The 56,693-nt window shown below is 66.5% G+C and carries 54 protein-coding genes, 2 pseudogenes and 1 riboswitch (2 of these 57 cut by a window edge); of the genes and pseudogenes, 26 read left to right on the forward strand and 30 right to left on the reverse strand.

What is annotated here, in order from left to right; all coding sequences use genetic code 11:
- On the forward strand, nt 1-147 hold the 3' portion of the coding sequence (locus A5753_RS16725) for a molybdopterin-binding protein (RefSeq protein ID WP_067130514.1). The gene continues 66 nt to the left of window position 1, outside the view; 147 of the gene's 213 nt are visible here — the last part of the coding sequence; the start codon falls outside the window, past its left edge; it ends in the stop codon at nt 145-147.
- Between the two features lie 18 nt (nt 148-165).
- Here the strand turns inward: A5753_RS16725 and A5753_RS16730 are convergent, their stop codons facing one another.
- Together A5753_RS16730 and A5753_RS16735 are read right to left on the reverse strand one after the other, a co-directional pair.
- Nucleotides 166-1,062, reverse strand: coding sequence for an alpha/beta fold hydrolase (locus A5753_RS16730; RefSeq protein WP_067130351.1), 897 nt, complete (start codon nt 1,060-1,062; stop codon nt 166-168).
- Between the two features lie 29 nt (nt 1,063-1,091).
- A complete protein-coding gene (locus A5753_RS16735; protein WP_067130355.1) occupies nt 1,092-2,321 on the reverse strand; it encodes a sulfotransferase in 1,230 nt (409 codons plus the stop codon).
- Between the two features lie 28 nt (nt 2,322-2,349).
- Here A5753_RS16735 and A5753_RS16740 point away from each other — a divergent pair, with 28 nt between their 5' ends.
- Together A5753_RS16740 and A5753_RS16745 are read left to right on the forward strand one after the other, a co-directional pair.
- Nucleotides 2,350-2,925: a TetR/AcrR family transcriptional regulator gene (locus A5753_RS16740; protein WP_067130357.1), complete on the forward strand. Its 576-nt coding sequence runs from the start codon at nt 2,350-2,352 to the stop codon at nt 2,923-2,925.
- Nucleotides 2,922-4,037, forward strand: coding sequence for a DUF1214 domain-containing protein (locus A5753_RS16745; protein ID WP_067130360.1), 1,116 nt, complete (start codon nt 2,922-2,924; stop codon nt 4,035-4,037). The genes A5753_RS16740 and A5753_RS16745 overlap by 4 nt, the downstream gene beginning before the upstream one ends.
- A gap of 72 nt (nt 4,038-4,109) precedes the next feature.
- Here the strand turns inward: A5753_RS16745 and A5753_RS16750 are convergent, their stop codons facing one another.
- Genes A5753_RS16750 through A5753_RS16765 form a run of 4 tightly spaced genes read right to left on the reverse strand, consistent with a single transcriptional unit; the run spans nt 4,110 to nt 7,984 of the window.
- Nucleotides 4,110-5,168, reverse strand: coding sequence for an LLM class flavin-dependent oxidoreductase (locus tag A5753_RS16750; protein ID WP_067130363.1), 1,059 nt, complete (start codon nt 5,166-5,168; stop codon nt 4,110-4,112).
- Entirely contained in the window at nt 5,168-5,692 is a 525-nt protein-coding gene (locus A5753_RS16755) for an SRPBCC family protein (RefSeq protein ID WP_197694723.1), read from the reverse strand. The genes A5753_RS16750 and A5753_RS16755 overlap by 1 nt, the downstream gene beginning before the upstream one ends.
- A gap of 40 nt (nt 5,693-5,732) precedes the next feature.
- Complete coding sequence (locus tag A5753_RS16760) at nt 5,733-6,839, reverse strand: acyl-CoA desaturase (protein WP_067130366.1); 1,107 nt, start codon at nt 6,837-6,839, stop codon at nt 5,733-5,735.
- 41 nt (nt 6,840-6,880) lie between these two features.
- Entirely contained in the window at nt 6,881-7,984 is a 1,104-nt protein-coding gene (locus tag A5753_RS16765) for a flavin reductase family protein (protein WP_067130369.1), read from the reverse strand.
- Nucleotides 7,985-8,054: 70 nt separating this feature from the next.
- On the opposite strand from A5753_RS16765, the gene A5753_RS16770 reads away from it, so the two are divergent.
- Entirely contained in the window at nt 8,055-8,729 is a 675-nt protein-coding gene (locus A5753_RS16770; RefSeq protein ID WP_067130372.1) for a TetR family transcriptional regulator, read from the forward strand.
- Nucleotides 8,730-8,764: 35 nt separating this feature from the next.
- On the opposite strand, the gene A5753_RS16775 is transcribed toward A5753_RS16770, so the two are convergent.
- Together A5753_RS16775 and A5753_RS16780 are read right to left on the reverse strand one after the other, a co-directional pair.
- Nucleotides 8,765-9,112 carry a hypothetical protein gene (locus tag A5753_RS16775; protein WP_067130375.1) on the reverse strand — a complete coding sequence of 116 codons (348 nt, stop codon included), beginning with the start codon at nt 9,110-9,112 and terminating at the stop codon, nt 8,765-8,767.
- A 62-nt stretch (nt 9,113-9,174) separates the two neighbouring features.
- Complete coding sequence (locus A5753_RS16780) at nt 9,175-9,780, reverse strand: GNAT family N-acetyltransferase (protein WP_067130522.1); 606 nt, start codon at nt 9,778-9,780, stop codon at nt 9,175-9,177.
- Between the two features lie 51 nt (nt 9,781-9,831).
- Here A5753_RS16780 and A5753_RS16785 point away from each other — a divergent pair, with 51 nt between their 5' ends.
- Both A5753_RS16785 and A5753_RS16790 read left to right on the forward strand, forming a co-directional pair.
- On the forward strand, nt 9,832-10,929 hold the full coding sequence (locus A5753_RS16785; protein ID WP_067130379.1) for a F420-dependent hydroxymycolic acid dehydrogenase: 1,098 nt from the start codon (nt 9,832-9,834) through the stop codon (nt 10,927-10,929).
- Between the two features lie 85 nt (nt 10,930-11,014).
- Nucleotides 11,015-11,593 (forward strand): hemerythrin domain-containing protein, encoded by a 579-nt coding sequence (locus tag A5753_RS16790; RefSeq protein WP_067130382.1) that lies wholly within the window; start codon nt 11,015-11,017, stop codon nt 11,591-11,593.
- A gap of 52 nt (nt 11,594-11,645) precedes the next feature.
- Here the strand turns inward: A5753_RS16790 and A5753_RS16795 are convergent, their stop codons facing one another.
- On the reverse strand, nt 11,646-12,545 hold the full coding sequence (locus A5753_RS16795; protein ID WP_067130385.1) for a manganese catalase family protein: 900 nt from the start codon (nt 12,543-12,545) through the stop codon (nt 11,646-11,648).
- Between the two features lie 160 nt (nt 12,546-12,705).
- Here A5753_RS16795 and A5753_RS16800 point away from each other — a divergent pair, with 160 nt between their 5' ends.
- Both A5753_RS16800 and A5753_RS16805 read left to right on the forward strand, forming a co-directional pair.
- Nucleotides 12,706-13,404, forward strand: a complete 699-nt coding sequence (locus tag A5753_RS16800; protein WP_067130388.1) for a GAF and ANTAR domain-containing protein — start codon at nt 12,706-12,708, stop codon at nt 13,402-13,404.
- 100 nt (nt 13,405-13,504) lie between these two features.
- Nucleotides 13,505-14,800, forward strand: a complete 1,296-nt coding sequence (locus A5753_RS16805) for an acyl-CoA dehydrogenase family protein (RefSeq protein WP_067130525.1) — start codon at nt 13,505-13,507, stop codon at nt 14,798-14,800.
- Between the two features lie 10 nt (nt 14,801-14,810).
- On the opposite strand, the gene A5753_RS16810 is transcribed toward A5753_RS16805, so the two are convergent.
- Nucleotides 14,811-15,266 (reverse strand): MaoC family dehydratase, encoded by a 456-nt coding sequence (locus A5753_RS16810; protein WP_067130391.1) that lies wholly within the window; start codon nt 15,264-15,266, stop codon nt 14,811-14,813.
- 162 nt (nt 15,267-15,428) lie between these two features.
- Between A5753_RS16810 and A5753_RS24600 the strand changes: the two genes are divergently transcribed.
- Nucleotides 15,429-15,602, forward strand: a complete 174-nt coding sequence (locus A5753_RS24600) for a hypothetical protein (RefSeq protein WP_165821753.1) — start codon at nt 15,429-15,431, stop codon at nt 15,600-15,602.
- Nucleotides 15,603-15,638: 36 nt separating this feature from the next.
- Here A5753_RS24600 and A5753_RS16815 read toward each other — a convergent pair whose 3' ends face one another.
- The 3 genes from A5753_RS16815 to A5753_RS16825 form a co-directional block, all read right to left on the reverse strand.
- Nucleotides 15,639-16,040, reverse strand: a complete 402-nt coding sequence (locus A5753_RS16815) for a DUF302 domain-containing protein (protein ID WP_067130394.1) — start codon at nt 16,038-16,040, stop codon at nt 15,639-15,641.
- A gap of 53 nt (nt 16,041-16,093) precedes the next feature.
- Entirely contained in the window at nt 16,094-16,312 is a 219-nt protein-coding gene (locus A5753_RS16820) for a hypothetical protein (protein ID WP_369829329.1), read from the reverse strand.
- Between the two features lie 147 nt (nt 16,313-16,459).
- Entirely contained in the window at nt 16,460-16,768 is a 309-nt protein-coding gene (locus A5753_RS16825) for a metal-sensitive transcriptional regulator (RefSeq protein WP_067130397.1), read from the reverse strand.
- 93 nt (nt 16,769-16,861) lie between these two features.
- Between A5753_RS16825 and A5753_RS23985 the strand changes: the two are divergent.
- The 7 genes and pseudogenes from A5753_RS23985 (at nt 16,862) to A5753_RS16855 (ending at nt 21,527) form a co-directional block, all read left to right on the forward strand.
- A pseudogene (locus A5753_RS23985) lies at nt 16,862-17,293 on the forward strand (MmpS family transport accessory protein).
- Nucleotides 17,290-17,589: pseudogene (locus A5753_RS16830) on the forward strand (MMPL family transporter); the annotation flags it as partial. The pseudogenes A5753_RS23985 and A5753_RS16830, both read left to right, overlap by 4 nt.
- Nucleotides 17,590-17,618: 29 nt before the next feature.
- Nucleotides 17,619-18,116: a metallophosphoesterase gene (locus tag A5753_RS16835; protein ID WP_067130402.1), complete on the forward strand. Its 498-nt coding sequence runs from the start codon at nt 17,619-17,621 to the stop codon at nt 18,114-18,116.
- Between the two features lie 67 nt (nt 18,117-18,183).
- Complete coding sequence (locus A5753_RS16840; RefSeq protein WP_067130405.1) at nt 18,184-18,636, forward strand: MarR family winged helix-turn-helix transcriptional regulator; 453 nt, start codon at nt 18,184-18,186, stop codon at nt 18,634-18,636.
- On the forward strand, nt 18,633-19,460 hold the full coding sequence (locus A5753_RS16845) for an ATP-binding cassette domain-containing protein (protein WP_067130409.1): 828 nt from the start codon (nt 18,633-18,635) through the stop codon (nt 19,458-19,460). Before A5753_RS16840 ends, A5753_RS16845 begins: the two co-directional genes overlap by 4 nt.
- A complete protein-coding gene (locus A5753_RS16850; RefSeq protein ID WP_067130413.1) occupies nt 19,450-20,268 on the forward strand; it encodes an ABC transporter permease in 819 nt (272 codons plus the stop codon). Before A5753_RS16845 ends, A5753_RS16850 begins: the two co-directional genes overlap by 11 nt.
- Before the next feature lie 233 nt (nt 20,269-20,501).
- Entirely contained in the window at nt 20,502-21,527 is a 1,026-nt protein-coding gene (locus A5753_RS16855; protein WP_067130418.1) for an esterase family protein, read from the forward strand.
- Between the two features lie 56 nt (nt 21,528-21,583).
- Here the strand turns inward: A5753_RS16855 and A5753_RS16860 are convergent, their stop codons facing one another.
- The 4 genes from A5753_RS16860 to A5753_RS16875 form a co-directional block, all read right to left on the reverse strand.
- Nucleotides 21,584-22,270: a YoaK family protein gene (locus A5753_RS16860; protein WP_067130528.1), complete on the reverse strand. Its 687-nt coding sequence runs from the start codon at nt 22,268-22,270 to the stop codon at nt 21,584-21,586.
- Between the two features lie 68 nt (nt 22,271-22,338).
- The gene (locus A5753_RS16865) at nt 22,339-23,688 is read right to left on the reverse strand and encodes a maltokinase (RefSeq protein WP_067130422.1); all 1,350 of its coding nucleotides are present in this window, start codon (nt 23,686-23,688) and stop codon (nt 22,339-22,341) included.
- A gap of 103 nt (nt 23,689-23,791) precedes the next feature.
- Nucleotides 23,792-25,564 carry a maltose alpha-D-glucosyltransferase gene (gene treS, locus A5753_RS16870; RefSeq protein WP_067130531.1) on the reverse strand — a complete coding sequence of 591 codons (1,773 nt, stop codon included), beginning with the start codon at nt 25,562-25,564 and terminating at the stop codon, nt 23,792-23,794.
- Between the two features lie 121 nt (nt 25,565-25,685).
- Nucleotides 25,686-26,768 carry a S1C family serine protease gene (locus A5753_RS16875; RefSeq protein WP_067130425.1) on the reverse strand — a complete coding sequence of 361 codons (1,083 nt, stop codon included), beginning with the start codon at nt 26,766-26,768 and terminating at the stop codon, nt 25,686-25,688.
- A gap of 162 nt (nt 26,769-26,930) precedes the next feature.
- Here A5753_RS16875 and A5753_RS16880 point away from each other — a divergent pair, with 162 nt between their 5' ends.
- A complete protein-coding gene (locus A5753_RS16880) occupies nt 26,931-27,347 on the forward strand; it encodes a TIGR03668 family PPOX class F420-dependent oxidoreductase (protein ID WP_067130428.1) in 417 nt (138 codons plus the stop codon).
- A gap of 143 nt (nt 27,348-27,490) precedes the next feature.
- The gene (locus A5753_RS16885; protein ID WP_067130431.1) at nt 27,491-29,650 is read left to right on the forward strand and encodes an elongation factor G-like protein EF-G2; all 2,160 of its coding nucleotides are present in this window, start codon (nt 27,491-27,493) and stop codon (nt 29,648-29,650) included.
- 6 nt (nt 29,651-29,656) lie between these two features.
- On the opposite strand, the gene A5753_RS16890 is transcribed toward A5753_RS16885, so the two are convergent.
- A complete protein-coding gene (locus A5753_RS16890) occupies nt 29,657-31,243 on the reverse strand; it encodes a FadD7 family fatty acid--CoA ligase (RefSeq protein ID WP_067130435.1) in 1,587 nt (528 codons plus the stop codon).
- Between the two features lie 240 nt (nt 31,244-31,483).
- On the opposite strand from A5753_RS16890, the gene oxc reads away from it, so the two are divergent.
- Nucleotides 31,484-33,232, forward strand: a complete 1,749-nt coding sequence (gene oxc, locus A5753_RS16895) for an oxalyl-CoA decarboxylase (protein WP_067130437.1) — start codon at nt 31,484-31,486, stop codon at nt 33,230-33,232.
- Here the strand turns inward: oxc and A5753_RS16900 are convergent.
- Nucleotides 33,216-34,148 (reverse strand): LysR family transcriptional regulator, encoded by a 933-nt coding sequence (locus tag A5753_RS16900; protein WP_067130534.1) that lies wholly within the window; start codon nt 34,146-34,148, stop codon nt 33,216-33,218. The genes oxc and A5753_RS16900 overlap by 17 nt on opposite strands.
- A gap of 393 nt (nt 34,149-34,541) precedes the next feature.
- On the opposite strand from A5753_RS16900, the gene A5753_RS16905 reads away from it, so the two are divergent.
- Entirely contained in the window at nt 34,542-35,297 is a 756-nt protein-coding gene (locus tag A5753_RS16905; RefSeq protein ID WP_067130440.1) for a L,D-transpeptidase family protein, read from the forward strand.
- Between the two features lie 162 nt (nt 35,298-35,459).
- On the opposite strand, the gene A5753_RS16910 is transcribed toward A5753_RS16905, so the two are convergent.
- Complete coding sequence (locus tag A5753_RS16910) at nt 35,460-36,065, reverse strand: hypothetical protein (RefSeq protein ID WP_067130443.1); 606 nt, start codon at nt 36,063-36,065, stop codon at nt 35,460-35,462.
- 185 nt (nt 36,066-36,250) lie between these two features.
- On the opposite strand from A5753_RS16910, the gene A5753_RS16915 reads away from it, so the two are divergent.
- A complete protein-coding gene (locus A5753_RS16915) occupies nt 36,251-37,195 on the forward strand; it encodes an NADP-dependent oxidoreductase (protein WP_067130446.1) in 945 nt (314 codons plus the stop codon).
- On the opposite strand, the gene A5753_RS16920 is transcribed toward A5753_RS16915, so the two are convergent.
- Both A5753_RS16920 and A5753_RS24400 read right to left on the reverse strand, forming a co-directional pair.
- Nucleotides 37,187-38,986, reverse strand: a complete 1,800-nt coding sequence (locus tag A5753_RS16920) for an NRAMP family divalent metal transporter (RefSeq protein ID WP_067130450.1) — start codon at nt 38,984-38,986, stop codon at nt 37,187-37,189. The genes A5753_RS16915 and A5753_RS16920 overlap by 9 nt on opposite strands.
- A gap of 115 nt (nt 38,987-39,101) precedes the next feature.
- Nucleotides 39,102-39,317, reverse strand: coding sequence for a hypothetical protein (locus A5753_RS24400; protein ID WP_156656139.1), 216 nt, complete (start codon nt 39,315-39,317; stop codon nt 39,102-39,104).
- 237 nt (nt 39,318-39,554) lie between these two features.
- Nucleotides 39,555-39,727: riboswitch (M-box (ykoK) riboswitch) on the reverse strand.
- A 113-nt stretch (nt 39,728-39,840) separates the two neighbouring features.
- On the opposite strand from A5753_RS24400, the gene A5753_RS16925 reads away from it, so the two are divergent.
- Entirely contained in the window at nt 39,841-40,500 is a 660-nt protein-coding gene (locus A5753_RS16925; protein WP_067130454.1) for an O-methyltransferase, read from the forward strand.
- Nucleotides 40,501-40,503: 3 nt separating this feature from the next.
- Here the strand turns inward: A5753_RS16925 and A5753_RS16930 are convergent, their stop codons facing one another.
- The 8 genes from A5753_RS16930 to A5753_RS16965 form a co-directional block, all read right to left on the reverse strand.
- Nucleotides 40,504-42,498, reverse strand: coding sequence for an acyltransferase family protein (locus tag A5753_RS16930; protein ID WP_067130457.1), 1,995 nt, complete (start codon nt 42,496-42,498; stop codon nt 40,504-40,506).
- 239 nt (nt 42,499-42,737) lie between these two features.
- Nucleotides 42,738-44,165 (reverse strand): aldehyde dehydrogenase family protein, encoded by a 1,428-nt coding sequence (locus A5753_RS16935; RefSeq protein WP_067130460.1) that lies wholly within the window; start codon nt 44,163-44,165, stop codon nt 42,738-42,740.
- Nucleotides 44,166-44,182: 17 nt separating this feature from the next.
- Nucleotides 44,183-45,895, reverse strand: coding sequence for a thiamine pyrophosphate-binding protein (locus tag A5753_RS16940; protein WP_067130463.1), 1,713 nt, complete (start codon nt 45,893-45,895; stop codon nt 44,183-44,185).
- 2 nt (nt 45,896-45,897) lie between these two features.
- On the reverse strand, nt 45,898-47,037 hold the full coding sequence (locus tag A5753_RS16945; protein WP_067130466.1) for a CaiB/BaiF CoA-transferase family protein: 1,140 nt from the start codon (nt 47,035-47,037) through the stop codon (nt 45,898-45,900).
- Between the two features lie 13 nt (nt 47,038-47,050).
- Nucleotides 47,051-48,001 carry an SDR family NAD(P)-dependent oxidoreductase gene (locus tag A5753_RS16950; RefSeq protein WP_067130469.1) on the reverse strand — a complete coding sequence of 317 codons (951 nt, stop codon included), beginning with the start codon at nt 47,999-48,001 and terminating at the stop codon, nt 47,051-47,053.
- Nucleotides 47,998-49,857, reverse strand: coding sequence for an NAD(P)/FAD-dependent oxidoreductase (locus tag A5753_RS16955; protein ID WP_067130472.1), 1,860 nt, complete (start codon nt 49,855-49,857; stop codon nt 47,998-48,000). Before A5753_RS16955 ends, A5753_RS16950 begins: the two co-directional genes overlap by 4 nt.
- The gene (locus A5753_RS16960) at nt 49,854-51,254 is read right to left on the reverse strand and encodes an SRPBCC family protein (RefSeq protein ID WP_067130474.1); all 1,401 of its coding nucleotides are present in this window, start codon (nt 51,252-51,254) and stop codon (nt 49,854-49,856) included. Before A5753_RS16960 ends, A5753_RS16955 begins: the two co-directional genes overlap by 4 nt.
- Nucleotides 51,254-52,108, reverse strand: coding sequence for an SDR family NAD(P)-dependent oxidoreductase (locus tag A5753_RS16965; RefSeq protein ID WP_067130537.1), 855 nt, complete (start codon nt 52,106-52,108; stop codon nt 51,254-51,256). Before A5753_RS16965 ends, A5753_RS16960 begins: the two co-directional genes overlap by 1 nt.
- A 220-nt stretch (nt 52,109-52,328) precedes the next feature.
- Here A5753_RS16965 and A5753_RS16970 point away from each other — a divergent pair, with 220 nt between their 5' ends.
- The 4 genes in view from A5753_RS16970 to A5753_RS16985 are tightly spaced (at most 21 nt apart) and all read left to right on the forward strand, a layout consistent with a single transcriptional unit that may run on beyond the window.
- A complete protein-coding gene (locus tag A5753_RS16970; protein WP_067130477.1) occupies nt 52,329-53,939 on the forward strand; it encodes an SMP-30/gluconolactonase/LRE family protein in 1,611 nt (536 codons plus the stop codon).
- On the forward strand, nt 53,939-54,679 hold the full coding sequence (locus tag A5753_RS16975; protein ID WP_067130480.1) for a GntR family transcriptional regulator: 741 nt from the start codon (nt 53,939-53,941) through the stop codon (nt 54,677-54,679). Before A5753_RS16970 ends, A5753_RS16975 begins: the two co-directional genes overlap by 1 nt.
- A 21-nt stretch (nt 54,680-54,700) precedes the next feature.
- A complete protein-coding gene (locus A5753_RS16980) occupies nt 54,701-56,311 on the forward strand; it encodes an AMP-binding protein (protein ID WP_067130483.1) in 1,611 nt (536 codons plus the stop codon).
- A protein-coding gene (locus tag A5753_RS16985) for an SDR family NAD(P)-dependent oxidoreductase (RefSeq protein ID WP_067130486.1) crosses the window boundary here: on the forward strand, nt 56,304-56,693 show its 5' portion. 393 nt of this gene lie beyond the right edge of the window; only the first 390 of its 783 coding nucleotides appear in the window; the start codon lies at nt 56,304-56,306; its stop codon lies off the right edge, out of view. Before A5753_RS16980 ends, A5753_RS16985 begins: the two co-directional genes overlap by 8 nt.

Genomic DNA, 56,693 nt, shown 5'->3' on the forward strand with positions numbered 1-56,693 from the left:
GCCGTTGTGAAGGTGACGCTTGACGGCGGTAATCAGGTCGTCACATCGTCGGTCACCAAGGACGCCGCGATCGAGCTCGGACTCAAGGTAGGTCAGCCGGCGACCGTGTTCATCAAGTCGACAGAAGTCACCATCGGCGTCGACTAGCGTCACGTCGAACAGCCTTCACCTGGTTGACTTTTCGGCGAGAAAGGCGCGAACCCGGTCCAGGACCAGATCGGGCCGCTGGTCGACAATCCAATGGCCGACGTCGTCGACCAGCTCGACCTCGAAATCGTCGATGCGATCGGCATATCCGTCGGTGAGGTCGGGCGTGATCACCGGATCTTTGGTGCCCGTCAGCCAGCGGACCGGGACGTCGACGCGAGCATGATTGTATTCGCCGCGCATCCATTTCCTCATCTCTTTGGTCTGGAAGCTGCGATACCAGCGGGAGCCGGCCTCCGCGTGGCCGGGCTGTTGCATGCACTCGACGTACATGCGGATGTCATCCTCGGGCAGGGTGAAACCACCACCGACCCATGACCCGAGCATCCGGACGAACCGGGAGTCTGCATCGCTGATCACCCGCGGCCCGATGACGGGCAGCATGATCGGGATCTGATACCAGAACCGCCAGATATTACGCAGCGTCGACAGGCCCGGCTTCACCCATGGCGCAACGGTATTCGCCCCGAAAAACCCGGTCACCCGCTCCGGATGACGCAGCATCATGATGAACGCGACCGGCCCGCCCCAGTCGTGGGCCACCAGCTTGACCGTCGCCACACCCAACCGATCCAGCACGCCGGCCAGATCGTCGGCCATCTCGTCCTTGGTGTAACTCGAGCGCGGCGCGGAACTCCAGCCCGAGCCACGCAGGTCCGGACACAGCACCCGGTAGCCGTCGGCGGCCAGCGGCCCGATCAGCTGGTGCCATTCCCACCAGTTCTGCGGGAAGCCGTGCACCAGCATCACCGCCGGCCCGCTCGCCGGCCCCGCCTCCGCGACGTGGATGGTCACGCCCCCTCCCAGATCGACATATCTGTGTTCGACACCGTCCAGCGCGGGCATAGTCACCATGAGTTGAGAACGTAGTGGCTCGGAAAGGCTTAGGCCAGGAAGCGCTCGACATACGGCGCGAAGCGCTCGCGCAGATTGCCCTCGTCCAGCCCGAACATCTCGTACGACGTCTCGACATTGCCCAGTCGTCCGCGCCGGTGACCCGCGAGGTAGCCGCCGACGGCCGCGTGCACCTCGTCGGTGAACGGTTCGCCGGCCAGGGCGTATACGCGTTGGGCGACGCCGAGTTCGTCGGCCATGAAGTCGTCGAACCGGACGTCGATCGAGCGGTCCGGTCCGATGGTGTCGCGGTCGCGGATGAGCGCGGTGAGCATCTGCTCGAGGCGGTCAATCCAGGAGTTGGCGATCTTCTCGACCGGCACCGGCGAACGATGCATGCGCGCGGAGTAGGTGATCATCGCGATCATCGACAGCGCCACCGGTACGGGATCACGGTGGGTGAACACCAGGATGCTGTCGGGAAACACTCGATTCAGGACGGGCACCTGCTCCAGATGCTGGGGAGACTTGAGCAGCCAGCGCCGTCCCCCGCGCAGATACTGCATCGCCCGCAGTTGGGTGGCCAGGTATTGGTAGTGCGGCGTCTGATCGTGCGCCTGGTAGTAGTCACGCCAGCGGGGCACCTCGGCGAGTGTTTCCAGCAACATCGTGGACACGTCATTGGCCAACAACTGAATCTCTTCGTGGACATGGTCGGTGGTCATCTCGTGCATGAGCGCGAAATGCGGCATCACCATGTTGATCACCCCGACGGCGGCATCCATCCGGGTTCGCCGCGGATCCGGTTCAACGCCAACCTCATTCGGCATCGGGAACGGCTCGTTGCTCTCCCAATACGGCATGGTGCGAAAGGTCGGGGGCGTGGCCAGCATGTTGTGCAGGTGCGTGGTGCCGGTGCGGGGCAGCCCGGCGATGACCACGGGCGCGCGCAGGTCGATTCCGTTGATCTCGGGATGGCGGCTCAGCAGGTCCGTCAGTAGCAGCCGGTTCTTGAGCACCTGCAGCAGTTGACTGTAGAAATTCACCACTCCGGCGTCGTGCAACCCGTCGATCTCGCGCAGCGCGGCGAGATAGGTCTCGAGGCGCTCGCGATAATCGTTCGGCCCAAAATCGTGCAGACCGGTGTCGGCGCTGGCCTTGGCGTGCAGCGCGTCAGCATCCAGCGGGCACTCCTGCGCCATCGTGGCCATCATGTCCAGAATCTGTTGGCCCTCGGGGCTGAACCGCGGCGAGGCGAGGTCGTCGAGGTGAACGTTCACGGCGACTTATGTTACTCTGAGTTTCGTAATGGTAGTGGATTTTGGCAGACCCCGTGATCCCCGGATCGATGGCGCGGTGCTCGGCGCGACTGTTGAGCTGCTGGCCGAAACCGGCTACCAGGGCCTGTTGGTCTCCGCCATCGCCGAACGCGCGGGTACCAGCAAGCCCGCCATTTATCGCCGCTGGCCCAGCAAGGCACACCTGGTGCACGAGGCGGTGTTCCCGATCGGCGCCGGAACCGCCATTCCCGATAGCGGATCGACTCCCGATGGTTTACGCGAAATGATCCGCCGCACAATGGCTTTCCTCACCACGCCGGCCGCCAGGGCGGCGCTGCCGGGCCTGATCGGCGAGATGGCCGCGGATCCGACGCTGCATTCGGCGCTGCTGGAGCGGTTCGCCGGCGTCATCGGGGGTGGCCTCGCCGACTGGCTCGCGGCCGCCGCGGCGCGCGGTGAGGTGCGGCCGGAGGTGACCGCCGCCGAACTGGCCGAGACCATCGCCGGCATCACGCTAGTAGCACTGCTCACCCGCGCCACTGAGCTCGACGACGCGTGGGTCGATCGCACTACCCGGTTGCTCCTGAAAGGAATCGGCACATGACGCACCAATCGACGGAGGCGTGGCAGGAACTGCTGAAAACGCTTGGCGAACTGGGCCACTCGTTCCTCGAGGGTGACCGGGCCGTCACCGACGACCGGCATGTCGCCGACGGCTATCGCATGCTCGCCGCCACCCTGGGCGTCGCCCTGGACACTTACCTGTTTCCCGAACCGGGCCGGCCACAGTTCGTCGCGGTGAACACTCCCTTCCGCCGCGACCGCCGCTGGGGTGGGGACAACACCGACGCCTACTACTTCATCTGCCCGGTCGATCCTGTCCGCCGGTACCGCATCAGCGGGAATAGGGGTGACAGCGTGTACTTTTCGGTGACAGCTTACAACGAGCCAGCACCGGGCGCCTGGTCCGATCGGGTGGTCGCGATCGTCCGCGACACCGATCTCGATATCGACGCCGACGGCAACTTCTCTTTTGACTTTCCCGCCACGCCCGACGCGGCCGTGTTGATGACCCGCGACTATCAGGCCGATCCCCTGACCGGCCGTCCGGTGACGTGGCACATCGAGGCGCTCGACGAGCCCGACCCGATCCGGCACGGCGACGCCGAGACCGCTGCGAGTCTGCGCGCCGCCGCGACCTGGTTGCGGACCATGTTCGCGATCGTGCCGCTGGCCGTCGCGGAGAGGGTCCGCGAGAAGGACCAGGCGCAGCACGCGCTGGGGCACGAAACCGCCCATGCTGCCAACGCATTCGCAGATCCCTATCAGGTGCCCGACGCCAACTTCGGCTGGTCGGCGCGCGACGCCTGCTACTCCTACGGTAGTTTCGTGCTCGACGAGGACGAGGCGCTGGTCATCACGCACCGACCGCCGTCATGCAGGTTCTGGAACCTCGTGGTGTGGAACCAGTTCATGGCGACGGTCGGTCCGGAGGACGCGCGCTGCTCCCTCAACGGCCACAGCGCAGTCGCAAACAGCGACGGCTCGGTGACGGTCGTCTTGTCCCACGACAAGACGTCACACCCGAATTCGCTTACCACCCTGGGTTATCCGCGAGGAAACCTGGCCTTTCGGTGGTTCCTTGCCGACGGGGTGCCCCAACGGCCCGAGGTGGAACTGGTCAAGTCGGCCGACGCCCCCACGGCCGCCAGCTGATCCGCCGAGCGTGCACTGCATGCGAAGAACGCGCCCGCGAAAAACTCGCCGCCAGTGCACGTTCGGCGGTCGTCAGGAAGCCGGCGTCTGCCGGACCAGCTCGATCGCCCGGCCCAACGTCTCCAGCTTCGCGTCCAGGGTGTCGCCCGCGGGATAGAGCCGCACGGTATTCACCCCGGCATCGCGCCATACCGCGAGGCGCGCGGAGACCATCTCCTCGGTCCCGATGAGCGTGGTGGCCAGCACCATCTCGTCGGTCACCAGGGTGGCCGCCCCGTCCCGGTCGCCGCGCTGCCAGCGCTCGCGCACCTCGGCGGCAACGCCTGCCCAACCCTGCCGGCTGTAGGCCCGGTTGTAAAAATTCGTGCTGGACGATCCCATGCCGCCGAGGCTGAAGGCCAGCTCTTTTTTGCGGCCCGCGAGCATGCCATGCAACTCGTGTTCGCTTGCGGCGAAAGCGACTTCGGCGCCCTGGCAGATGTCGATATCGGCGCGAGTGCGGTTCGCGGCCGCCAACCCCTCATCGAGGTGGGCGAAGTAGGCGTCGCCGGCGCCTTCGGGGACGAAGCTGGTGCCCAGCCAGCCGTCGGCGACGCGACCGGTCAACCGCAGCATCGCCGGTGACAGCGCGGCCAGGTATACCGGAATGGCGTGCTCGGCGCGGGTCGACAAGCGCATCGGCACCGCCTCACCGCCGGGCCGGGGAATTTCCAACACCTCTCCGGCGTAAGAGACCTTCCCGCCGGCGAAGGCCTGCCGCACGATGTCGATCGTTTCGGACATGCGTGCCAACGGTCGGCTGAACGAGGCACCGTGCAGACCCTCGATCACCTGCGGGCCCGAGGCGCCCAGACCGAGCAGAAATCGCCCGTTCGACAGGTTGGACAGCGTGATCGCGGTCTGGGCGACCATGACCGGCGACCGCGTGCCGACCTGCAGCACGCCGGAACCCAGTAGGATCCGCTCGGTCCGCGCGGCGAGGTACCCCAGGGCCGACGGCGCATCGGCGCCCCACGCCTCGGCCACCCAGCAGACATCCAGCCCCAGCTTCTCCGCCTCGACGACCAACGCCGTGACGTCGGCGATCTCGCTGCCGGAGCCGGACAGCTCGACCGTCGTGGCCGTCCGCATCAATGCACGCCGTGTTCGGCGAGCCGTTTGATGGCCGCCAGGGTTTTTCCGATTGCGCCCTCGAATTCGCGCAGCCGCACGAACACGATCTTCTGTTCCTTGTCGGGCATTGCCTCGAGGGCCACCGACAGGCCCGAGCGGCCCGGCCCCATCTGCATCCAATAGTTCAGCAGGGTACCGCCGTCGCGGGGGACGAGCCGGAATCGCCACATCGCCGCGGGGTCGTCGGGTTGGCCCACGGCCCAGGCGAACTCGTGCGGTTGGTCGCAGGCGACGATCTGCGAGGTGCTGCTCCACTGTCCGAAGGCGTCGTGCTCGTTGTGGCCGATGAAGCGAGCGCCGACCCGGGGGCCTTCCGATCCCTCGGCCCATTCCACGGCCTTCAGCTCGTCGCTGAACGCCGGCATCAGCGCGATGTCGGAGACCAGGGCCCAGACCCGCGCCGGGTCGGCGTCGATCCACGTCGAAGCTTCCACTGTCGGGGTATCCGCATAGCGCGCGCCGGTCCATTCCACGGAGCTCATTGTCCCCCCGTCCCGGCGCCAGGCAATGCCCGGACCGCGGTTACGCGGCGACCGGCTCGCGCTCTTGGGACCTCTCGGCGCCGGCTTTCTGCGTCCACGAGTCGGGGAAGGTCAGCCGGACGATCTTGCGGACGACGGTGCCGAACTGGCGCAGTAGCGGGCCGCGGTTGTACGGGATGCCGTAGCGTTCGCAGATCTCCTGCACCTCGGGCGCGATCTCGGAGTAACGACGGGCCGGCATGTCGGGGAACAGGTGGTGTTCGATCTGGTGTGACAGGTTGCCGGATAACAGGTGAAACAGCTTGCCGCCGGTCAGGTTTGCCGAGCCGAGGACCTGGCGGAAGTACCACATGCCGCGCGACTCGTCCTTGGTTTCTTCGACGGTGAACTCCTGCGTCCCGTCCGGGAAGTGGCCGCAGAAGATGATCATGTACGACCACACGTTGCGCATCAGGTTGGCGGTGAGGTTACCGGTGAAGACGAACGGCGCGAAGGGTCCGGCCAGCAGCGGGAACGCGACGTAATCCTTGAGGGTCTGCCGCCGCGTCTTCTTCCAGATGGCCCGGAGGACTTCCCTCTTGTCCTCGAGCCGGATCTCACCGGAGCGAATGCGTTCGGTTTCCAGCTCGTGCAGCGCGACGCCGTACTGGAACAACACCATCAGCAGGAACGCATAGACGGGGTTGCCGAGGAAGTACGGCTGCCACGGCTGGTCCTCGCTCATCCGCAGGATTCCGTAGCCGATGTCGCGGTCCATCCCCACGATGTTGGTGTGGGTGTGGTGCATGTAGTTGTGCGAGTGCCGCCATTGATCGGCGGGGCAGGCGGTGTCCCACTCGAAGGTGCGACCGGAGATCGCCGGGTCGCGCATCCAGTCGTACTGGCCATGCATGATGTTGTGGCCGATCTCCATGTTGTCGAGGATTTTCGACAGGCCCAGCATGGCAGTCCCCATGGGCCATGCAGGCGGCAGGAACAACAGCGCCCGGCCCCCGACTTCCAGCGCACGCTGCGCCTTGATGACGCGGCGGATGTAGTCGGCGTCCTGTTCACCGAGTTGCGCCATCACGCGTTCCTTGATGGTGTCGAGTTCACGGCCGAATGCGTCGGCCTGTTCGCGGGTCAGGGTGATTTTTTGGTTCGACATTGCTTGTCCTCCAGGAGTTTTGTGAGCTGTGACGGCTTTTCTCACAGCGACAGGTCCACGTCACCGACCGGAACGGACACGCAGATCTGCACGTCCTCATCGGGAGCGGTCGAGACCGCACCGGTGACCAGGTTGCGCACGGTACCGGCAGTTTTGCGGCGCGTGCAGGTGTGACAGATGCCCATCCGGCAGCCGTTTTCGGGCGACAGGCCGACCGATTCGGCCTGTTCCAACAGCGACCGCCCGTCGTCGACGATGTCAACGCCGCTGTCGGAGAACGTGACTCGTCCACCCGACGGATTCGTCGGCGGCTCGAAGACCGGCGGCACGAAGCTCTCGGTGTACACGTTGTCACAGAGCGATTGGACGGCTTCGACCAGAGGCGTTGGCCCGCAGACGAATACCGCGTCGGGTGATGGCATGGCGGCGGCCAGATGCTCTGGGCCGAATCGCCCGGTGAGGTCGCCGTCGTGCGATCGGGTGTAGCCGTTCAGCACCCGCACCGGCGACATCGCGGCCAACTCGTCGCGGTAGCAGGCTTCGGCGGGCGTGCGCGCGTAATGGATGAAGGCGATCTCGCCCGAATGGCCCTGGGCGACCAGGGTGCGCGCCATCGCCAGCACGGGAGTGATGCCGCTACCGCCAGAGACGAAGAGGATGCGCTGCGGGCTCTGCGGTCCGCGCGCCGGCAACGTGAAGTCGCCGCCGGTGCCCGTCAAACCGACCACCATGCCCCGGTGGGCGTGTTCGTACAGATAGTTCGACACCAGGCCGCCTTCGTGCCGACCGATGGTCAACTCGAGGTTGGCCGTCCCTTCGGCGTTGGCGGGCGAATAGCAACGGGTGTGCCGGCGGCCGTCGATCTCGACGGTGAGGTTAACGTACTGGCCGGCCGTTAGGGTGTGAGCGGACAGGAAGGTGTCGTTGGGGGTCAGGGTCAGGGTGACACTGCGCGCGGTGGTGCGGCGCACGTCCGTCACTTTGGCGCGGCCTTCGCCCAGCGTCCAGGTCGGCGCCACCAGTTCGGTGTAACGGTCGACGCCGTGCGGACCGGTCAGCAGATCTAACAGCTCTGAACCCAATACGCGCTGCCGAAGGGTCCGTGCGAAGCCTCGGCCAGAAGTTGGAGCGGTTTGAGTGAACATGTGTATACCGTGCGGCGGCGAGGGCCGCGCCGTCAAGGGTTTACTGCCTGGCTGTGGTAGGGTTCACACAGTGAACGGCCGTACTCCTAGCTCACGCGGGCGCGGCTCTGGTCGTGAGCGCGCGCGCGAAAACCAGTCGCGGGAGGAGCGCAAGGAGGCGACTCGCCGGGCCATCATCGCCGCGGCGCTCAAGCTGTTGCAGGACCGCAGCTTTTCCAGCCTGAGCCTGCGCGAGGTGACCCGTGAGGTCGGGATCGTTCCGGCGGCGTTCTACCGGCATTTCGAATCGATGGAGGCCCTGGGCCTGGTCCTGATCGATGAGTCCTTCCGAAGCCTGCGCGACACCCTGCGCGATGCGCGGGCCGGCAAGCTCGACCCGAACCGGGTGATCGAGTCCTCCGTCGAGATCCTGGTCGCCAGCGTCGCAGACAGGCGCGAACACTGGCGGCTCATCGGCCGGGAACGCAACAGTGGCCTGTCGGTGTTGCGGTACGCCATTCGCACCGAAATCCGGCTGATCACGTCGGAACTCGCCACCGACCTGGCGCGATTCCCCGGGCTGAACAAGTGGACCACCGAGGATCTCAACGTGCTGGCGACCCTGTTCGTCAACGCGATGATCGTGATCGCGGAGGCCATCGAGGATTCGCAGAGCACCGAGGCGACCGAAGACATCCGCCGGCTCGCGGTCAAGCAATTGAGGATGATCGCGACCGGCATCGCCGGTTGGCGAAGCACGCCCTGATTGCGTCGGGCCGCAGTAAACAGCCGAACACTGACTTACTCGTCGACGACCTCGTACAGCGAGTCGCCGTCCTCGGGGGTGCCGTCGATCTGCCCCCGGTGGGCGCGCCCGGGTTTGTCATCGACCGGCTCGATGGCATCCGGGACGTCGGGCTCCTCGGCCGCCAACCGGGCGTCGAGGGATTCGCCCTCGCGTTCTTCCCTGGCCGTCATGCCGAACTTGTTGGCCTCGCTCCAGTCCTCGGGAGGATCGACGACGATATCGCCGTCGTCATTGCGCAATTCGTCCGAGTCGGTGCTTTCGCTCGCGTTCAAGGTGTCACCCGGGCCGCCCTCCTCGGGGAAGTCCGCGGGATCCAAGTCGGCCTGGGGGTTATCGTTCATGCGGAGACGATTGCCCGCGCCTTCGGGGGGTTAAACCCGGGCGGGCGCCGATTGGCAGGCCGTCACCGGGGCTGGCGCCACATGGCCCATAGGCTCGGGCCACCGTAGGGCAGCACGATCTCGCGGGTGACCGTGAAGCCGAAACGCTCGTAATAGGGCACATTTTCGGCCTTGCTCGACTCGAGATAGGCCGGGCAGTATTCAGCGTCGCAGCGGTCCAGCCGCGACCTCATCAACGCCTGACCGAATCCGGTGCCGCGGACCGCCGGATCACTGCCGATCACGGCGAGGTACCAGTGGGGTTCCTCGGGGTGCAAGCTCTTCATCAAATCCTGTACCGCGCGTCCGCGCATCGAGCGCAGGCCGAACACCCGGAGGAAGGTCGGCGTCATCGCCAGCTGCCCACCGGTTGTCTCCTGCCACTGGCCGGGCGGATCCCACAGCGCGGCCGCGCCGATACCGGCATCCGTGCCGGCCACTTCCACGCCCCCGCGTGCCAGGTGGTGGTGGCGCGTCATCGTCGCGAACAATCGGGACAGGTGCACGTTCCGCTTGTCCTGATCGGGAATCAGCCAGACCATCACCGGGTCGTCGTAGAACGCGCGCGCCAACGTGCGCGACAGTCCGCGGACATCGGCCTTGCCTGCCGGTCGGACCTGCGGGGTCATCCGCATCAGGCTAGTGCGTGTGAGCCCCGGTGGGACGGGTATGCCGATCCGGTGACCGGCATCTCGCGGCGAGCATTCGGGCGGGTGGCGGCCGGTGCGGGCATGCTCGGATCCGTCGGGCTGGCCGACGGATGCGCGAAACCGGCTGGCGAGCGCGGCAAATCCAGCGGTCCACCGCGGCCGCCCGGCAAGGGCGTGGGCTACGTGCTCTCCCACGAGCAGTTCCGCACCGATCGGCTCGTGGCGCAGGCTCAGGCGGCCGAACGGGCCGGCTTTCAGTACGTATGGGCCAGCGACCACATCCAGCCATGGCAGGACAACGAGGGCCACGCGATGTTTCCCTGGCTGACGCTGGCCTTGGTCGGCAGCGGCACCAGCCGCGTTTCGTTCGGCACCGGGGTGACCTGTCCGACCTACCGCTACCACCCCGCCACGGTCGCGCACGCCTTCGCCTCCCTGGCGATCCTCAACCCGGGCAGGGTGTTTCTGGGAGTGGGCACCGGCGAGCGGCTCAACGAGCAGGCCACCACCAACGCCTACGGCAACTACGCCGAGCGCCACGACCGGCTGGCCGAGGCGATCGACCTGATCCGCCAGCTGTGGAGCGGCTCGCGAATCTCCTTCTCGGGACGCTATTTTCAGACCAATTCGCTGAAGCTTTACGACGTCCCGGCCACGCCCCCGCCGATCTTCGTGGCCGCCGGCGGCCCCAAGAGCGCGCGGCTCGCCGGACAGCGCGGGGATGGCTGGATCACCCAGGCCCACGATGTCACAAATCCAAACCTATTGGCGGCCTTCGCTGCCGGCGCACAGGACGCCGGCCGTAACGCGGACATGCTGGGCAAGCGCGCCGAACTGTTCGCCGTCGTCGGCGACAACGCCGAGGCGACCCGGGCCGCCACGCTGTGGCGTTTCACGGCCGGCGCCGTCGATCAGCCCAACCCCGTCGAGATCCAGCGCGCGGCCGAGTCCAAGCCCATTGACAAGGTGTTGGCCGGCTGGACCGTCAGCACCGACGCGGGTCCGCACATCGACGCCGTGCAGCGGGTTCTAGACGCCGGTGCCATCCCGTTCCTGCACTTCCCCCAAGCTGATCCCGTCGCCGCCATCGACTTCTACCGCGCAAACGTCTTAACGAAATTGCGCTGAACGGACCTCGGCCGCCTACCGTTTCGGTTTCGTCAGCCCGGGTATCCGCACCCAACTTCTAACAGCCCCAACTGGAAGGCACGGCATGGACGCAATAACTTTTCTTCGTCAGGACCATAAGAGCGTGCTCGGCTTATTGGAAACGCTGGACGGCGCGCCGTCGGGCTCCGGTGCACAGGCGAGCGGTCTGGAGACCATGGTGAACAACCTCATCATCGCCGAGTCACAGCACGAAGCGATCGAGGAGCAGTTTTTCTGGCCCGCGGTACGCGACGCGATCGGTGACGGACTCGTCGATAAGGCGATCGAGCAGGAGCAAGCCGGCAAGAAGCTGCTGCAGCGCCTCGAGGACGGCAAGCCGGGCGACCCGGATTACCACGAAGCGCTGCAGGAATTCGTCAAGGCGGGCCGTGAGCACATCGCCTACGAACAGAACGAGGTGTGGCCACAGGTCGAAACCGTGCTCAGCCGTGAGGAATTGGAGAAGATCGGCGCAAAGCTGGAGCAAGCGAAGAAAATCGCTCCGACGCGGCCGCACCCCGCTACCCCGCCCAACCCGACCGTGCTGAAAACGATGGGGATGGGGGCGGCGGCTGTCGACCATGTCCGCGACGCGCTCACCGGCCGCGCAGAGGACAATCCGCCGGACCCTCAGATGCACTGACGAGTTGCGGAGGCCGGGCGTTGAATACTCAGCGCCCGGCCTCCTTCTCCAATTAGCCGGTGGGAAGGTGCTGCTCGTGGGTGAACGGCTTCTCGGCGTTGATGGCCGGTGAGCCTTGCGGGTTCTCGGCAGCGCCGGTGTTCTTGCGAGCGGTCCCCCCAAGCCACTGCTCTTCGGGCTTTTCGACGTACTCCCACTCCATGCCCTCGGGCCAGGGTCCCTGTCCTTGGTTCCACGGACCGCGAACGGACTCGCCGCCTCCGTTGGACATGTTGAACGCCACGTTCTGGAAGCGTGGGTCACCCGGCAGCTGTCCCGGTGGGAAGTTCACCGGCAGCTCGTTGAGCGCGGCGCTGAATTGCTGGTAGTGCGCTATCTCGCGTGTCATCAAAAACGTCAGGGTGTCCTGTACACCAGGGTCGTCGGTGAACTGCTTGAGGTATTCGTAGACGACCTTCGCGCGCGATTCCGCCGCGACGTTGTTGCGCAGGTCCACGGTCGGGTCGCCGTTGGCGTCGATGTAGGCACCCGTCCAGTTGTTTCCCCCGGAATCCTTGACGTCGGGCCCGCCGCCACTGAGCACCAGGAACAGCGGATTGACCGATACCGAGTGGATGAGGCCGTCCCGGCCGCCGCCGTTGGCCGCCACCGCCGGCATCCAGTCACATTTCTCGTTGGCGATCTTGAGGTTGTCGTTGAGCCCGTCGAGCAGCATCGTGATCATCGATCCGACCATTTCGAGGTGGCTGAGCTCCTCGGTTGCGATGTCCATGAACAGGTCATACATTTTCGGGTTCTTCTGCCGCAGCACGAACGCCTGGGTGAAGTACTGCAGTGCCGCAGTGAGTTCGCCGTTCGCGCCGCCGAACTGTTCCATTAGCAGCGACGCGAAGCGAGGATCGGGTCGGTCGACGCGAACCTCGAATTGAAGATCTTTGTTGTGCACGAACACTGGGGCCTCCTGGGGGTCGAGATCGGGGTGTCGACGCCGGATACCCGGGCCCTATACGGCCAAACTCGGGCGGCAGCAAATTTCTCCGACGCTGTCTGCAAAGCGTTGGGCAGACCGCGGGGGGTGACGCGTGGGGCCACATCGTGGAGAATCCGGTCCTATGGAGTCTTTAGACGCGACCTCTCGGCACGAGCTGGCTACCCGCATGGCGGACCTTGCCCGAGATATCGCGGCGCCGCGCTCGCTCAACCGGGTTCTCGCCGACGTGACCGCCACGGCGGTGGAGCTGATACCGGCGGCGGACATCGCGGGGGTCTTGCTGGTGAAAGGGGGCGGCGATTTCGAATCGGTCGCCGACACCGACAGCCTGGTCGCCAAACTCGACAAGCTGCAGCACGACTTCGGTGAGGGTCCCTGCCACGACGCCGCGCTGAAAGAGACGATCGTGCGCACCGACGACCTCCGCGACGAACCTCGCTGGCCGAAATACGCACCGGCGGCCGTGGAACACGGTGTCCTCAGCAGCCTTTCGTTCAAGCTGTACACCACAGAGCGCACCGCCGGCGCCCTGAACCTGTTCAGTTTCCGGCCTAACGTGTGGGACACCGAAGGCGAAACCATCGGAAGTGTGTTCGCCGCGCATGCCGCCTCGGCGATCATGGCCGGGCGGCACGGACAGCAGATGCAATCGGCCCTGTCCACGCGAGATCGCATCGGCCAGGCCAAGGGCATCATCATGGAGCGCTACGGCGTCGACGATATGCGCGCCTTCGAACTGCTGCGCCGGCTTTCCCAGGAGAGCCAGACCAAGCTCATCGACGTCGCCCAGCGCGTGATTGAGACCCGCGGCGACGACTGATCCTCTGCTGCCCCGCTCTTCCTCCGCTGCCCCGTTCTAGGATGGAGTGGCTTCATCAACGAGTCCGGCGCGGCGTTGCGCCGGGGATTGGTTGGCCACGGTGTGGGACTTCGAAACCGACCCCGACTACCAGGCAAAGCTGGACTGGGTCGAGAAATTCATGGCCGAGGAGCTGGAACCGCTCGACCTGGTCGCACTCGACCCGTACGACAAGAAGAACGCCGAGATGATGGCCATCCTGCGGCCCTTGCAGCAGCAGGTGAAGGATCAGGGACTGTGGGCCGCCCACCTGCGCCCCGAGCTCGGCGGTCAGGGTTTCGGTCAAGTCAAGCTCGCACTTCTCAACGAGATCCTCGGCGGTTCCCGTTGGGCGCCTTCGGTCTTCGGCTGTCAGGCACCGGACTCCGGGAATGCCGAGATCCTCGCGCTGTTCGGCACCGACGAGCAGAAGGCACGCTACTTGCAGCCGTTGCTGGATGGCGAGATCACCTCGTGCTACTCGATGACCGAACCACAGGGTGGTTCGGATCCGGGGATGTTCGTGACGAGCGCGACCCGGGACGGAGACGACTGGGTCATCAACGGCGAGAAGTGGTTTTCCAGCAACGCCAAGCACGCGTCGTTCTTCATCGTCATGGCGGTGACCAAGCCCGACGCGCGCACGTACGACAAGATGTCGCTCTTCATCGTCCCCGGCGAGACCCCGGGCATCGAGATCATTCGGAACGTCGCGGTGGGGGGCGAGTCGGGTAAGCACGGCTCACACGGATACGTCCGCTACAACGATGTGCGCGTGCCGGCCGACCATGTCCTCGGCGGCGAGGGACAGGCATTCATGATCGCGCAGACCCGCCTCGGCGGTGGCCGCATCCATCACGCTATGCGCACGATTGCGCTGGCGCGCAAGGCTTTTGACATGATGTGCGAACGCGCGGTCTCGCGCCAGACCAGGCATGGGAAACTGGCCGACTTCCAGATGACCCAGGAAAAGATCGCCGACAGCTGGATCCAGATCGAGCAGTTCCGGCTGTTGGTGCTGCGCACTGCCTGGCTGATCGACAAGCACCACGACTATCAAAAGGTGCGCCGCGACATCGCGGCGGTGAAAGTGGCCATGCCGCAGGTGCTGCATGACGTCGCGCAGCGTGCCCTGCACCTGCACGGCGCGCTCGGCGTCTCCGACGAGATGCCGTTCGTCAAGATGCTGGTGGCCGCCGAATCGCTGGGCATCGCCGACGGCGCGACCGAGCTGCACAAGATGACGGTCGCCCGCCGGACGCTGCGCGAATACGAGCCGGTGACAACGCCTTTCCCCTCAGCCCATATCCCGACCAGGCGCACCGAAGCGCAGGCGCGACTGGCCGAGCGGCTGGAACGCGCGGTCGCCGAGTTTTGATGGCGGAGCGTCAGGCGACGAAACGAACCACGCTTTCGGCCACGCACGCCGGCTTGGCCGAATTCTCGATCTCGACGGTGGTCGAGAGGGTCGCCTGCACGGCGCCGTTACCCACGTCGTCGACGCTGACCAAGGAACTCTGCGCGCGTACCCGAGAGCCGACCGGAACCGGGGCGGGGAAGCGAACCTTGTTGAGGCCGTAGTTGATTGCGAGCTTGATGCCATTGACGGTGTAGATCTGGTGCTGCAGCTGCGGCAGCAGCGCCAAGGTCATGAACCCGTGGGCGATGGTTTTGCCGAACGGACCGGACGCTGCCCGCTCGGGGTCGACGTGGATCCACTGGTGATCGCCGGTCGCATCGGCGAACAGGTTGACGTCTTCCTGGGTGACGGTGACCCAGTCGCTGTGCCCGAGGTCTTCGCCCACGGCGGCGGAAAGTTCGGTGACTGATTCGAAGGTGCGCATTGAAGTTTTCTCCTTGGTTTCGGCTGCTAAGAATAGCGCCGGGACTGCAAGCCCCGGCCAGCCCGCCGATGCGGCTGCGCTGAACATTGCTGTTCGCGGCTGTTTCGCGCGAGCTGCCGGGGGAATCCCCCGGGAACCGCCACCACCGAAAAGGACGCCATCATGCCAGATCACAAGGGCCACAAAGCCGAGGAAGACGTGGACGCTGAGACACACCAGACTCAGTCCCGCGCCGCCGCGGGCGAGGAAGACGGCTCGTATGTGGGGGCTGCAGGTTCAGATGACTCGTTTGACGCCGGTGAGTCGGGCGCAGAAGCTCGCAGCCAGGACGGTTAGTCCCGACTGCGAGCGCTTGGGCCCGCGGCGGCCGAGTTATCCCAGCGCGCCGATCGCCGCTTGCAGCTTGGCGGTGGCCTGGTCGGCGACCTCCTGTAGAGCTCCCAGCTCGCCGGTCACCTTGACCATGAGTTGGGGATCCATCGCTTCGACCAGAACCGCATCGGCAGCACCAGCGGGATCGGACCGCACTACCACGTTGCACGGCAATAGCTGGCCGATCTGGCGGTGGATGCCCAGCGCGCGATGCGCGAGCGCGGGGTTGCAGGCGCCCAGAATGAGGTAATTCTCCATGTCCTCGCCGAGCTTCTGCTTCAGCGTGGCCTTGACGTCGATTGTCGTCAGGACGCCAAAACCCTGATCCGCCAATGCCTTTGTCGTCCGGTCCACCGCATCCTCGAACGAGGTGTGCAGCGTGGTGCTCAACGTCGATGTCATTCTTTCCTCCTTATTTCAGCGTCGACCTGGTCGAGATCTCGCCACGTCTGCGGCTAGGCCGCGGTGCGTGGCCGTTGCAGCCGAGCGAACTGCGGAGTTGCGGCCAAAGTGGCCACCGCGTCGAAAAGTGCGAGCGCGGCCTCCGCGTCTGGTACTGCAGTGAGCACCGGCCCGAAAAATGTGTGGCCGCCAATCTGCAGGATCGGGCTGCCGCCGGTTTCACCCAGCGCGCGTTGTCCCGCCTCGTGTTGGTTTCGGATGAAGTCATCCATGGACGCGTCCGAGACCGCCGCCACTTCTGCGCCGCGGGCCCCCGCCGCCAGCAAGACGTGCGCAACGAGATCGGCGCTGACAGGTTCCGAGCGGTCGAAGTACCGCAGGGGACATTGCCTTTACCCCTCTCTCGGCAGCGTGGCCCTTCAGGCCAGGCTCAGAAACAGTTTCTCCAGGTCATCGATGGAGACGGCCGGCTGATCGGCTGGCCGCGTGATGCAGTCACGCAGCCCGGACGCGATGATCTTGAAGCCCGCGCGATCCAGGGCCTTCGAAACCGCCGCCAACTGAGTGACGACGTCTTTGCAGCTGCGACCGTGCTCGATCATCGAGATGACGCCCCCGAGCTGACCGTGCGCCCGCCGTAACCGGGCGAGGACGGCGTCGATGTCGCCGGGGTCGTGCTTGGCGACATCTGTGTTGTGCGATCCGCTGCCGTTACCTTCGCTTGCCATGGCTCCTGTATACCATACCCCGTATGGTATACGCTACCGTTGCACGTCGAAAGCGCTCGACCACTACGACAACGCGCCGCGAAAGGAAGTCCCATGCTCACGTTTCTCAAGAAGGCTTGGGTTGCCACTCGTCGTCGTGGTGGCGGTTGCCCTCGGAGGTGAAGCCGTCATGCGCTTGCGGGGCGTGTTCGGCTCCGACGAGATCTTTTCGGCCACCGGAGCCGGCGCCGCACCACTGGAAGCTTCCCACGTGAAGCGGGTCACCTACGAGGTCTATGGACCCGCAGACACAGCAGGCAGCGTGAACTACTTGGACAAGCACGCGCAGCCGGAACGGGCGACTTTTACCCGCTTGCCCTGGACTCTCACGGTCGCAACGACAGCGCCGGCCGCCCTGACCAGCGTTGTGGCGCAGGGCAATAGCGACAACATCGGATGCCGCATCACCGTTGATGGCAAGGTCGAAGACGAGCGGTCGTCGGCCGGGCATCAAGCGCAACCTCGTGTCTGGTCAAGGCCGCATGAAAGCCGGCAGCGAAAGCCGACCGAAATTCATGCGATTCGTCCGCGCCTTCGCGTGGCCGATCCTGCTGGCATGGCTACTGCTGACCGTCGCGCTGAACGTGTTTGTGCCGCCGATTGAATCGGTCGCACGAAACCACGCGGTGACCATGTCGCCTCAAGACGCACCCGCGATGATCGCCGCCAAACACCTGGGGAAGACGTTTCACGAGTCAGACTCCGACAGCATGGCGATGATCGTGCTGGAGAGCGATGGCCCACTTGGGGATGAGGCACACCGCTATTACGACGGCCTGGTGACCCGGACCGATTGGCGCAAGATGGGGCTGTGAGGCTGCTGCTGATTGCCGATACCCACATCCCCAAAAGGGCCCGCGACTTGCCCGCGCCGGTATGGAACGAGGTGTCCGAGGCCGACGTCGTCGTCCACGCCGGCGACTGGATAGCGCCGGAGTTCCTCGACGAGCTCGAGGCCCGGGCGGCCCGGGTGGTGGGCTGCTGGGGAAACAACGACGGCCCGGCGTTGCGGGCGAGGTTGCCCGAACGTGCGGACGTACAGCTGGCGGGGGTCCGGTTCACCGTCGTGCACGAGACCGGCGCCGCGAGCGGGCGCGACGTCCGGATGTCACGGCTCTACCCCGATAGTCAGGTGCTGGTCTTCGGGCACAGCCACATTCCGTGGGACACCACCACCGAGACCGGGTTGCGCCTGCTCAATCCCGGGTCGCCGACGGACCGCCGCAGGCAACCGTTCTGCACGTACATGACCGCGTGCGTCGGGGGCGGCGAGCTCACCGACGTCGTCCTGCATCGCCTTTCCAAGTAGCGGGTACATAACCGATACATAGCTTCCACACATAGATAGCTCCGCTACAGAGGTATTATGGGCGCATATGAAATCGCGTACTGATGTCGCGGGCGAGCTGTTTGGCGTGGTCGGTAGGTTCCGTCGGCAACTCCGCAGGTCGGCTGGCCGCGGCTTCGATTCGTCGCGACTGTCCGAGTCTCAATCGGAGCTGTTGTGGCTGGTCGGGCGCCGGCCGGGGATTTCGGTCAGCATCGCGGCCGCCGAGCTCGGGCTGGTGCCCAACACCGCCTCGACCCTGGTCACCAAGCTGGTGTCCGACGGACTGTTGCTGCGGACGGCGGGAGACACCGACCGCCGGGTCTGCCAACTCCGGCTCGCCGAGCCCGCCCAGCAGATCGTCGATGCATCACGCGCCACCCGGCGGGCATTGCTGTCCGAGGTGATCGACGAACTCGACGACGACCAAATCGAGTATTTGACAAAAGGATTGGAGGTCCTGGACACGATGACCCAAAAACTGCAAGAGCAGCGATCATGAGCGGATCGCTGCCGATGGCGGTCGATGGCCGCAACCTGACCTATCGCTATGGCCAGTTCACCGCCGTCGACGATGTGACATTGCAGGTGCGGCCCGGCGAGACCATGGGCCTGCTGGGGCCCAATGGGGCCGGTAAGACAACCATGGTCCGGATGCTGACCACGCTGACCCCCGTGCAGCACGGCGAACTGCGTATCTTCGGAATGGACGCACGCCGCCAAACCACCGACATCAGAAGCAATATCGGCTATGTGCCGCAACAGCTTTCGATAGAGCCCGCGCTCACCGGCCGGCAGAATGTGGCGTGGTTCGCACGGTTGTACGGCGTTCCTCGCAGCGAGCGCGCCGACCGCGTCGATCAGGCGCTGGCCGCCATGGATCTCATCGAGGTCGCCGACCGACTGGCGTCGTCGTACTCCGGCGGCATGGTGCGCCGCCTCGAGGTGGCGCAGGCGCTGGTCAACCGCCCGTCGCTGCTGATGCTCGACGAACCGACCGTCGGCCTGGACCCCATCGCGCGTGACGGCGTATGGGCGCAGGTGCAAGAGATGCAGGCGCAGTTCGGCATGACCGTGCTGCTGACCACCCACTACATGGAGGAGGCCGACGCGTTGTGCGACCGGGTCGCACTGATGCACCGCGGCCAGCTACGCGCCGTCGGTACCCCCGACAAGTTGAAGGCGACGGTATCGCCGTCGGCCACCCTCGAGGACGTGTTCCGCCACTACGCGGCATCGAATCTGGACGAGGAGGATCCAGCGGAAGCCAACGGGTCCATTCGCGAAATCCGTTCCAGCAGAAAGGTGGCGCGCCGTGTCGGCTGATAACGCCGTGGCGGGCACGCTGATCCGCGCCCCACGTGGCTGGCAACGAATCGGCGCGCTGTCCAGTCGGATCGGAGCATTCGCGATCGTCGAACTGCAAAAGCTGCAACACGACCGGACCGAGCTGGTCACCCGGATGGTGCAGCCCGCGTTGTGGTTGTTGATCTTCGGAACCACGTTCAGCCACCTGCATGTCATCCCCACCGGGTCGGTGTCGTATCTGGCATTTCTGGCACCGGGGATCATCGCCCAGTCGGCGCTGTTCATCTCCATTTTCTATGGGATACAGATCATTTGGGATCGAGACGCGGGCGTGCTGGCCAAACTCATGGTGACGCCCGCCCCGGCGTCGGCGCTGATCACCGGCAAGGCGTTTGCCGCCGGTGTCCGTTCGGTGGCCCAGGTGGTCGGCGTGCTGGCGCTGGCGTATGTGATGGGTGTCGGCCTGACGGTCAATCCGCTGCGGATCGTGGCGGCAATGGCCATCGTCATGCTCGGCGCCGCGTTCTTCGCCTGCCTGTCTATGACCCTGGCCGGCCTGGTGCGCAATCGCGACCGCCTGATGGGGATCGGCCAGGCGATCACGATGCCGCTGTTCTTCGCGTCCAACGCGCTGTACCCGGTCGACGTGATGCCGGCGTGGCTGCACGTGCTGAGCAAGGTCAACCCGCTCAGTTACGAGGTGAACGCGCTGCGCGGACTGCTGATCGGCACCCCCTTCAACCCCGCCGACATCGTCGTGCTGGTGGTGGCCGCTGTGCTCGGAATCGTCACGGCATCAACGCTTTTACGCCGCCTGGTGGCCTGAGGCGTTGTGCGGCGGTAGCGCATGCGCTAGCGTATCGCAAGGTGGGCGCATGGTTTCGAGAGCCGATCGTGACCCGACCGTGACGATTTCCGCGCGAGGCCCAATCGTTAGCTAACCGCGATCTGACATCCCGGCCGCGACAAGCGAATTCAACCGTCCCGCTGTGTTTCACTCCCCGAGAACAGATTCGACCGCACCTTGCGGCAGATGAAAGTTGGGATGGGTAGAGAGCTATGTCCTTCTTCGAAAAGTTGCGTGGCGCAGCGGCTACCATGCCGTGCCGACTGGCGATCGCGGCAGTGGGCGCCTCCCTGCTGTCGGGTCTCGCGGTAGCCTCCGGCGGCTCCCCCGTCGCGGGGGCATTCTCCAAGCCCGGCCTTCCGGTGGAATACCTCGACGTGCCCTCGCCGTCGATGGGCCGCAACATCAAGGTCCAATTCCAGGGCGGCGGATCGCACGCCGTTTACCTGCTCGACGGCCTGCGCGCGCAAGACGATTACAACGGCTGGGACATCAACACCCCAGCCTTCGAGGAGTTCTACCAGTCCGGCCTGTCGGTGATCATGCCCGTCGGCGGCCAGTCCAGCTTCTACAGCAACTGGTACCAGCCGTCGTCGGGTAATGGACAGAACTACACCTACAAGTGGGAGACCTTCCTGACCCAGGAAATGCCGCTGTGGATGCAGGCCAACAAGCAGGTCTCCCCGGCCGGCAACGCGGCGGTGGGCCTGTCGATGTCGGGCGGCTCCGCGTTGATCCTGGCGTCCTACTACCCGCAGCAGTTCCCGTACGCCGCGGCGCTGTCTGGCTTCCTCAACCCCTCCGAGGGCTGGTGGCCCACCCTGATCGGGTTGGCGATGAACGACGCGGGTGGCTACAACGCCAACAGCATGTGGGGCCCGTCCAACGACCCCGCATGGAAGCGCAACGACCCGATGATCCAAATCCCGCGGCTGGTCGCCAACAACACCCGCGTCTGGGTCTACTGCGGTAACGGCACCCCGAGCGACCTCGGGGGCGACAACATGCCGGCCAAGTTCCTGGAGGGCATGACGCTGCGCACCAACGAGCAGTTCCAGAACAGCTACGTGGCCGCCGGCGGACGCAACGCGGTGTGGAACTTCCCCGCCAACGGGACGCACTCGTGGCCGTACTGGAACCAGCAGTTGGTCGCGATGAAGCCCGACATCCTGCAAACCCTCAACACGGTCAACGCCGCGCCGGCTAGCGCCCCCACCGCTAACCCACCCGCGGCCTGAGGCCAAAGCCAGCATCGGCAGTAGCGCACCGGTCAGCGCTACTGCCGATGCTCTTTTCACGCCTCGTCGAGCAGGGCCCGGCGATCGGAGTGGAAGTAGGTGTAGCCGGTGGTCAGCCCGCACACGACGGTGGCCACCACCAGCATCCACGTCCCGTTGACCAGCGTGCTGATGAAGCCGCCCACCGTCGCGCCGACCGTGAAGCTGGCGAACAGCAGGAAGTAGCCCAGCCAATCCGCCGCCGTCCCGCCCGCGATGTGACGTTCGATCCCCTGGCCCATCTTCACCAGCGTGCCGGTCACGTAGCTCAGCGGGACCGACACCTCGCCGTCCTTGACGAACGATGTGTTCAAAGTGCCAATCCCGAAGGCCACCAACATGATCGGTGCGAAGTCGAGCAGGTTCTCCTCCCAGCCCTCATCGACGATGTCGACAATGGTGGCCGCGGCCAGACTGAACGTCGTGAGCACCGTCGGGCCGTGCGGGTGCGCCACCCAGAAGTGCCGCCGGCACACCGAGGCAACCACCACGCCCGCGACGAAGCAGGCGATCAACACACCCGCCGTGACCGACAGCAGCAAGTCGCCGCGAAAATACCCGAGCACCGCGCGCTGGGCGTTACCGGTCATGAACGTCACGAAGTAGCCGGCGGAGTGGGTGAAGGCGGTGGCCCCCAGCACACCCGCGAGTGCGGCCAGCACCCACGACAATCGTGATTCGCTGTTGTTTATCTCACTCGGCACACGCACATGCTTTCAGACGGCCGCGGCACGCGCAGCGCACGCGAAGCCGGCCCGATGGCGGCGACCCGTCAGGCGGCGGTCAGACGAGCGATGGAGCGCAACGGAATTGGCAGCCAGCCCGGCCGGTGCCGCGCCTCGTAGCCTGCCTCGTAGACGGCTTTGTCCAGCTCGTAGGCGGCCAGCAGTTGCGCCGAATCGCGCGGGTCCGTCCCCGAGCCGGCCGCGTAGCCGTCGCAGAAGGCCGTGCGGTTGCGCGCGACCCACTCCCGGGCGCGGGCCGCCAACTGCTTGTCGTTCGCGTGGTCGACCAGCGGTCCGTACGCGGCGTATTCGAACGACCGCAGTACGCCTGCCACGTCGCGCAACGCTGAGTCGGGCGCCCGGCGCTCCTCGAGCGGCTGTCCGGGTTCGCCCTCGAAATCGATGAGCAACCAGCGCTCCGGCGTGCGCAGTACCTGGCCCAGGTGCAGATCGCCGTGGATGCGCTGGACGGTGATCGTCTCCGAGACCAATTTCTGGAATCGCTCTTCGATCGTTGCCGCGTGCTCCTCGAGCGCGGGAACCAGCGCCACCGTCGAGGTCAGCCGCGACAGCACGTTGTCCACCGGGAAAACGGCCTGCGAGGTACCCAGCGTCTCGGCCAGAGTGGCGTGCACCGACGCCACCGCCTCGCCGAGTCGGTAGGACTCACCGGCGAAGTCGCCGCCGACCTCGTACGCGTAGAGGTCGCCCTCGGCGAACAGGTCGCGGACGCTGGCGGTGGCCATCGCCCAGCCTTCGGCGGAATTTGCGGCGAACTCGGTCACCATACCCAGCGGGGACACCTCGTCGGCGCCGCCGTCCGGACCTGTCATCTCGTAGGTTCCCAGCAGCCGCGCGACGTGCGGGTTGCCGGCCCGGCCGAGCACCCGGTTCAGCTCGACGTCGGGATTGATGCCGCTGCTGACCCGGCGGAAGACCTTGAAGATGGCGTCGCGGTCGAAGATGACGCTGGTGTTGGACTGCTCGGCATCGGACACGTGCGCCATCGCCTTTAGCGGCAGCTTCGCGTCCGGCTCCTTGGCGAAGTTGACCTCGGTGCCGGACGCGCTGCGCGAGGCGGACGAGTCGATGAGCGAGAGCAGAAAACGCGGCGCATCGGCGTCGTACATGGCGTCGAAGCCGGTCCGGTTGTCGGCGGCGCCGATGGTGGCGACGTTGCTGTATTCGGAGACCGGCGGGGCATCCCAGCGCACGATCACCTGGTATCGGTGCCGGGAACCGTCGACGTAGTCGGCGTCGACGAGCACCAGGTCGAGGCCGTCGCCGAGCGGGACGACCACGCTCGCCTCTGCGCTGGACAGTTCACGGTTGCGTCCGGCGTACCAACGTTGCTGTGGAAGCCACTCAGACCAAGGCAGCTTGGCCGGCTGAGTCATTTGCGCCACTCCTTCTCGTCGGCTCCGTCCCCCGCCGGCGGGTGGGGGTACCTCCCGCTTGTGGGGGCGGACCCGCATTGCATCGTCGCGGTGCGAGCCCTCATCATGAATCCTCCTCGCATCCGGTCAACTGGAACCAGTAGAACCCGTGTCCCGGCAGTGTGAGCAGGTAGGGCAGGTGGCCGATGCGCGGAAACTCCACCTGCCCGGTCAGCTCCACGGGCGTGCAACCGCTCCAATGCTGGAGGTTCAGCTCGATCGGCTGGGGGAAACGCGACAGGTTGTTGACGCACAGCACGGTGTCGCCGTCTTCGGACACCTGCCGCACGAAGGCGAGCACCGAGGGGTTCGAACCGCCCAGCTCCTCGAACGTCCCGATCGCGAAGGCCTCGTGCCGGCGCCGCACCGCCAGCATCGTCCGGGTGAAGTTGAGCAGCGACGTGGAGGTGTCGCGCTGCGCCTCCACGTTCACCGCCTGATAACCGTAGACGGAGTCCTGGCTGGGCGGCAGATAAAGCCTGCCCGGGTTCGCCTTCGAGAAACCCGCGTTGCGGTCCGGTGTCCACTGCATCGGTGTGCGCACCCCGTCGCGGTCACCCAGCCAGATCACGTCACCCATGCCGATCTCGTCGCCGTAGTACAGCACCGGTGAGCCGGGCAGCGACATAAGCAGGGCGGTGAACAGCTCGATCTGGTTGCGGTCGTTATCCAGCAGCGGCGCCAGCCGGCGGCGGATCCCGACATTGGCCTTCATCCGCGGATCCTTGGCGTACTCGGAGTACATGTAGTCGCGTTCTTCGTCGGAGACCATCTCCAGCGTCAACTCGTCGTGGTTACGCAGGAAGATCCCCCACTGCGCCATATCGGGGATCTCGGGCGTCTGGGCCAGGATCTCCGAAATCGGAAAGCGCGATTCCCGGCGCACCGCCATGAAGATGCGCGGCATCAGCGGGAAGTGAAAAGCCATGTGGCATTCGTCGCCGCCGGTGGTGGTGTCGCCGAAGTACTCGACCACGTCGGCCGGCCACTGATTGGCCTCGGCAAGCAGCACCCGGCCGGGGAATTCATCGTCGATGACCTTGCGGACGCGCTTGAGGAAGGCGTGCGTCTCGGGCAGGTTCTCGCAGTTGGTGCCCTCGCGTTCGAAGAGGTAGGGCACCGCGTCCAGGCGGAAACCGTCGATACCAAGCTCGAGCCAGAACCGGAGCACGTCGATCATGGCTTCCTGGACGGCCGGGTTGTCGTAGTTCAGGTCGGGCTGGTGGGAGAAGAACCGGTGCCAGTAGAACTGTTTGCGCACCGGGTCGAAGGTCCAGTTCGACTCTTCGGTGTCGATGAAGATGATCCGGGCGTCGGTGTACTTCTCGCTGGTGTCGCTCCACACGTAGAAGTCGCCGTACGGACCGTCGGGGTCGTGCCGCGACTCCTGAAACCAGGGGTGTGAATCGGAGGTGTGGTTCATCACCAGGTCGGTGATCACCCGGATGCCCCGCTCGTGCGCGGCGTTGAGCAGCGCGACGAAATCCTCAACCGTCCCGAACTCGGGCAGCACCTTGTAGAAGTCCCGGATGTCGTACCCGCCGTCGCGTAGGGGCGAGTCGTAGAAAGGCGGCAACCAGATGCAGTCGATGCCCAGCCACTGCAGGTAGTCCAATCGTTGCAGCAACCCGCGCAGGTCGCCGGACCCGTCCGCATTGCCGTCGAGGAACGCCCGCACCAGCACCTCGTAGAACACCGCGTGCTTGAACCAGGTCGGGTCGGTGGGCAGCGCGGTGGCGTTGTTGAAGTCCTCGGCGTCGGGGTGCTCCACGACGCCGTCCTGGACGTGACTGCCCCCCTCGGGATGGTGCTCGACAGCTTCTCTTGCGTCGTTCATCAAATCCACGATGCCACGGGTACCCTGGGCGCCACTTTCGGAATCACGCCCCCACGCTTACGCCGAAATACGCGCGGTCGCAAACGAATTGGCCACCCACCCGGTTCCGTCAGTGCGGATGTCAGGCCGGCGGTCCCTCCGCCAGGGTGATGTTCACGGTGTGATCGCCACCGTTATCGGACCGGTAGTGCACCGCGATGTTATCCCCGGGGTGATGCGGGACGAGCGCCGCCGTCATGGACGTCGCGCCGTTGATCGCGACGTTGTCGACGCCGGTGATGACGTCGCCTGGCGCGATGCCGGCGGCCGCGGCGGGACCGTTGCTGACTACCCGCTGCACCCGCGCGCCGTTGCCATTGTTGTCCATCACACCCAGGCCGAGGAAGGCGGTGGGACCGATGTGAACCGTGCTCGAACCGGCGCCGGACCGGATCTGCCCGGCCACCCCCATCGCGCGTCCGATGGGAATGGCGAAGCCCTGCCCACCCGACATCTTGTAACTGTCGGTGGCGGCGGTGTCCACACCGATCACCTGCCCGGCGTTGTTCACCATGGGCCCACCGGAGTCACCGGGCTTGATCGGGGCGTCCGCCTGGATCAGGCCGCCCAGGCTCTCTTGCGCGCCGGTCAGCGTGTCGGTCGCCGACACACTCTGGTTGAGCGCGACGACCTTGCCGGCCACGGCGTTGGGCGTGCCGCCCTGGCCATTGACGTTTCCGAGGGCGACGATGGGCTCGCCCACGGTGGCCTCGCCGCCGATCGCGGCGGTGGGAAGGCCGGACGCGCCGCGAAGTTGCAGCACCGCGATGTCCTGCGTGCGGTCGTAGCCGATCACGTCAACGGCATAGGTCTGGCCGTTGCCGACGGCGAATGCGGTGATGTCGGTAGCGCCGGAGATGACGTGGTTGTTGGTCAGCACGACGCCGTTGGGATCGATCACGATGCCGGTTCCAGCACCCACCGCGTCGTTGTAGCCGAATTTGGTGTCGATGTTGACCACCTGCGGCCCGACCTGACCGACCGCCGCCGATGGGTCGAGTGGCGCCAAGGGACGGTCGATGAACCGATCCAGCGTCAGGTCCGACGGTGACGCCGACGCCGGCGCAAGGCCCACGCCGGACCCCAGACCAAGGCCCAATCCGATCACGGTCAGCACGCTGACCAACCATGACCGCAGGACCGAGCGGTGGCGCGGTTTGCTCATCGGTGTCACCCTCCTGCTTCGCGGTAGAGAACAAACTGTCCCGGCCTCAGGCTCCTGGCGGCACATTTGTGTGTATATAACCGTAATGCAGGTAGCTATGCACGGCATGTGTGAGGTTCCGACCATCCGGTCCTCACCTACCGCGCGTCTTAAGCTGGCACGGTGGGCGAATTCGAACCCAAGGCCAGCTTCGGCCGGGCCCGGGTAGCCCGACTGGCCACGGTCGCGCCCGGTGGCATACCGCACCTGGTCCCGGTGGTCTTCGCGGTCGCGGCCGACAACGGCGACGTGGTCTACACGGCCGTCGACGCGAAGCCGAAAACGACGCGGCGGCTGCGCCGCCTGGCCAACATCGACAGCAACCCCCGGGTGAGCCTGCTCGTGGATCACTACGCCGACGACTGGACTCAGCTGTGGTGGGTGCGCGTCGACGGCGTCGCCACCGTCCACACCGACGGCGACGCCCTTGAGCTTGGGCGCCTCCTGCTGCGCGCGAAATACCCGCAGTATCAATCGGTTTCGTTGGACGGCCCGGTGATCGAGGTCGCGGTGCGGCGTTGGTCCAGCTGGCATTACTGAGCGGTGGCTCGGCGGGCGGGTCGCCGCAACGGCACCTGATCTGATCCGACGGTCTTGTGGTCGACCGAAGTTGGGTGGATGGTAGCTAGATAGGTGCTGGCTAGGACAGCAATGGCGCGCGCCGGGCAACCTGGAGGAAAGTCATGGCCGACAGGACAAACGCTTCCCAAGGAGCGGGGAACGCTCCTACCCCCAACGGTCCCGACGAAATCCGCAACGTGGTGCTGGTTGGCCCGTCGGGTGGCGGCAAAACCACACTCGTAGAAGCCTTGTTGGTCGCCGCGGGTGTGCTGACCCGGAGCGGCTCGGTCGCCGACGGCAGCACGGTTTGCGACTACGACGATGCCGAGATTCGCCAACAACGGTCGGTGGGCGTGGCGGTGGCGTCCCTGTCGCACGACGGCATCAAGGTGAACCTGGTCGACACTCCCGGATACGCCGACTTCGTCGGCGAGTTGCGGGCGGGGCTACGCGCCGCGGATTGCGCGCTGTTCGTCATCGCGGCCAACGAAGGCGTGGATCAGCCCACCAAGTCGCTATGGCAGGAATGCGACCAGGTCGGCATGCCCCGCGCCGTGGTGATCACCAAGCTCAACCACACCCGGGCGAACTACTCCGAGGCGCTGGCAGCTGCGCAGAATGCGTTCGGCGACAAGGTTTTACCGCTCTACCTGCCCACCGGCCTGCCGTCCTGCCACGGCCTGATCGGGCTGTTGTCGCAGACGCGTTACGAATACACCGACGGCACCCGCACCGTGCAACCGCCGGACCCCTCCGACGCCGAGCAGATCGAGGAGGCGCGCGGCGCCCTGATCGAGGGGATCATCGAGGAGTCCGAGGACGAGTCGCTGATGGAGCGCTATCTCGGGGGCGAGGTCATCGACGAGTCCGTGCTCATCCAGGATTTGGAGCAGGCCGTCGCCCGGGGCTCGTTCTTCCCGGTGATCCCGGTCTGCAGCAGCAGCGGCGTGGGCACCCTGGAATTGCTGGAGGTCGCCACCCGCGGCTTCCCGTCTCCGATGGAACACCCACTGCCGGAGGTCTTCACCCAGGTCGGTGCTCCGCACGCGAGCCTGACGTGTGCCCCGGACGCGCCATTGCTCGCGGAGGTGGTGAAGACGACGTCGGACCCCTACGTCGGCAGGGTCAGTCTGGTCCGGGTATTCGCCGGGACCATCAGGCCCGACACGACAGTTCATGTGTCGGGCCACTTTGCGTCGTTCTTCGGCACCGGCAACGGCAGTGGCCATGCGCATCCCGACCACGACGAGGACGAGCGCATCGGGGTGCTGTCCTTCCCGCTGGGCAAGCAGCAGCGCCCTGCGCCGGCGGTGGTGGCGGGTGACATCTGCGCGATCGGCAAACTGAGCCGCGCGGAAACGGGTGACACACTTTCGGATAAGTCGGAGCCATTGGTCTTGAAGCCCTGGACCATGCCCGAGCCGCTGCTGCCGATCGCGATCGCGGCCCACGCCAAGACGGACGAGGACAAGCTGTCGGTGGGGCTGGGACGGTTGGCCGCCGAAGACCCGACCCTGCGGATCGAGCAGAACCAGGAGACCCACCAGATCGTGCTGTGGTGCATGGGCGAGTCCCACGCCGGCGTCGTGCTCGAGGCGCTGGCCAACCGGTACGGCGTCACCGTCGACACCGTGGAACTGCGCGTCCCGCTGCGAGAAACGTTCGCCGGCAAGGCGAAAGGGCATGGGCGCCACGTCAAGCAGTCGGGCGGGCACGGCCAGTACGCGGTGTGCGACATCGAGGTGGAGCCCTTACCGGAAGGCTCGGGGTTCGAGTTCGTCGACAAGGTGGTCGGCGGAGCGGTGCCGCGGCAATTCATTCCGAGCGTGGAGAAGGGCGTGCGGGCCCAGATGGAGAAGGGCGTGCACGCGGGCTACCCGGTGGTTGATATCCGGGTCACGCTGCTCGACGGCAAGGCCCACAGCGTCGACTCGTCGGACTTCGCGTTCCAGATGGCGGGCTCGCTGGCGTTGCGGGAGGCCGCCGCGGCGACCAAGGTGGCGCTGCTCGAACCCATCGATGAGATCTCGGTCCTGGTGCCCGACGATTTCGTCGGCGCGGTGATGGGTGATCTGTCCAGCCGGCGCGGGCGAGTGCTCGGCTCCGACACCGCGGGCAACGAGCGCACCGTGGTCAATGCGGAGGTGCCGCAGGTGGAGTTGACCCGCTATGCCATCGACTTGCGGTCCCTGGCCCACGGGGCCGCGTCGTTCACCCGGTCGTTCGCGCGGTACGAACCCATGCCGGAATCTGCGGCCGCCCGACTGCACGCCGCCGTCTAGAACTCCTCAGCCCTTGCGGCCGAACCGCTCCGCCACCGCGCGCCGGTCCAGCGAACCTTTCGCGGTGTGCGGCAATTCGCCGGTCTGCTGGAACTCGGCGGGCACCTCGAAGGGCGCCAGACGGCCACGGCAGAACGCCGTCAGTTCGTCGGCCGTCGGCGCCGCGGATCCGCGCGCGACGATGACCGCGGCCACGGTCTCGCCGTACAGCTTGTCCGGCACGCCGAACACGCCGACCTCCAGCACGTCGGGGTGGGTGGCCAGGATGCCCTCGACGCGCTCCGGCGAAATCTTTTCCCCGCCCCGGTTGATGAGCTCCTTGATGCGGCCGCGGATGACGAGGTCGCCGGCCGACGACAGCGTGCCCAAGTCGCCGGTGTGCAACCATCCCTCGGTGAAGTTGGCGGCGGTGATGGAGGGGTCGCCGAGGTAGCCCCGCACCACGGTCGGTCCGTGCAGCCAGACTTCGCCGACCGTCTCCGGCGGCAGCGCCCGGCCGTCGGGTCCGGCGATCCGGATTTCCGGTCCGGTCGACCGCCCGACGAGTCCGGGTGTGGCACCGGGGTTTTCACTCCTTCCGGCACCACCGATGGCCGTCGTCGCCACCTGGTGGGTCGACTCGGTCATCCCGAAGGCGCACACCACCGGCGCCGAGAAGGTATCGTGCAGCGCCTGCGCGGTCTCGGCGGTCAGCGGCGCGCTGCAACTCCGGATGAACCGCAGCGCGTGCGTGCCACCCGGCTGCTCGGTTCGGGCGCGCTCCAGCAGAATCTGATGGATCGTCGGGACGGCGGTGTACCAGGTGGCCCCGACGGCCTCGATGTCGTCCCAGAAGGTGTGCGCCGAGAACTTTCCCCGTGCGGGCAGCAGCACCGCTCCCCCGGATACCAGGGTGCCCAGCAGCGCCGCGAGCAGGCCGTGCCCGTGGTAGAGCGGCATCACCGCCACCGTCGCGTCCCGCGACCCCAGCCCGTAACCGTCGATGATGGCGGCGACCGAGCGGGCGATGTTGTGGCGCGTCCACGGAACCATCTTGGGCACACCGGTGGTTCCGCCGGTGAACATGATCATGGCGTCGTCGTCGCGTAACCCCTCCGGAGTCGACACGTCACGCAGTGGGGCCGCGGTCACGTCCAGGCTGACCGTCGCGGCGGTGCCGTCAGACCCGACGGCCACCGCGATCGGCCACGACGGCAAGCCGTCGGGTGCGGCCGCGACGCTGTCGCCGGACCGGTCGACGAGCACGGCCCGGGCGCCCACCGCCGCGCTGCGAGCACGCTGTTCGGCGGGGGGGAGGGCCGGATCCAGCGGAACCACAACAAGATCCGCGCGCGACGCCGCCAACAGCCCGACGACGAATTCGGCGTTGCTGCCGGCGCGCAGCGCCACCCGGTCGCCGCGCAGCAAACCGGCGGCCTTCAGCTGCGCGGCCAGGTCATCGATTAGCCGGAGCAGATCGCCATAGTCGACCGGTAGGTGCTCGGCGGTGACCACGAGCGCGGGCGCCTCCGGCGATCGGCGTGCGGCCGCCTCGACCAGATCGGCGATGCTGGTGGATTCTGTCGACCCCGCACCGCTGTCACTCGACCCCATCGCCGAACTCCTTCCGCTGTTGCTCACCGATGCCACCCTGCCGGTCGGCTTCCTGGTGCGTCCAATACCGATTCGCTCACGACCGATAACCGGCGGCTATCGAGCCGCCTCAACACAGCCCCGACGTGCAACGATAGACAACGTAAATCGCCGGATAGTGCCATCGACTTGGACACTTGGTGCGCGCTCGGGTCACAGTGATGGCGACGGCAGTACCGCAAGCATTTGAGGAGTCGCCACATGTCCGCAGCTCCGGCATCTCCCACCCCGACACGCCAGATCGATGGGTTCCACCTCGTGGTGGACGCGCTGAAGGCCAACGACGTCGGGACCATCTACGGGATCGTCGGCATCCCGATCACCGACCTCGCCCGCGTCGCGCAGGCGTCCGGGATCCGCTACATCGGTTTCCGGCAGGAGAACTCGGCTGGCAACGCCGCGGCCGCCGCCGGATTCCTGACCCGACGACCCGGAGTGTGCCTCACGACCTCCGGACCCGGTTTCCTCAATGGCCTGCCCGCCCTGGCGAATGCGACGACGAACTGCTTTCCGATGATCCAGATCTCCGGCTCCAGCAATCGGGCGCTGGTGGATCTGCAACGAGGCGACTACCAGGACCTCGACCAGCTCAACGCGGCGAAGCCGTTCGCCAAGGCGGCCTATCGGATCAACCGGATCGAAGACATCGGGCGCGGCGTCGCGCGTGCCATTCGCACCGCCGTCTCCGGACGGCCCGGCGGCGTCTATCTGGACATCCCCGGTGAGGTTCTGGGCCAGGCCATGGACGTTGGCGCCGCGGCGGAGACAGTCTGGCGCGTCATCGACCCCGCCCCTCGACAGCTGCCGGCGCCGGACGCCGTCGATCGCGCGATCGGTGTGCTGGCTCGAGCGCGGCGACCGTTGATCGTGCTCGGCAAGGGCGCCGCGTATGCCCAGGCCGACAACGTGATTCGGAAATTCGTCGAGGCTACCAAGTTTCCGTTCCTGCCGATGTCGATGGCCAAGGGCCTACTGCCGGATTCGCATCCGCAGTCCGCCGCGGCCGCCCGCTCGCTGGCGATCTCGCGCGCCGACGCTGTCCTGCTGGTCGGTGCGCGGCTGAATTGGCTTCTGGGGCATGGTGAGTCGCCGCAATGGAGTCGCGAGGCCAAATTCGTCCAGGTGGACATCGCCGCGTCCGAATTCGACAGCAACCAGCAAGTCGCGCCGCTGGCCGCAGACATCGGATCGGCGATGTCCGCGCTGTGTGACGCCGTGGCCGCCCGGCCGATCACCGCGCCGGCGCAGTGGACCAGCGAGCTGGCCGAACGCACGGCACGCAACGAAGCGAAGATGAGCGAGCGCCTGGCCGAAAACCCGCACCCGATGCGGTTTTACAACGCCCTCGGTGCAATTCGTTCTGTGCTGCAGGACAACCGGGACGTGTACGTCGTCAACGAAGGCGCCAATGCGCTCGATCTGGCCCGCAATGTCATCGACATGGAGCTGCCCCGCCACCGGCTGGACACCGGAACCTGGGGCGTGATGGGCATCGGGATGGGCTATGCCATCGCCGCCGCCGTCGAGACCGGCAACCCGGTGGTCGCGATCGAAGGCGACAGCGCATTCGGCTTCAGCGGCATGGAGGTCGAGACCATCTGCCGTTACCGGCTACCGGTGACCGTCGTCATCCTCAACAACGGTGGCGTCTACCGCGGCGACGAGGCCACACCCGGCACGGCCGCGACGAGATCGGATCCTGCCCCGACGGTGCTGAACGCCCGGGCGCGACACGAGCTGCTCGCGGAAGCGTTCGGCGGCAAGGGGTATCACGTCACCACGCCGTCCGAACTGCGCGCAGCGCTGTCCGAAACGATCGACACTCGTGCGCCGTCGATCATCGACTGCGAACTCGACCCGTCGGCGGGGGTGGAAAGCGGGCACCTGTCCAACCTGAACCCGGCCACCGCGGCCGCCCCGGCGCCGGGCGCGGTCAGCGCCGGCGAGTGAGCCCCAGCAGTTGGGCGTCGAAGAATTCGTCGAGCGCCAGCTGCCCGGCGGCGGTGGCAAGCGCGCGGGCGATCGGCGACCCCGGTCCGCTCGAGTTGGTGGCCAGGGCCACATCGGCTTTGAGAACCGGATCGACCAATTCCACCGCCCTGATGGCCGGACCCAACGGCGACGTCCACAGCCAGGTGTGCGGCACGATCGACGCCCAGTTGCCCGCCGATACCTGAGCGAATAACGAAGCGACGGAATCGGTTTCGACCTGCGGGCTGACAGTGATGGAATGGTCGGCGAACGATTTGTCGATGATCTGTCGGTCACGCATCGCGGGCGTGAGTAACGCCAGCGGCAACTGCGCTGCCTCCACCCAGGTCATCGTCGCCGCCCCGGATCCCAGCATGTCCGCCGGCGCCAGCAACACATATCGCTCCTCGTACAGCGAAACCAGGTTCACGTCGTGAGCCTCTTCGGGCGCCGCATGCACGATGGCGGCATCGATCTCGAACTCGCGCAGGCGCCGGTACAGTTCGCTGGCCGCCAGCCGAGAGAGGATGTGCACCTTCACCAATGGGTGCGCCGAACAGAACGTCGAGAGCACCAGCGACGCGGTGGTGGAGGCGGTGGGAACGGTGCCCAGCCGAAGCGCCCCGGTGATCCCCGAGCGCACGGCGTCCACTTCGGACTTGAACGCGTCGTGTTCGGCGAGAATCCGCCTGGCCCACACCACCAACCGCTCGCCTTCGGGAGTGAGGCCTTCGAAGCTGTGCCCGCGGTTGATCAGCGTGACGTTCAGTTCCCGTTCCAGCTTGGCGATCGCGGCCGAGAGCGCCGGCTGGGAGACAAAGCATTTCTCGGCCGCCCGGGCGAAGTGCCGCTCGGAAGCGACCGCCACGAAGTACTCCAGTTGACGGAAGAGCACCCGCACTCCTCGGGTTCGGCCTGGGCCCGTGGGCACCGATCCGCTGAGGCTAGCGCGTTGCCGACGGGCGGGCCAGCCGAAGTTTGCGCCGCGGCCAATGCGGCTATTCCCACGGATTCGGCCTACGGGGCGGGTCGTGACACTGCGGCCGCGAAAGCTGAAGCATCGGTACCGGTTTCACGCAACTGCGGCCTGGCATCCCGCAGTCGTAATGGATCGCGACGGCGTGGCGGCACCCACACGACGGGGTTCGGACGCGGTTGAACTCGATCGGTGACCGAATCGTTACCGTGACGACCGAGCCGGGCTGTCATTGTTTGCTGAAACCGGTGGTCAGTGGGTAACCAGTAGGATATCGGTGTGTTGGTCACACCATCTCGAAGGGCGGACGGTATGCGTCGGGGTGTTCGTTATCTATTTGTTATGGTCGCGATCACAGCTGTGGGCCTGGTGGCGCCGGTCGGTCGCAGCACCGCCGCCGTGCCGCAACCGCAAACCAGCCCCGAGATCGCCTCGATTTTGCCCGCCGATGGCGCCGTGGTGGGGGTCGCCCACCCGGTCGTGGTGACCTTCACCGCTCCGGTGGCCGATCGCACCGCCGTCGAACGGTCAATCCACGTCACGTCGCCCAGCGGCACCCCCGGACACTTCAACTGGGTCCACAACACTGTCGTGCAGTGGGTTCCCGACCAGTATTGGCCCGCCCACACCCATGTGTCGGTCGGCGTGCAGGCTCTGTCGACGGGCTTCGACACTGGCGATTCGCTACTGGGCGTCGCCAGCATCTCCAAGCACACCTTCACCGTCAGCAGGAACGGCGAGGTCCTGCGCACCATGCCGGCGTCGATGGGCAAGCCCAGCCGGCCCACCCCGATCGGTAGCTTCACCGCGTTGGAAAAGCAGCGCACCGTGGTGATGGACTCCCGCACCATCGGCATTCCGCTCAGCTCCCCCGAGGGATACAAGATCACCGCCCAGTACGCCGTACGCGTCACGTGGAGCGGCGTCTACGTCCACTCGGCACCGTGGTCGGTTGACTCCCAAGGCAACGCCAACGTCAGTCATGGCTGCATCAACCTCAGCCCCGACAACGCCGCCTGGTACTTCAATGAAGTGAACGTTGGAGACCCCATCCAGGTCGTGGCCTGAGCGCCGCCTCATCGCCGGCGCGGCCCGGGCTGCCCGGCGGGCGCACTGTGCGGGGTGGCACACGGTCACACCGAATGATGGCGATGGCGATGGCGTTGGCGTGCGGGCGCCGAAAATTGTAGCGGGCGAGGGCTTTTCACATCTGCCGAAGGCAAGGCCGAGCTAGCCTGCTAGCCCGGCCTTTATCGCCGCATCTTGCTTGCGGCCGATGTCGAGCGCTACGGCCGGATCGACCGGCTCGGTGGGCGGGTTGTCGAATTCCAGGGTCACCAGCGCCTTGCCTTCGGTGAAAACCAAGACCATCATCGCTTGGGAATTGTCCGGGGAGGTACCCGAAATCGTTACGCCGTTCGCGCCGACGGCGAGCGGTTGCCAGCTGCCGCTCACCTTGCCGTTGTAACTGCCTTGGGTGGCGGCTAATTCGGCGGCGGCCGCCGACGGATCGGGGGCGACCACGATGGTGTCCCACAGCCGACGGCTGCTGTCGCCGTTGGCGAACAGCTGGGCAACCCCCGGAGCATTGTTCGGGTTGAGCATGGGCGACTGCGGCGCGGTGAGGCCGCCACCGACGTCGTTCGACTTGATCAGCAAGAAGCCGTAGTCCGTGGGCTTTCCCGACGGCGGACCGGTGACCGCGCTCGAACTGGTCGAAGCGGGGGAAGTCGACGACGGCGACGAGGCTTTGTCGGTGCTGCCGCATCCGGCGCTCGCGCTGATTACGACGATGGCAACGGCCAAGCCGGCGGTGCCGCTTCGACCAACTTGCACGCCTGCTCCCTCCAGGTGTCATCGGTTTCCGGCTTTCACCGCGGCTCCCGGTGCCGCCGGCGAAACACTGGTGCAAACCAGGCTTGCTACGAACATAGGCCCACTCGACGCACGCTGGGTAGCACTTTGGCATGCCTATGCTGGCGTGGGTAGGCGCATCCTCGCGTTGGAAAAAGGAGATCGGTATGACGGCTGTAAGGGCGCGCGCAGTACGGTTCGACCGTTACGGGGGACGTGAGGTGTTGTACGTCGCGGACATCGAGATGCCCTCCCCCGGGCCGGGTGAGGTCGTCGTCGAAGTGCGCGCGGCCGGGATAAACCCCGGCGAAGCCGGCATCCGGGTCGGGGCGATGCACGAGATGTTCCCGGCCACCTTTCCCACCGGCCAGGGCAGTGATGTGGCCGGCGTCATCACCGCCGTGGCGCCCGGGGTCACCGAGTTTTCGGTCGGCGACGAAGTCTTGGGTTTCAGCCTGCGCCGGTCCAGCCACGCCACCCACACCGCGGTTCCGGTCAGCCAATTGATCCGCAAACCTCCCGAACTCAGTTGGGAGGCAGCGGGTTCCCTGTACGTGGTGGGGGCGACCGCTTATGCGGCCGTCCGTGCCGTGGCGCCTCAAGCCGGCGAGACGATCGCCGTGTCGGCGGCAGCGGGCGGGGTGGGCAGCCTTGTCGTGCAGCTTCTGGTACTGCGTAAGGCGCGAGTGCTCGGCATTGCTGGCGCCGGCAACGCCGACTGGCTGCGCGCGCATGGCGTCATCCCGATCGGCTACGGTGACGGACTCGCCGAGCGGCTGCGGGCCGCGGCGCCGGACGGCATCGACGGTTTCATCGACCTGTTCGGCCCGGACTACGTACAGCTCGCCGTGGATCTCGGCGTGGCGCCAGAGCGGATCGACACCATCATCTCGTTCCAGAAGGCGGGCGAGGTGGGCGCGAAGACCGAGGGCAGCATGGAAGCCTCGACGCCCGAGGTGCTCGCCGAGATGGCCGATCTGATCGTTTCGGGGGCCATCGAATTCGACATCGCCGCGACCTATCCGCTGGACCGGGTCGCCGACGCTTATGCCGAGCTCGAGCAGCGGCATACCCACGGGAAAATCGTTCTGCTGCCCACTAACTCAGAATGATCCGGCCGGTCCGACAACACCGGCCTGCACGATCTTGATGATGACGAAAGTGACGGCCACGACCAGGTAGCCCCGCAGGGTGAAGAGCCCCGCCCGGCGCATCGGTGACATCGTCGGTCGATCGAGCAGGGCGAGGGTGGGGGTCTGCCAGCTCAACCGGTCCTGGCGACGTATGGCTCGCCGCTCGGCACGCGTCAGCGACGAGGCGTCGTCGAGTTCGTCGACCTCCTCCGGGTCGAGGCCGCCACCGAGAGTGCGCACGATGGCTTCCGCCTCGGTCAGGTTCTGGTGTCGCCGGCCCACAACGATCATCACGGCACCGCCGACGATGCCGAGCACCGCGCCGGCCGCGAGCCCGGCCTCGATGGCGGCCGTGGAGAGGCCGGGGAAGAAGGTGGCTGCCGTCAACGCCAACGACAGCAGCACCAGACACCACACGATTGTCCACGCAATGATGTTCTGCCGCACCGTGTTCACCCACGGTCCCAGCACCGCCCGATCGTTGCACAGCAGCACCAGGAAGACGGTGGCCGAGGGCAACAGCACACCGGCCAGTGCCTGGACGCCCTGGGTCACCAGGCCCAGGATGTTGTCCGGGCTGAAGGACACCGCCGCCGACACCGCGAGCAGTATCGCGTAGCCGCCGTAGAACAGGGGGGCCTCGCGGATCTTCCAATGCAGCGAGTGCCGCTTACCCATGGCATCGCCGACCGCATAGGTGGTCGCCAGGCCGACGGCGTTGGCGCCGATCAGCGACGCGTCCAGCAGGATGATCGCGAACAGCGCTCCCGCCGTGGGGCCGAGATGATTCGACAACCCCGACGCGACGGCGCCCGCATCGGTGAAATGACCCGCATCGGAGGTGCCGGTCAATCCGAACGCCGCCACGGCCATCAGCGCTGTCGCACCGACCATGACCACGACGATTCCAATGGCCAGATCGGCTCGGCCGTACGGGATCCAGCGGGCGGTGATGCGCTTGTCGACCACGTTGGATTGCTGGAAGAACAGCTGCCACGGCGCGACCGTGGTGCCCACGATGGCGACCACCAGCAGTAGCACCGTCGAGTTGAGCCCACCGGGGAGCTGTGGGATCAGCCCGGCCGCAGTCGCTTTCGGGGAGGGATGCGCCAGTAACACCATCGGGAAGATCAGCACATTCACCGCAATCAGGAGGAACATCAACCTCTCCCAGCGGCGGAATGATCCCCCTGCCACCACGGCGAACAGCAGCGCGGCGGCGGCCGGGACAGCGACGATCTTCGGGCAGCCCAGGAACCCGAGAGCCAGTGAGACGCCGATGAATTCGGTGACGATGGTCAAGGCGTTCAGGACCAACAGATCACCGACGCTGAACGCGCCCCAGAACTTGCCGAACCGCTCGAATATCAAGCGCGCGTGCCCAACCCGGGCCACCGCGCCTAACCGCAGCACCATCTCCTGGTTGACGTACAGCACCGGAATCAGCAGTGCCAGCGTCCACAACAGGCCCATGCCGTAGTTCTGGCCGGCTTGGGCGTAGGTCGCGACGCCACCGGCGTCGTTGTCGCCCACCATGACGATCAGTCCCGGTCCGGTGATGACCGCCAGTGTGCGCAGGCGCCGCCAGCGTCCACTGAACGCCCCGTCCCCGTCGCACCGGATGCGCCCGAACGCGCCGACGATGCCGCCGACGTGCGCGGAATCCAGCGCGCTCGGACGTTGCGCCTCGGCGCGTGCGCCTTCCGGCGCGGCGGCGGAGCGGCCGGGCGCCGGGGTGCGTCGGCCGCCGCCGGTGTGGATCGAAGTCATCGAATCCTCGCTAACTCGAGCGGTTCTCAGACCGCGGTGAGGCAGTCGTGGTTGCGGCGCTCAACGCGCCTGCGGCGACGGGCGGCGCTGTGACGCCCGTCGCCGAGGCGGTGGTTCAGCGGTGGTTGCTGTCGAGACCCGAGACGTGGCCACCCAGCGACGCGGTGACCATCGCGACCGGCATCCTCGAGACGTACAGGTTGGCCCGCTCCTGCGGGGTCAGGCTGGCGCGCAGGTGAAACCTGTTGGCCAGCAACCGGCCTGCACGCAGCATCGACCGGCCGCGCATCCTGGGAGCAACAGAAAAACGGTGCGTAACAACAAAAGCCATGATCTTCTCCTGACGGAGGTCCGATCGGCGTCGGCACGGCGTGTCAGCCGCGCGGGACCAAGCAAGGTCAGGCGGTGAAGGAAATACCGGAGCCGGATCGGGACAAGACGGATTTCGGATAGGGACTATCGCCGGGACTCATCTCGCCCTCACCTCCTCACGGCCGGGACACACGCGGGTGTCACTACATTTCACCTGAACGAGAGAGGCATGAGTGACCGGCAGAGCAAACCGCCGGTCGCACCCCTCTCGTCGGAGCTTCGGCACTGCACGGCGTATCCGGAACATTCCGGAAGCCACTTGGGCTCAACCCTTGGGTCCGGGAAGAGCTGTCCTGACCCGGGGCGTCTCTCGACGTTCGGGGTCAGTGGCCTATATCCATGCAGACGCCTCACCTACCGAGGTGCTTGCGGGGTCCATAGTGGCACCGGGTGCGCGGGCTCGTCAAACCGCTTAACAGATCCTTGACGCCCACCGATGCTCACCCACGCCCGCTCAGGGGAGGAAGCCTAGGCTCGATGACATGACCACAACCTTGCAGGATTCCCGGGTCGCATCGACGCTCGACCGGATGTACGCCGAGTCGAAGAACCAGATGCCGCTGTTGCGCGAGCGACGCGGCACGTTTGATCGGCCGATGACCACGCAGGAACGCACCGAGGCGATGAGCGAGTTCTACATCCCGGTGACACCGGAAGCCGGACGGCTGCTGTATTCGCTGGTGCGGGCCACCCGTCCGGCCACCGTGGTCGAGTTCGGCATGTCGTTCGGCATCTCCGCCCTGCATCTGGCCGCGGCGGTGCGCGACAACGGCACCGGGCGGGTGGTGACCACGGAGCTCAGTGAGACCAAGATCGCGGCGGCGAAAAAGACGTTCGCCGAGACGGGCCTGGACGATGTGATCACGATTCTGGAAGGCGATGCGCTGACAACGCTGGAAAGCCTGGACGGGGCAATCGATTTCCTGCTGCTCGATGGATGGAAGGATTTGTATCTGCCCGTGGTCGAGCTGCTGGAGCCTCGCCTATCCACGGGTGCGCTGGTCATCGCCGACAACGCCAGCTCGGCCGACATGGCGCCCTATCTCGATCGCGTGCGCAACCAGGACAACGGTTACGTCAGCTTCAACTTCCAGGTCCGCGACAGCGACAGCATGGAGATCAGCTGCCGCACAAGCGGTTAGGGGCTACCGCAGCGATTCCTCGAGCCACGGCGTGAGCCACTTCACCCCTTCGGGCGTCAGGTGGACGCCGTCGCTGCGCACCTTGATGCCATCGACTTTGGCGGTATAGACCCCGTCGGGGCACAGCTTCTTGTTCAGGTCGAGGATCGCGACGTTGGGATGGTGGCTAACGGTCTTGCGCAGCATGGTGTTCCACAGGTTGACCCGATCCGGCTGGTCCTCCGGATAAAGCCGGCCGTCCGGCTTTTCGCCGCCCCGGCTGTAGGGGACGGTGGCGACCACCACGTGCACACCGGTAGCACCCACGATGGTCAGCGCCCGTTCGAGCTCGCCGTTGAGGTAGGCGTCGAAGGTCGGGTCGCCGATGTGAGTCCACTGGCCCTCGTTGACCCGATCCACCGTTTCCCAGCGGCCGATGACCAGCAGCGCGACGTCCGGCTGATCCCGGGCGACCTGCGTCGACCAGCGAATCGGCCAGCCGTCGCATTCCGACCGTTGCTCCAAAGTCTGGCCGATGTAGCGGTACGGCGTGCCACGTACCAGGCTGCATCCGATGACGGTGTGGTCAAGGAATGCGAACCCGGGTGTCGGGGGCAGGTAGTGCATCCAGGTCCACCCGATCGAATCACCGAACACCGAGACGGTGAACGGCCGGTTGGCATCTCGGGGCCGGCTCGGGCCGGGCGGCGACGGTGAGACCGCAGCGACGGCCGAGACGCCGGGCGGTAGACCGACCTCACGCAGACCGGGCCCGGTACCCACCGGGATCACCAACAAGGTCACCGCTGCCGCGCTGGCCACGGTCGCGGCCGCCAGCGGCAGCAGCGGTACGCGCGCCGGTCGCCAGCGCCGAATGGGTTGTTCGAGCAGCCAATACGACGTTGCGGCCAGCACCAGCGTGGCGCCGCACCGCGCGGCGAACAGCGGTAGCCCGGACCACCCGGTGCGTTCGCCGTTGAGCGCCAAGAAGATTGGCCAATGCCACAGGTAGACGCCGTAGGAAATGGTGCCCAGCCACACCAGGGGGCGCAACGCGAGCACACGGGCCACGATTCCGCGCTGCTCCAGCGCGACGGGTGCGATCACGATCACCGCCGCGATCGCGACTCCAATCAGCAAGCCGTGGCGGAATTCGCCGCTGGCCCCGGTGGCGTAGTGCGTCGCCGCCGCCAGTCCCGCCAGACCGAACAGCGGCAGGATCCGGGCGAGCCGGCGCCCCCACCGCGTGCGGATCATGCACCACCCGCGGTTCATCGACGGCCAGTCCCGCACCAGCAATGCGGCCGACGCGGCGCCGAGCAGCAACGCCTGCGCACGGGTGTCGGTGCCGAAATAGATCCGGTCGCGGGTCCCATCGGACGCCAAGACGACGGCGAGCGCCGCCGAAGCCAGTGCGCCGAAGGTGGCTATCAGGAACGTGGCGAACCGCACACCGCCGACGGTCGCCCGGGACGAGCGGCGCCTCGCGCGGGCGGCGAGCAGCAAGGTGACCGCGATGAGCAGCACCGGCCAGACGAAGTAATACTGCTCCTCCACCCCGAGTGACCAGGTGTGCTGCAGCGGCGAGGGTGGAGCACCCTGCGTGAAGTAGTCGGTCTTCTGGGCGACGAACCGCCAGTTCGCCATCCACACGAAGGCCGCGACGGCGTCGTCGCGCAAGCCGGCCAGCGACCGGTCGGGCAATAGCTGGCGGGCAGCGGCCACGGCGAGCACCATCAGCACCAGTGCGGGCAGCAGTCGTCGCGCACGCCGAATCCAGAAGCCGGTCAACTCGATCCGGCCGGTGCGGCCCAGCTCGTCCAGCAGCAGCGAGGTGATCAGGAACCCGCTGAGGACGAAAAACACGTCGACGCCGATGAATCCGCCACCGACGCCCGGGATGCCGCCGTGCCCGATGAGCACTAGGGCGACCGCGATCGCACGCAGTCCGTCGAGTGCCGGGATTCCGCTGGCCCGCTCGGGCCGGTCCCAGATCGCCAGCCGGCCGATGCGGCGCACGGGGGCCACCCACCGGGGCCGAGTACGACGAGCCGACGCGGGGTGAGACCCGCCCGGCTCTCTGCTTGCTGTCAGCGCGCCGTAACTACCATTTCGCCCGGCGCCATGGTTGATGCCGATACGTCGCTGCCCCTCCTGTTGAGTTCAGCAAGCCAGCCTAGAGGCGGGCGCACAGGATCAGGTGGAGGACACGCGAGGTGTTTTCTGCCGTGCTGCGTTCGGAATTCACCCCTGACGCGTCAGCTCTTGTCGGGTGCGTAGCCCAGGGTGCTCTTGACCTCCAGATACTCATGGAAGCCGAACTCGCTCCATTCCCGACCGTTGCCGCTGTGCTTGTAGCCGCCGAACGGCGCGTTCATGTCGAATGCGTGATTGATGGTCACCCATCCCGCGCGGATCTTGCGGGCGATCTCGCGCGCCGTGTCGAGGTCGGCCCCCGATACGTAACCGGCAAGGCCGTATTGGGTGTCATTGGCGATCTCGACTGCGTGGTCTAGGTCGTCGTAGCCGAGAATGCACAGCACCGGCCCGAAGATCTCCTCGCGCGCGATCGTCATGTCATTGGTGACATGCGCGAAGACGGTCGGCTTGACGTAGTACCCCGTGTCCAGTCCCTCCGGCCGGCCCGGGCCCCCCGCGACCACGGTCGCGCCCTCATCGATGCCCTGCTGGATCAGGCGCTGAACCTTCTCGAACTGTGCCCTCGACGCGACCGGACCGATGGCGGTCGCGTCACTGCTGCCCACCGGTACTTGTCCGGCGACTTCACGCGCGATGTCGATGGCCTCCTCCATCCGGGAATTCGGGACCAGCATGCGCGAGGGCGCGTTACAGCTCTGCCCGGAATTGGGCATCATATTCGCCACGCCGGCCTTGACGCCCTGCGCGAAGCCACTGTCGTCGAGGACGATGTTGGGGCTCTTGCCGCCGAGTTCCTGGGTCACTCGTTTCACGGTCGCGGCGGCATTCGTGGCCACATCGACACCGGCGCGGGTGGATCCGGTGAACGACACCATGTCGATGTCGGGATGGCTCGCCAGCGCCACACCGACGCCCGGGCCATCGCCGTTGATCAGGTTGAACACCCCGGCCGGCACGCCCGCGGCATCCAGGATCTCGGCGAAGATGTAGGGCGAATACGGGGCCACCTCGGAGGGTTTCAGGATGACGGTGCAGCCGGTCGCCAGCGCCGGGTAGACCTTGACCGCGACCTGGTTGATCGGCCAGTTCCAGGGGGTGATCAACCCGCAGACGCCGATCGGCTCCTTGGCGATCAGGGTCGCCCCTTTGTGTTCCTCGAACGAAAAGTTCTTCAGGGCGTCGATCGCGGTGGTCAGGTGACCGATCCCGAGGAAAACCTGCGGACCGGCGGCCAGCGAGGGGGGTGCGCCGATTTCTTCGGTGACCGCCTCGGCGAGATCGTCCGCGCGCTTCTGGTATTCGGAGAGGATGGCCTGCAACAGGTCCAGGCGCTGTTCGCGGGTGCTCTGCGACCAGCTGGTGAAGGCTCGCCGGGCGGCGTTGACCGCAACATCGACGTCGGCCGCCGACCCCAGCGAGATCTTCCCGGAAACCTGCTCTGTCGCCGGGTTCTCGACGTCGAAAGCATTGGGGCGCAACGGGTCGACCCATTGTCCGTCGATGTAGAACTTCAGGTATTCGCGCATGACATCGATCCTCTTTCTTACTGAGTGCCTTCGGCGTACCAGGTGCGGAATCGGTCGTACTTGGGCATCTCCTCGGAGTTGGCCTTCGGATCGATGCACACGTGCACTACGCCGACTTTGCCACTGGCGTAGGCGCGAGCGATCGCCGGGCCGATTTCCGATTCCTTTTCGACGTACTCGCCGTGGCAACCGAAGCCCTCGGCGACCTTGTCCATCCGGACGTCCTTGCTCCAGTGCACACCGGGCTGCGGCGAGGGCTGGGAGAACGTGCGCTTGTACACACCGACTTCCAGGCCCCACTGATGGTCGACGCCCACCACGCACACCAGCGGAAGGTTCTGCCGCGCAGCGGTTTCCAACTCAGCGATGTGGAACAGGAACGCCGAATCGCTGGTCAGCAGCATCACCGGCCGCTTTCCGCCCTCGGCGACGGAGGCTCCGACCGCGTACGGCAGGCCGGTGCCGAGGTGGCCGAAGTTCTGGTTCCAGATCACGTCGCGCGGCTTGGACTGCGAGTAGGTCCACTGGAAGATCACGGTCGCGCCGCCGTCGCGCACCAAGATGCCGTCGTCGAGTTCGTTGAACGCCTTGGTGGCCTCGACGACGTAGCGCGCCGGGTGGATCGGCGAACGCCCGGACGGTGCCGATTCAGCCATATCCGCAAGCTCTTTCGTGTCCTTTTCGATCAGGACCTGCAGCGCGGGCGCGAGCTTGCGCGGTGAGTCTTTGAGCGCGTCGACCAGCTGCGGCACCACACCGCGCAGATCGCCGACCAACGCCACGTCGACGGGACGGTTGACGCCGATGGCGGCCGGGTCTTGCTCGACCAGCACCCACTTGCGGTTCGCATTGTTGCCGGCCCAATGCTGGGTCCGCCCATAGTGCATCGGCTCACCGAGCTCGGTACCCAGCGCTACACACAGGTCGGATTCCTCGACTGCCTCATTGGCGGCCGGGGAGAACAAATACGGAAACGTCCGCTCCTGCAGTCCCGGGATGAACGAGGTGCCTCCCGAGGTCTGGATCACCGGGCAGGCCATCAGCTCGGCCAGCTCCTTGACCTGCTGTTGGGTCCGGGAGGTGTGGACCCCGTGCCCGACCAGCAGCACCGGGCTCTTGGCCTCGCGGATCAGCTTGACGGCCTCGGCCACCTCGCGGGTGCCGGCGCCCTGGTCGACCAGCCGGTAGGCCGCTGGGGGCGGCGCGGTGTCGACGTCGAGCTCCTCGAGGATCACGTGCGAGGGGAACTCAACGTAGGCCGGACCCGGGGTGCCGGACATCGCCCTGCGGATGGCCTCGTGGATGATCTCGTCGGTCTGGTCGGCGTACTCGATGGACGAGCTGTACTTCACCGACGCGGCGAAAAGCGGCTCCTGCTGGACGAATTGGATGCGTCCGCGCCGCACCCGGCGTTCGGTGATGCGGGCGCGCTGGCCACCGAGGAAGATCACCGGTGAGTTCTCCACGAGGGCACACTGGATCGCTCCGGCGATGTTGGCCATGCCCGGGCCGAGCGTGCCGATGCACAGGCCGGGCTTACCCGTCATGCGCGACGCGGCCTCCGCCATGAAGCCCGCGCTCAGCTCGTGGTGCGGCGCGACCACCGACCATCCGCGGGCGTCGGCCTCGGCGAACATGTGCACGAAGTTCGGGTCGGGGATCCCGAAGATCGTGTTCACGCCCTCGGCCTCGAACAGGTCGAGGATGCGTTTGTAGACGGGGACGCCCATGGTTAGATTCCCTTTCCCTCGGGAGCAGCAATTTCGGCGAGCACTTCTTCGGTGTGGGCCCCGAGCTCCGGCGCCGGCCCGGCCACGCGGCCCGGTGTCTGCGAGAACCAGGTGGGCACGCCCGGGAAACGCACCGGCCCGTGGGGGCTGTCCACCGTCTCGAACATGCCGACGGCATTGAGATGCGGGTCGTCGAACAGCGCTCCCGGTGTGTTCAGGGGCGCCGCCGGTATCTCGAGTTCGCGAAGGAGCGCCAGCCAATCCGCGGTAGTACGCTCCTTCATGGTTTCGGCCAGCAGCCCGTAGACGGTGTCGATCTCGCGGGCGCGCTGCTCCAGCGTCGCATACAGCTCGCTGTCCCATGGTGGCTCAACGGCTTTCATGAAGGCGTTCCAGTGCTTGTCGTTGTAGATCAGCGCAGCAATGTAGCCGTCGCTGGTGCGGTACGGGCGACGGTTCGGCGCCACGGTGCGCGGGTACACGGCCGGCCCGAGGGGTGGGTCGAACATGGCACCGTTGGCGTGTTCGACGAGCATGAACGAGGCCATGGTCTCGAACATGGCGACCTCGACTTCTTGTCCCTGCCCGGTGCGCTCGCGATGGAACAACGCCATCGTCGTCGCGTACAGCGCGGTCAGCCCGGCGATCTTGTCGGCCATGATGGTCCCGACGTAGTCGGCCTCGCCGGTCAATTGCTGCTGCACCGCGGGCAGGCCGCACTCGGCCTGGATGGTGTCGTCGTAGGCGGGGCGGTCGTGGTCGGGTCCGCGGCGTCCGTACCCGTAGCAATTGGTGTAGATGACCGCGGGATTGACCGCGGCGACGTCGTCGTAGCCGAAGCCGAGCTTGGCGATCGCCTTGGCCCGCATCGAGTGGATGAACACGTCGGCCGTCGCAACGAGAGCGCGTAACGCGCGCGCTCCGGCGTCGGTCTGTAGGTCCAGCACGACGCTGCGCTTGCCGCGGTTGACGTTGGCGAACACCCCGCTCATGCCCGGGGCCGGGCCCACCGAGATGTATCGGGTGTTATCCCCCTGCGGCGGCTCGACTTTGATCACGTCGGCACCCATGTCCGCCATGATCTGTGTGCAGTACGGCCCCATCACCATCGCGGTCAGGTCGATGATGCGCAGCCCCGCCATCGGGCCCGTCGGGCTAGCCATTGGGCGCTCCTTGGTCGGTTGAGCGGTGCGCGAGCTCGAAGCTGTAGCGGATGTGCTCGTTGTGTCCGTCCGGGACGACCGGGAAAATCAGCGGCGCCTCGACGTAGCGGATCGCGTCCAGGTGGCTGCCGACCTCCTCGATGCTCCAGGCGGGCCGGCACACGCCGGGACTCTCGGCGATCACCGCCCGCGCCACCCGGCCCGCCAGCGCGATGAACAGTTCACCGGTCACCGAACAGGACTCGTGCGCAAGCCAACCCACCACGGGCGCAACGAGTTCCGAACCCATCGGCGGATAGGCCGACGTGTCGATGCCCTCGGCCATGCGTGTCACCGCGGCCGGCACGATCACGTTGCACCGTACCCCCTCCGCGGCGCCCTCCAGCGCGACGACATTGGCCAGCCCGATCACGCCGGCCTTGGCAGCCGCGTAGTTGGCCACGTCGTAGTTCCCGTACAGCCCGCCGATCGACGACGTCAGCACGACGCGGCCGTAGCCCGCGTCGCACATGAGTGGAAACGCGGGCCGCACAACGTGAAACGCACCACGCAGGTGCACGTCGAGCACGGCGTCGAAGTCCTCGTAGCTCATCTGTTTGAGCGAGCCGCGGCGGACGTTGCCGGCGTTGTGAATCAATATGTCGATGCGACCGTAGTGCTCGAGCGCGGTCGCGATGATCTCCTGGCCGCCGTCGCGGGTCGCCACCGAGGCGCCGCAGGCGACGGCCTCGCCGCCGGCCGCGGTGATCTCCCCGACCACCTGCTCGGCCGGCCCGGAGTCGGCGCCCTCACCGTCGAGGCCGCCGCCGGCGTCGTTGACGACCACCTTGGCCCCACGCGAGGCGAGCAGTTGCGCGTACGCACGGCCCAGCCCGCGGCCGGCGCCGGTCACCACGGCGACGCGGTCATCGAATCGGAGTTGTGGCGCAACGGTTTCGGTCAAGCGCCGAGCACCAGCCCTTCCAGCGCCCCCTTGTCGCGCCAGACCCGCAACAGGTCCTCGAAGGCGTAGAAACCGGGGCCGTACGGCTCGCCCAGGTGCGACCGGATTCCCTCGCCCCCGCCGCCACCTTCGTTGTTGTAATAGCCGGGGGTGCACTGGGCGTCGAACGCCGAATTGTCGATCGCGGTTTCCCGGATCGTCGCGCACCAATGCTCCTGCGCCGCTTGGCTGGGTTCCACGGTGGTGGCTCCGCGCTTCAGCGCCTCGGCGATGATGTAGGCGATGTGCTCGCCCTGCAGCTCATAGTTGGCCGCGATGTTGGCGGAGATGCCGACCTGGGTGAAACCGGTATAGAACTGGTTGGGGAATCCTCGGCTGGTCATCCCGTGCAGCGTCTTGTAACCGTCGCTCCAGTAGTCGAACAGCGACAGCCCGTCCCGTCCCTGGATGGTCTCGATCGAGTAGCGGCGGCTGATCTCGGTGGTGATCTCGAAGCCGCTGGCGTAGATGATGCAGTCGACCTCGTACTCGATACCGTTGGCGACCAACCCCTTTTCGGTGATACGTTCCACGCCTTTGGAATCGGAGACGTCGACGAGGGTGACGTTGGGCCGGTTGAACATCGGCAGGTACTCGTCGTTGGACAGCGGCCGCTTGCACAGGAATCGGTAGTAAGGCTTGAGCGCCTCGGCGGTGTGCGGATCGTCGACCAACGCGTCGATTCGGCGGCGCAGCCGCTCCATCAACTTGTAATCCTCTTCCTCGCGGATCGCCATGAACTGCTCGGGCGTCATCGACGCGGGGTCGGGCAGGGCGAGCACCCGCGCGGCGGTGTTGCGCCCGAGCTCGGTCCAGAAGTCGCACACCAGATCCGGTTGGCCCAGCGCCATGCCCTCGAACGTCCAGGAGTGGAAGTTGCGCTGACGCTCCCGCTGCCAGCCCGGCCGCAGCGTCTTCACCCATTCCGGGTCGGTGGGCGCGTTGTTGCGCTCGTCGACCGTCGAGGGGGTGCGCTGGAAAACGTAAAGGTGCTGGGCGTCTCGCGCCAAGAACGGGACGATCTGGATCGCGGTGGCGCCGGTGCCGATGACGGCGACCTTCTTGTCGGCGAGCTTGTGCAGGTTGCCGCCGCTGTCACCGCCGGTGTAGTCGTAGTCCCACCGCGACGAGTGAAACGCATGGCCCTTGAAGTCCTTGATTCCGGGGATGCCGGGCAGCTTGGGGCGGTGGAACGGGCCCGAGGCCAGCACGACGAACCGGGCGCGGATGTCGTCGTCGCGGTTGGTGGTGATCCGCCAGCGCTTGATCTCGTCGTCCCAGCGCAGGTCGCGGACCTGGGTGGAGAAGATCGCCGAATCGTAGAGGCCGAAGTGCTTGCCGATGTTGCGGCAGTGCTGGTAGATCTCGACGCCGTCGGCGAATTTCTTCGACGGCATGAAATCGAGCTCTTCGAGAAGTGGTATGTAGCAGTATGATTCGTTGTCGCACTGGATGCCGGGGTAACGGTTCCAGTACCAGACGCCGCCGAAGTCGCCGCCGAGTTCGATGACGCGGACGTCGTCGACACCCGCCTTCTTGAGGTAGGCCGCCGACAGCAGTCCCCCGAAGCCACCGCCCAGCACCGCGACGTCGATGTCCTCACGAATCGGCTCACGCGTGCTCGCGGGTGTGTAAGGGTCGACTTCGTAGTACCCGGCGAAGTCGTCCTCCAACTCGACGTACTGCTTGGAACCTTCCTTGCGGAGCCGCTTTTCGCGCTCCCGGGCGTACTTCTCGCGCAGCGCGTCGATGTCGAAGTCGTCGGGCGTCTGGGTGGGCCCGCAACCGTCTTGGTGCTGTGTCACGTCAGCGGTCATGCCTGGGGGCGCTCCTTGTCTGAAAGCTCTCGGGGCTCACCGGTGCCCATGTACCTCGACAACTGGTAGTGCAGGTTGACGGTGCTCCGTTCGCGGTACGGGTTGGGCTTGGTGCCGGGGAAGCCTAGCGACTTCATGCCCTGCTGCACGGCGGCCATGTTGGAGAAGTCCTGCGGCAGCACCGACCGCCACCGGGGGTCCCCGACCGGGGTGTATTCCCATTCCGTCTGCGGCTCTTGGCCTTTGGGGTACAGCTCGAACACCGATACCTCGAAGATGCACTTGTCCGGGTTGTAGCTGGGATGCGGTCGCGCGCCGTAACACAGGGCGCTGGTGAGGCCCTGGCCGATCTGGAAGTTCGGGAAGATCTGCCAGGCGGTGCCGGCCTGCCCGAGGATGTCGGCGGGAATCGTCGGCCAGATCACGCCGCGGGCCTCGTCATCGCGGCGTGCCGAGGCCAGCCAGTGCTCGAGGACCTTGTCGGCCGGTGTCCCCTCGGGCAGCTCGTCAACCAGTCGCTTGGCGGCGTTCACCAGCGTCTGGGTGGTGGTGGCGTTGGTTTCCTCCATGGTGTACACCTGCATCTCCGCGGTCGACACGCGGGGATCGGCGCCGATGCCGAGGCGGATTTTGGACTTGGTGGCCTCCATGTCCTCGGGTGCGTCGTAGCCGATGTGGCTGTGCTTGCCTTGGGCTTTCGCCCATCCCTTGAATTCGCCGAACTTATTGAACTCGGGATGGGTGGTGTAGACGTGGTAGGTCTCGTTGAAGGCCTCCAGCGCGACCTTCCAGTTGCAGTCGAACGAGAGCCACTTGCGCCATTTGTAGCGCATGTTCTCCAGCCCGAACGGGTCGAGGATCTTCGCGGCGGGGAACAGGAAATCGGCGAGCGGCTCGCAGTCGGGGTCCATGTTGATCCACAACCAACCACCCCAGGTGTCGATCCGCACCGGACGAAGGTGGGTGTTGTCGGGCGTGAGCGTGCCCTGCCAGTCCTGCTGTTCGCGAATGTGGGTGCATGCACCGTCCAGGCCGTAGGTCCAGCCGTGGAAGCCGCAGACGAACGACTTTCGGGTTCGCGCGCAGGCGTTCTTGGCGCCCTCGGGGGTGTCGATCAGGCGGCGGCCGCGGTGCATGCACACGTTGTGGTGGGCGTGAAATTCTGCTGCGCCGGTGCGCACCACGATGATCGAATCGTCGAGGATGTCGTAGGTCAGATAGCTGCCCACCTCGGGCAGCTCCTCGACACGGCCTACCTGCTGCCATACCTTGCGCCACAGCTTGTCCCGCTCGGCGCGGGCGTAGCCCTCGGAGATGTAAGCCTCCACGCCGATGGTCATCGGTGCCGAGAGTTCCTCGGCCGCTTCGGCATTCGCGCCCTTGGCCAGATCGGTCATCACATCCTCCTGATCGCCGCGCGGAAGGATTCGTCCTTGAGGAAAAGCGACGTGTTGTCGGCGCCGAGGTGGCTCCACTTGAGGTCCAGCCCGCCGTCGACGAGCAGTGTTTGGCCGGTGACGTAGCTGGACATCTTTGAGAGCAGGAACAGGATGGCGCCGGCCTGCTCTTCGGGCCGCCCACGGCGCCCCATCGCGATCGCCTGCCGGTCGCGATCAGGGTCCTCGTCGACGTACGTGCGGGAGGCCACCGTCTCGGTGACGCCCGGAGCGACGGCATTGACCCGAATTCCCGCCACCGCCAACTCGAGTGCCATCGTGCGGGTCATCGCCACGATCGCGGCCTTGGCCGTGCCGTAGGCGATGTGAAACGGTGCGGTGTTCATGCCGCTGATCGAGGAGATCGACACGATCGATCCCTGCTTGTGCTGCGCGACGAGCTCGCCTGCCACGGCCTGACTCATGAAGAAGGTCGTTTCGAGGTTGTCGGCGAAGATCTTGCGCCAGTCGCCGCGCGCCACCCGGGTGGTCGGCATCCACGTCGACGGCTCGGCGCCGCCGGCGACATTGACCAGCCCGTACAAGTCGCCGTCGGCGCGGCGCGCGTGGTCGAGCACCGCGGCGATGCCCTCGTCGGTCGACGCGTCGGCGACGACGGGCAGCACGGGCAGGCCCTGCTGTGCCAGCGGGGCGATGTGTTCGTCGAGGTTTTCCTTCGACCGACTCACCGCGATCACGGTGGCCCCGGCCCGCGCGGTCATGGCCGTGACGGTTGTGCCGATGCCGCCCCCGCCGGCGCCGGAAACCACGACGACGCGCCCGTCGAGTCCTAGGAGATCCCCGTGATCGGCCATGACCTGCTTTCCCCCGCCGCCGGGCGTCGCGTCGCCCGGAGCGGGATCAGTGCTAATTTTGTCCGGACAAGATATCGCATTCTGCTCGTTGGAGAACACTATTCCGATCGGTGGACTTCGCTGTCAAGGTCGGTCCGCCACGCTTCGGCGGCTATTGTCTGGACTAGGAGGAGTTGATAGCGTCCAGCTCAAACGGCTGACGGAAGGACCTCGGCGAGCCATGCCCATCTCAACGCAGCCATCGCGGTACCCAGTGGCGCATCCCATCGACGTCGCCGAGGGTTGGGAGCTCGAACGGGTCACCGCGCCCAGCCGGCTGTTCGGCGCCAACGGTCTGCGCGCCGGTCCGGACGGTCGCATCTACATCGCCCAGGTGACCGGCAGCCAGATCAGCGCGCTGGACCACCGCACCGGGGAACTGGTGACCGCCAGCCCCAAGGGTGGCGACATCGTGGCACCCGACGACGTCGCGTTCGACGCCGCCGGCAACCTGTACGCCACCGAGGTGATGGACGGCCGGGTCAGCGTGCGCGACACAGGCGGCCGAACGCGAGTGCTGCGCGACGACGTGCCGTCGGCCAACGGCATCACCTTCTATCGGGACCGGTTGTTCATCGGTGAATGCCGTGAAGGCGGACGGCTGCTGGAATTCGACCTGGCGGGCGGGCCACCGCGGGTGCTGTTGGAGAACGTGCCCTCACCGAATGCGATGGAGGTCGGCCCGGACGGCCTGCTGTACTTCCCGGTGATGGGGGCCAACGAAATCTGGCGCATCGACCCCGACGGGGGCGAACCGCAATGCGTGGCAACCGGTCTCGGCGTGCCCGACTCGGTCAAGTTCGACGCCCAGGGCCATATCGTCTCGACGCAGGTAGCAACCGGACAAGTGCTGCGCATCGATCCGCGCACCGGCGAACAGCGTCTGCTCGCCCAGCTGAACCCGGGCCTGGACAACTGCACCTTCGTCGGCGATCGGCTGTTCGTGTCCAACTTCACCGGCGAGATCACCGAGATAATGCCCGACGGCACAACGCAATCCGTACTGGCAGGCGGCCTCAACTGGCCGCTTGATCTGGCGGTCAGCCACGATGGGCAGCTCTACATCGCCGACGGCACGTACTTCTACGTTGCCCTGCCCGACGGGTCCCTGCACACCGCCGGGATGTTGTTCAGCCCCGGCTACCCCGGATTCCTGCGTGGCGTTGCGGCCAGCGGGCCCGGCGAGTTCGTCGTGACGACATCTGGCGGCCAGGTCGGCCGGTATCGGCCGGAGGCCAACGAAACCGACGTGCTGGCAGACGGTTTCGACCAGCTCTACGGCGTCGCCCTGAGCCCGGGAGGCGTGGTGTTCGCCGAGCTGGGCACCGGGCGGGTGCTGTCGTGGGAGTCCGGTGACGTCGAGGTGCTGGCGACCGGGCTGCGCGAGCCGGTCGGCGTCGCGATCGACGCGGACGGGTCCGCGCTGGTGGCGGAGGCCGGAGCCGGGCGGGTGGTGCGGATCAACGGATCGAACCCCGACACCGTCGTCACCGATCTACGACGGCCGCAGGGCATTCTGGTTCGCGGAGATGTGCTCTACGTCGTCGACGCCGGCGCCAAGGAGCTGATCGCGTTCGATCTGAGCACCAACGCGCGGCGCACGATCGCATCCGGTCTGCCGGTCGGTCCCCCGCCGGGGGTCACCCCTAAACCGCTGCGCGGCATGCCGCCGTTCTCCGGGCCGCAGGGCCCGTTCGCCGGCATCGCCGCCGCGGGCGACGGGACGCTCTACATCTCGGCCGACGGCGACGGCAGCGTGCTGGCGTTACGCCCGACCCCGGGCGGTCCCTGATGCCCCAGGCCGTTGCCGGCGACCACCGCTACCTCCAGATCGCGCGCACGCTGCGCAAGGAGATCGTCGACGGCGTATACCCGGTGGGATCGCAGCTGCCCACCGAACACCAGCTGTGCGAGCGCTTCGCGGTGAGCCGCTACACCATCCGCGAGGCGCTGCGCCGGCTGCGCGAGGACAATCTGGTCGCATCCCGGCCGAGGGCGGGCACCCGGGTGGTACCCCGGCCGGCGTCGAGCTCCTATGCCCAGGACGCGATGTCGATCGATGATCTGCTGGCGTTCGCGGCCGGCGCGCAGCTGACGATCGAATCCAACGCGATGGTGACGATCGATGACGAGCTCGCCGCTCGCACCGGCCTCGAAGTCGGCTCCCAGTGGTTGTCGGTGCGCGGCTACCGGCTGGCCGACGGTGCGTCGGTGCCGATGTGCCGGACGGAGTACTACATCAACCGCAGTTTCGCCGCCGTCGGCAGGCTGCTGCAACGCCACGTCGGCCCGATCTTTCCGTTGATCGAGGATCTGTTCGGCGTGAGCGTCGCCCGGTTGCACCAGGAGATCGCCGCCGTCCTGCTGTCACCGGAGCTGGCGGACGGACTCGGTGTGGAAGCGGGGACGGCCGCGCTGCAGATGCGGCGCACCTACACCACCTCCGACGGTGAGGTGGCCCAGGTGACGATCAACACCCACCTGTCGTCGAGGTTTCGGTACGCGATGACCATGCGTCGCGTGGATGAATAGGCCGCTCCGAATGAGGTCGCGGTGACTGCCCGGGCGCCCCAGGACACGGTCCAAGCTTTGGAGGCATACCGGCGCGGGTTATGGGTGCACACTACGCTGGCGGACACGCTGCGTGCGGCAGCGCAGGAATCACCTGGGCGAATCGCCCTGGTGGACAGGGATACTCGGATAGATTGCGCCGCGCTCTACGCCCAGGCCAAAGCACTCGCGGCCGCCCTGTCGGCGCGCATGCCGACGGGCAGCGTCGTGTCGTTCATGCTGCCGAACTGGCACGAGGCCGCCGCAATCTACCTGGGCGCAACACTCGCCGGGATGGTGGTGAACCCGATCCTGCCGTCGCTGCGCGACCACGACCTACGCTTCATCCTCGACGATGCCCGCACCACAATGCTTTTCGTCCCGCAAAGCTACGGCGGCCACGACTACGCGGCGATGATCGAACGCGTGACGGCCGCAATGAGGCGCGCGCCGGAGGTGGTGGTGCTGCGCGGTGACGCCGGTGCGCACACACCGTACGGCTCACTGCTTGAGCAGGCCCCCGACGCCGCGGCGCTTCCGGCGCTGGATCCCGATTCCGTACGGATGATCCTCTACACGTCCGGGACCACGAGCCGCCCGAAAGGCGTCCTGCACACGCACAACTCGATGCATGCCCTGATTTGTCAGATCCGCGACCACTGGATGATCGCGCCGGGTGACACGTTCCTGGTGCCGTCGCCGGTCGCGCACATCGGCGGTTCGATATATGCCTTCGAATGCCCGCTGCTGCTGGGCACCACCGCGGTGCTGATGGACCGGTGGGACGCATCGGAGGCGGTAGCCCTGATGGATTCGCAGCGGTGCACCCACATGGCGGGGGCCACACCGTTTCTGCAGCAGTTGTTGTCGGCCGCCGAGCGCACCGGGACCCGCCTGCCGGACCTGAAGGTGTTCATCTGCGGCGGCGCGTCGGCGTCGCCGTCGTTGATCCGCCGCGCCGCGGGGTATTTCGACCGCGCGGTGATCACCAGGGTGTACGGCTGCACGGAAGTGCCCGTCGCGACCGTCGGCGCTCCCCGTCCCGACGAGGCCGGTGCCGCGGCGGATACCGACGGCAGGCCCGGGATCGCCGAGATCAAGCTCGTCGCCCACGAAGCCGCGCCCACCGGCGACGGGGAGATCTGTGTGCGCGGCCCACAGATGCTGCGGGGTTATCTTCACCCCGAAGACGGCGCCGAGTCTTTCGATGACGCAGGCTTTTTCCGCACCGGCGACCTCGGGCGCTGGATCGACGACGAATACCTCGTGGTGACCGGCCGGGCGAAGGACGTCATCATTCGCAGCGGGGAGAACATCTCGGCCAAGGAGGTCGAGGACCTGCTTGCCGACCATCCCGGCATCGCCGAGGTCGCGGTCGTCGGGCTGCCCGACGACCGCACCGGGGAGCGGGCCTGTGCGGTGATCGTGCCCGCGGGCGCGGCGGCCCCGGACGTCGCGAGTTTGCTTGCGTTGCTGGTGAGCAAGGGCGTCGCCAAATTCAAGGCACCCGAACAGGTCGTGATCCGGGACGTCCTGCCGAAGAACGACGCGGGCAAGGTTCTCAAGCATCGGATCCGGGTGTCGCTGATGCAGGAGTTGACGAAGGATGGGTGAGATGCAGGTCGCAATCGTCACTGGCGCGAGCAGCGGTATCGGCTTGGGGTGCGCGACGAAGCTCGCCGAGATGGGCATGGCGGTCCTCGGCACCGGCCGCGACCGCAACCGGCTCGCCGAGCTGGAAGCGGCGGTCGGCGATTCGGAACGCATCGCGACCCTGACGGTCGACCTGACCGACGACGACGCACCGCGCCGCATCGTGGACCTCGCGGTCGACCGGTGGGGCCATATCGACTTCCTGATCAACAACGCCGGAGTCGGTAGCCCCAAGCCGCTGCACGAGACCGACGACGAAACCCTGGACTACTTCCTGGGTTTGATGCTGCGGGCGCCGTTTCGGCTCGCCCGCGAGGTGCTGCCCCACATGGAACCCGGGTCG

Origin of the sequence: Mycobacterium sp. 852002-51971_SCH5477799-a (assembly GCF_001667145.1) — a bacterium.
Taxonomy (GTDB): Bacteria; Actinomycetota; Actinomycetes; order Mycobacteriales; family Mycobacteriaceae; genus Mycobacterium.

Excerpts from the sequence above, each read along its gene's own strand:
- A5753_RS16745 (WP_067130360.1), top strand. The coding sequence starts at position 2,922 with ATGACGCACCAATCGACGGAGGCGTGGCAGGAACTGCTGAAAACGCTT.
- A5753_RS16855 (WP_067130418.1), top strand. The coding sequence starts at position 20,502 with ATGTCCTTCTTCGAAAAGTTGCGTGGCGCAGCGGCTACCATGCCGTGC.
- A5753_RS16755 (WP_197694723.1), bottom strand. The coding sequence starts at position 5,692 with ATGAGCTCCGTGGAATGGACCGGCGCGCGCTATGCGGATACCCCGACA.
- A5753_RS16765 (WP_067130369.1), bottom strand. The coding sequence starts at position 7,984 with ATGTTCACTCAAACCGCTCCAACTTCTGGCCGAGGCTTCGCACGGACC.
- A5753_RS16740 (WP_067130357.1), top strand. The coding sequence starts at position 2,350 with ATGGTAGTGGATTTTGGCAGACCCCGTGATCCCCGGATCGATGGCGCG.
- A5753_RS16775 (WP_067130375.1), bottom strand. The coding sequence starts at position 9,112 with ATGAACGATAACCCCCAGGCCGACTTGGATCCCGCGGACTTCCCCGAG.
- A5753_RS16875 (WP_067130425.1), bottom strand. The coding sequence starts at position 26,768 with ATGAGCAAACCGCGCCACCGCTCGGTCCTGCGGTCATGGTTGGTCAGC.
- A5753_RS16760 (WP_067130366.1), bottom strand. The coding sequence starts at position 6,839 with ATGTCGAACCAAAAAATCACCCTGACCCGCGAACAGGCCGACGCATTC.
- A5753_RS16780 (WP_067130522.1), bottom strand. The coding sequence starts at position 9,780 with ATGACCCCGCAGGTCCGACCGGCAGGCAAGGCCGATGTCCGCGGACTG.
- A5753_RS16905 (WP_067130440.1), top strand. The coding sequence starts at position 34,542 with ATGCGTCGGGGTGTTCGTTATCTATTTGTTATGGTCGCGATCACAGCT.
- A5753_RS16845 (WP_067130409.1), top strand. The coding sequence starts at position 18,633 with ATGAGCGGATCGCTGCCGATGGCGGTCGATGGCCGCAACCTGACCTAT.
- A5753_RS16815 (WP_067130394.1), bottom strand. The coding sequence starts at position 16,040 with ATGACATCGACGTTGAGCACCACGCTGCACACCTCGTTCGAGGATGCG.
- A5753_RS16935 (WP_067130460.1), bottom strand. The coding sequence starts at position 44,165 with ATGCGCGAATACCTGAAGTTCTACATCGACGGACAATGGGTCGACCCG.
- A5753_RS16890 (WP_067130435.1), bottom strand. The coding sequence starts at position 31,243 with ATGGGGTCGAGTGACAGCGGTGCGGGGTCGACAGAATCCACCAGCATC.
- A5753_RS16975 (WP_067130480.1), top strand. The coding sequence starts at position 53,939 with ATGCCCCAGGCCGTTGCCGGCGACCACCGCTACCTCCAGATCGCGCGC.
- A5753_RS16800 (WP_067130388.1), top strand. The coding sequence starts at position 12,706 with ATGGAGTCTTTAGACGCGACCTCTCGGCACGAGCTGGCTACCCGCATG.
- A5753_RS16825 (WP_067130397.1), bottom strand. The coding sequence starts at position 16,768 with ATGGCAAGCGAAGGTAACGGCAGCGGATCGCACAACACAGATGTCGCC.
- treS (WP_067130531.1), bottom strand. The coding sequence starts at position 25,564 with ATGAACGACGCAAGAGAAGCTGTCGAGCACCATCCCGAGGGGGGCAGT.
- oxc (WP_067130437.1), top strand. The coding sequence starts at position 31,484 with ATGTCCGCAGCTCCGGCATCTCCCACCCCGACACGCCAGATCGATGGG.
- A5753_RS16945 (WP_067130466.1), bottom strand. The coding sequence starts at position 47,037 with ATGGCGGGGCTGCGCATCATCGACCTGACCGCGATGGTGATGGGGCCG.
- A5753_RS16920 (WP_067130450.1), bottom strand. The coding sequence starts at position 38,986 with ATGACTTCGATCCACACCGGCGGCGGCCGACGCACCCCGGCGCCCGGC.
- A5753_RS16810 (WP_067130391.1), bottom strand. The coding sequence starts at position 15,266 with ATGCGCACCTTCGAATCAGTCACCGAACTTTCCGCCGCCGTGGGCGAA.
- A5753_RS16750 (WP_067130363.1), bottom strand. The coding sequence starts at position 5,168 with ATGCGGACGGCCACGACGGTCGAGCTGTCCGGCTCCGGCAGCGAGATC.
- A5753_RS16790 (WP_067130382.1), top strand. The coding sequence starts at position 11,015 with ATGGACGCAATAACTTTTCTTCGTCAGGACCATAAGAGCGTGCTCGGC.
- A5753_RS16970 (WP_067130477.1), top strand. The coding sequence starts at position 52,329 with ATGCCCATCTCAACGCAGCCATCGCGGTACCCAGTGGCGCATCCCATC.
- A5753_RS16960 (WP_067130474.1), bottom strand. The coding sequence starts at position 51,254 with ATGACCGATCTGGCCAAGGGCGCGAATGCCGAAGCGGCCGAGGAACTC.
- A5753_RS16925 (WP_067130454.1), top strand. The coding sequence starts at position 39,841 with ATGACCACAACCTTGCAGGATTCCCGGGTCGCATCGACGCTCGACCGG.
- A5753_RS16885 (WP_067130431.1), top strand. The coding sequence starts at position 27,491 with ATGGCCGACAGGACAAACGCTTCCCAAGGAGCGGGGAACGCTCCTACC.
- A5753_RS16915 (WP_067130446.1), top strand. The coding sequence starts at position 36,251 with ATGACGGCTGTAAGGGCGCGCGCAGTACGGTTCGACCGTTACGGGGGA.
- A5753_RS16940 (WP_067130463.1), bottom strand. The coding sequence starts at position 45,895 with ATGGGCGTCCCCGTCTACAAACGCATCCTCGACCTGTTCGAGGCCGAG.
- A5753_RS24600 (WP_165821753.1), top strand. The coding sequence starts at position 15,429 with ATGCCAGATCACAAGGGCCACAAAGCCGAGGAAGACGTGGACGCTGAG.
- A5753_RS16730 (WP_067130351.1), bottom strand. The coding sequence starts at position 1,062 with ATGGTGACTATGCCCGCGCTGGACGGTGTCGAACACAGATATGTCGAT.
- A5753_RS16820 (WP_369829329.1), bottom strand. The coding sequence starts at position 16,312 with ATGGATGACTTCATCCGAAACCAACACGAGGCGGGACAACGCGCGCTG.
- A5753_RS16955 (WP_067130472.1), bottom strand. The coding sequence starts at position 49,857 with ATGACCGCTGACGTGACACAGCACCAAGACGGTTGCGGGCCCACCCAG.
- A5753_RS24400 (WP_156656139.1), bottom strand. The coding sequence starts at position 39,317 with ATGGCTTTTGTTGTTACGCACCGTTTTTCTGTTGCTCCCAGGATGCGC.
- A5753_RS16865 (WP_067130422.1), bottom strand. The coding sequence starts at position 23,688 with ATGACTCAGCCGGCCAAGCTGCCTTGGTCTGAGTGGCTTCCACAGCAA.
- A5753_RS16840 (WP_067130405.1), top strand. The coding sequence starts at position 18,184 with ATGAAATCGCGTACTGATGTCGCGGGCGAGCTGTTTGGCGTGGTCGGT.
- A5753_RS16965 (WP_067130537.1), bottom strand. The coding sequence starts at position 52,108 with ATGGCCGATCACGGGGATCTCCTAGGACTCGACGGGCGCGTCGTCGTG.